The sequence below is a fragment of the Pseudoxanthomonas sp. JC1303 genome (assembly GCF_058448525.1).
This window is the reverse complement of record NZ_CP185958.1, coordinates 3,341,666-3,399,336: the sequence shown is the minus strand read 5'-3', so window position 1 is coordinate 3,399,336 and position 57,671 is coordinate 3,341,666. Positions and strand designations below refer to the sequence as shown.

The window sequence follows — 57,671 nt, the reverse complement described above, 5'->3', positions numbered from 1 at the left end:
GCGAAGAACTCGCGTGGCGGCCAGACCACCTCGGGCGCCACCGCCTGGGCCAGCGCGCGGCGCGCGGCGGCGTCGGCCTGCAGCGGGCGGGCCTCGATCAACGCGGTCAAGACGGTCTGATCCGCCGCCGCCTCGGTGCATTGGGCGGGCGAGCGCACCGCATGGCTGACCTTCAGCCCGACGTCCCAAATCAGGGCCAGGCAGCGCGCCAGCGCTTCTTCATGGCGCTGCTGTGCCTCCGGCTCGCCCAACACCAGCACGTCCACGTCCGAGTGCGGGAACAGCTCGCCGCGGCCATAGCCGCCGACGGCAAAGAGCGACAGACCGCTATCGAGCGGAATGCACCGATGCCAGGCTTCGCCCAACAGATGATCAACCGCGCGGGCTCGCAGCGCGAGCACCCGGTCGATCCGGTCCACATCGTCGAAATGCTTGGCCAGCCGCTCATCGGTCGTGGCCAGGATCGCGCGCGCCTGCTGCGACCACTCGCCATCGAACGCGGGGTCAGGCCCCATCGACGGCCGCAGCGAGGCCTCGCCAGCAGCGGCCGCACCGGTCACAGGTCGTTATCGTCGCCTGGCAGGCGGGTCAGGATCTCCACCCCGTCCTCGGTCACCGCCACGGTGTGCTCCCACTGCGCCGAGAGCTTGCGGTCCTTGGTCACCACGGTCCAGCCATCGGGCAGCGTGCGCGTATAGCGGCTGCCTTCGTTGATCATCGGCTCGATGGTGAAGGTCATGCCTGGCTTGAGCACCACGCCATCGCCGGGACGGCCGTAATGCAGCACCTGCGGCTCGTCGTGGTAGACCGTGCCGATGCCGTGGCCGCAGTATTCACGCACCACGCTGAAACGCTCGGACTCGGCGTACTGCTGGATCGCATGGCCCACATCGCCCAGCGTCGCGCCCGGCTTGACCGCACGGATGCCACGGAACATCGCCTCGCGCGTGGTCTCCACCAGGCGCTTGGCCATGACCGACGGGGTGCCGACGTAGTACATGCGGCTGGTGTCGCCATGCCAGCCATCCTTGATGACGGTGACGTCGATGTTGACGATGTCCCCGTCCTTGAGGACCTTGCCGTCGCTGGGGATGCCGTGGCAGATCACGTTGTTGACCGACGTGCAGACCGTAGCCGGGAAGCCCCGATAGCCCACGTTGGCGGGGATCGCGTCCTGCACCTTGACGATGTGGTCATGGCAGATGCGGTCCAGCTCGGCGGTGGTCACGCCCGGCTTCACGTGGGGGGCGACGACCTGCAGCACCTCGGCGGCCAGGCGGCCTGCCACGCGCATCTTTTCCAGGTCGGCGGCGGATTTCAGTTGAATGCTCATGGCCCCCATTATCGCCGATTCCGCCGACAGCTGAACGACCGCGTTGTGCATCGCAACATGAATGTGAAGCTCGTAACATCTGGGCCCAAATCCACCGGACCCACGTCAGCTCCAGTCGCAGCGACGCACCAGCCGCTGGGGCGCCAGTCTGGACACCGATACAGTCAAGGGGACCGGCACGGGCAGCCCCCAGACGATCAACGTCTTCGGTCGCGTGGCGGCTGGACACACCGCCGCCCCAGGGCCGTACAGCGACACCATCACCGTGACCATCACCTACTGACGTGCCCGCCGAGGGCACGGCCAAAAGTGACGCCCACGCTGGTGCGCCGCAGCAATCACAGCTTGAATTGCGCTATACGTCTCAAACCACGGGAGACGCGGGTTGGGAAAACCCGGTTGGCACAGCCTCTGCATGAAACACTCCGAGGCCGGCGCATCCCGACGCGGCCACTGCCCCCGGATTTCACCGCTATGCGCCTGACCGCTTCCCGTCGCCTGCTGCTGCTCGTCATCCTGATGGCCGCCGCGCCCCTGTTCGCCTGACCCGTCTGGCCGGCGCCATTGCGCCGGCCATCGCCGCGCGGCTATAATCCGCCGGCTCTGCAAGGCCCTGGTGCCTGTGCAGTCCCGCCCACGCCGGGCGTCACCGGCGAATACACACCTGCTGCCACAGCCCGTGCCGGGGTGCCCTTCGCCAGAGGGGTTCGGCCACGGACGCCGCAGGGAGGCCCAACCCCGGAACCAATAGCGCCGCATCCCACTGCGCGGCCGGTTCCACTGCCTTGGAGTTTTGCAATGTCCCAGATCACCATGCGCCAGATGCTGGAAGCCGGCGTGCACTTCGGCCACCAGACCCGTTACTGGAACCCGAAGATGGCCCCGTACATCTTTGGCGCCCGCGGCAAGATCCACATCATCAATCTGGAAAAGACCCTGCCGCTGTTCGTCGATGCGATGAACTTCATCAGCGCCATCGCCCAGAAGCGCGGCACCGTGCTGTTCATCGGCACCAAGCGTTCGGCCCGTGAAGCCATCAAGGAAGAAGCCGAGCGTTGCAACATGCCGTTCATGACCCAGCGCTGGCTGGGCGGCACGCTGACCAACTTCGCCACGGTGAAGAAGTCCGTCGCCCGCCTGAAGGAGCTGGAAGCGGCCGAGACCGACGGCACCTTCGAGAAGCTGGTCAAGCACGAAGTGCTGGGCCTGCGCCGTGAGCGCGACAAGCTGGAAGCCTCGCTGGGCGGCATCAAGGACATGAACCGCCTGCCCGACGCCCTGTTCGTCATCGACATTGGCCACGAAGACATCGCCATCAAGGAAGCCAAGAAGCTCGGCATCCCGGTGGTCGCGGTGGTCGACTCGAACTACGACCCGGCCTTGGTCGACTATGCCATCCCCGGCAACGACGACGCCATCCGCGCCGTGCAGCTGTACGCCCGCGCCGCCGCCGACGCCGTGCTGGAAGGCAAGGCCGCCGCCCCGAACTCGGCCACCGTGCGCGAGGAAGAGTTCAGCGAAGGCAACGCCGAGGGCAAGCCGGCCCGCCGCGGCCGCAAGAGCGACGAAGCCGCCGCCTAAGGCGTCATTGCCGTGCAACGCCGACGCGCGATGTTCGCGTGTCGGCCACCAGCGGCGGGCATCACGTCCCGCCGCTGTCGCTTGAAGCGGCGCTGCGCGCCCTTCATCAAAATTCAAGCAAACATCGAGGTCATCACCGTGGAAATCACTGCTTCCCTGGTCAAGGAACTGCGCGAGCGCACCGGCGCCGGCATGATGGAGTGCAAGAAGGCACTCACCGAGAACCAAGGCAACATCGACGCGTCCGCCGAGTGGCTGCGCAAGTCCGGCCTGGCCAAGGCTGACAAGAAGGCCGACCGCGTCGCCGCCGAAGGCCGCATCGCCTCGGCCCAGGAAGCCGGCAAGGCCGTCCTGGTCGAGATCAACTCCGAGACCGACTTCGTCGCCAAGGACAGCAACTTCGTGGCCTTCACCGATGCCGTCGCCCAGGCCGCCCTGGCCTCCGGCGCCACCGACGTGGATGCCCTGAAGAGCGCCAAGCTGGGCGCCGAGACGGTCGAAGAAGCCCGCGCGGCGGCCATCGCCAAGCTGGGCGAGAACATCCTGATCCGTCGCATGGTGTCCATCGACAGCGCCAACACCGTGGCCGCCTACGTCCACGGCGGCAAGATCGGCGTGCTGGTCGAGCTGGCCGGCGGCGACGCCGAGCTGGCCCGTGGCCTGGCCATGCACGTGGCCGCGATGAACCCGCCGCACAACAAGGCCTCCGACGTGCCGGCCGAGTTCGTGGCCAAGGAAAAGGAAATCGAAATGGCCAAGATGTCCGAGAAGGACAAGTCCAAGCCGGCCGAAATCCTGGAAAAGATCATCAGCGGCAAGATCGCCAAGATCGTCAACGAGGTGACCCTGTACGGCCAGCCGTACGTGCTGGACACCAACCAGACCGTCGAGCAGGTCCTCAAGGCCGCCGGCGCCGACGTGGTGGGCTTCAAGCGCCTGGCCGTGGGCGAAGGCATCGAGAAGGTGGTGGAAGATTACGCCGCCGAAGTGATGAAGCAGGCCGGCCTGGCCTGATCGCCGCCGCGATCGATGCAGCATCACGAAAGGCCGCGGGAAACCGCGGCCTTTCGCTTTTCCAGTCATCCCCGAACCAGGAGACCTCGCATGTTCAATCACGTCATGATCGGCAGTAACGACATCGAGCGCGCCAAGGCGTTCTACGACGCGGTGCTGGCCACCGTCGGTGTCGGTGCCCCGCTGCGCAACGTCGCCGGCAGCGGCCACGTCCGCTACTTCTATCGGCACGCGGGCAACAGCTTCTGCATCAGCCAGCCCATCAACGATGAACCGGCGACCTGCGCCAACGGCGCCACGCTGGGCTTCAAATGCGACTCGCCGGAACAGGTCCGCGCCTTCCACGACGCGGCCGTCGCGGCCGGGGGCACCTCGATCGAACACCCGCCTGGCGAGCGCAACAGCAGCCTGGGCAACGCCTATATCGCCTACGTGCGCGACCTGGATGGGCACAAGCTCTGCGCGCTGCATCGGCTGGCATGAGCGTCTTCCGGCTCGGGCCGCTCCGCCGCGCAAGTGGGCGGCCCCGTGCTTCGGCATGCCTGACCCAAAGCAAAAAGCCGCCCCTCAGGCGGCTTTTTGCTTGATCAGTCAGAACCGATCGCCTACTTGACCGCCTCGCCGTAGCGATTCGGGCCGGGCGTGCCCTCGAGCATCATCATGATCAGCACCACGAAGCCGCCCACGTAGGGAATGAGGTTGAGCAGCACCATCCAGCCGGACTTGTCCATGTCGTGGAAACGACGCACCTGCACGGCCAGACTGGGCACCAGAAACGCCAGGATCGCCAGCATCATCAGCGCAAAGCCAACGTAACCCAGTGCGCCGGGACGTTCAGCCGGCGCGGACATCGCCGCGCCCAGTGCCATCACCAGCACGGTTGCCAGCAGCACCAGCGTATAGAACAGGGCAAACATCCAGTATTCCTTGCGTCGCGAACGCCCGGAAAAGTCCGCGTAGCGCTTCAACGGCATCAACATCCATTCCATCCAACAACTCCTCACAGTTCAAGAAACCCAGGCATGGAAGTTGGAAGGCGTCTTGCGCCGCCTCGCATCCATGCGGGGCGCGCATCTTAAACTGAATAGGGTTGCGGGCGACAACGCCTAGGCGCCCGCCGTTGCCAAGCTCGCAAAAGCGTCATGCGGCGCGGCGCACTCAGCCGAACGCGGCCTCCAGCGCATCGGACAGGCGCTCGACTGCGATCACCTCCATGCCCTTGATGCTCGCGGCCTTGGGGGCGTTGGCACGCGGGACGATCGCGCGTTTGAAGCCATGGGTGGCCGCTTCGCGCAGACGATCCTCGCCGTTGGGCACCGGTCGGATCTCGCCGGACAGGCCGACCTCGCCGAAGGCGATCGTCTTTTCGGCCAGCGGGGCGTCGCGCAGGCTGGAGAGCACCGCCAGCAGCGCCGGCAGGTCGGCGGCGGTCTCCTGCACGCGGATGCCGCCGACCACGTTGATGAAGACATCCTGGTCGCCGACCATGATCCCGCCGTGGCGATGCAGTACCGCCAGCAGCATCGCCAGGCGATTGCCCTCCAGGCCGACGGCCACGCGCCGCGGATTGGACAGCGGCGAGGCATCGACCAGCGCCTGCACTTCCACCAGCAGCGGCCGCGTGCCCTCGCGGGTGACCATCACGCAGCTGCCGGGCTGGCGCGTGCTGCCCCCGGTGAGGAAGATCGCCGAGGGGTTGGAGACCTCCTTGAGGCCCTTGTCGCCCATGGCGAACACGCCCAGCTCGTTGACCGCGCCGAAGCGGTTCTTGAACGCGCGCAGCACGCGGAAGCGGCTGCCCGACTCGCCCTCGAAATACAGCACCGCATCGACCATGTGTTCGAGCACGCGCGGGCCGGCGATGCCGCCCTCCTTGGTGACATGGCCGACCAGAAACACCGCGGTGCCGGTCTCCTTGGCGTAGCGCACCAAGCGCGCGGCGCTCTCGCGCACCTGGCTGACCGAGCCGGGCGCGGCGGTGAGGGTCTCGGTCCACAGGGTCTGGACCGAGTCGGCCACGATCAGCTTCGGGCGGGCCCGGGAGGCGTGCTGGAGGATGGCTTCCACGCCGGTCTCGGCCAGCGCGTCCAGGCCCTCCAGCGGCAGGTCCAGGCGCACTGCGCGGCCGGCCACCTGCGCCAGCGACTCCTCGCCGGTGACATACAGCACCGGCAATCGCGCGGCCATCGAAGCCAGCGACTGCAGCAGCAGGGTGGACTTGCCGATGCCCGGATCGCCGCCGACCAGCACCACCGCGCCTTCCACCAGGCCGCCGCCCAGCACCCGGTCGAATTCGCCGATGCCGGTGGAGACGCGCACGTCCTCGCTGCTGCGCACGTCCTTGAGCGCGGTGATCTTGGGCGCTTCGGCCTTGCCGGCCCAGCCGGTGCGCCGTGCCGCGGCCGGCGCTTCAGCCGCGGCAGGCTCGATCACGATCTGCGTCAGCGAGTTCCAGGCATTACACTCGGTGCACTGGCCTTGCCACTTGCTGTATTCGGCGCCGCATTCGCCACAGACATAGGCGGTGCGTGGCTTGGAGGAGGCCTTGGCCATGAAGCGATCCCATCGAAAATCCGGCGGCCACTGTAGCCGCGCCCGGTCTCCGCATGCGAGACCGACGCCGTCCTGGGTGGGTCGGTTTTGACGTGGCGATGATGACCCAAACCCTGGAGCACACCGCGTTGGCGCCCCCACCCTCCACAGGCCGCCTGAACTGGATTGCCCGCATCACGCTGGCGCTGCTGACCGTGGCCATGCTGATCGGGCTCGGTCTGTACCTGTATCTACCACCGCCCAACCTGGCCAAGCTGCCACTGGACCCGGCCAACTATTTTTCCGGCCAGGGTCTGGCCTTGGCACGCGCGGTGGATCGTGGCGATGTCGAGGCGATCGGCAAGCTGATCTACGAGAAGGGCGTGGATCCGGACAGAATCTTCGACCATACCGGTCGCCCGCTGGTGGCCTGGCCGGTGATCACCCATAACCCCAGGGGCCTGGCGCTGCTGCTCGATGCCGGCGCCTCGCCCAATGCGCGCCAGCTCAGCCAGGCCGTGGACGGCGGACCGGCGGCCGAGACCGCCCTGGTCCCGGCCGCGGCCATGGTCGACCCGACCTACCTGACCGAACTGCTGCAGCATGGCGGCGATGCCAACGGACGCGACGCTCAGGGCCGCCCGCTGCTGTATGTGGCCTTCATCAACGGCCATTGGACCAACGTGCAGCGGCTGATCATGTCCGGCGCCGACCTGGACACCACGCTTTATACGCACGACGGCTACGACACGGTGCTGAGCTGGTACGCCAAGATCGGGCGTTTCGACCGCTTGTACTGGTTGCTGGAGCACGGCGGCGACCCCACCCGGCGCATGCACGACCTGCCCGGCTCGCGCCTGGCCGGCACCCTGGAGTCCAACGAGGGCCGCATGCCCATCGTCGAGGACGCCTTCTACGCCCAAGTCCCCGAGCAGATGCACGATTGGCAGCAAGCCTGCCAGTCCTGGCTGCTGACCAAGGGCATCGACCGGCCGCCGGCACCACCGTCCATGCGCATGCGCGAGCGACAACGCACCGAGGAACGCGCCCCGGGGGCGATTCCGCTCTGAGTCCAGCGTCGCGGGCAGGACCGGCGCCCACCGACCGCGACCGCCCGGCATGGCACCATGTTGGATCATGTCCCCGCTGTCCGCCCCCCTCGCCGCTCCGCCCGCCCCTGTCCGGGATGCTGGCGTCCTGTGGGTCGCTTTCAGCGGCGGACTGGACTCCACCGTACTGCTCCATGCCCTGCGCCAGATCGCAGGTTTCCAGTCACGGCTGCACGCGGTGCACGTCCATCACGGGCTGCAGCCGCAGGCCGATGCCTGGGCCGCGCACTGCGCAGCGCTCTGCCGCCAGTGGGAGGTGCCGCTGGAGGTCCGCCACGTCCAGGTGCCGCGCGATGCCGACGCGGGCCCGGAGGCCGCCGCACGCCACGCACGCCATGCTGCCTTTGCCGAAGTCCTGGGCCCGGACGATGTGCTGATTGCCGCGCACCACCAGGACGACCAGGCCGAGACCTTCTTGCTGCGTGCGCTGCGCGCCTCGGGGCCGGACGGGCTCGGCGCGATGCGGCCCCTGCGCCGCTTCGCCCACGGCTGGTTGTGGCGTCCCTGGCTGGCGATGCCCCGCGACGCGCTCAAGGCCTACGCACTGAGCCACGACCTTGCGTGGATCGAAGATGCCAGCAATGCCGACACCCGGCTGGACCGCAACTTCCTGCGCCACCAGGTGCTGCCGCTGCTGCGCCAGCGCTGGCCGCAGGCCGATGCCCTGCTGGCCCGCAGCGCCGCGCTGAGCGCGCAGACCGCCGGGCTGATGATCGAACACGACGCGGCGACCCTGGCCCTGGTCCAGGCGGCCGACCCGCAGGTGCTTTCGGTCGGTGCCCTGCTGGCGCTGACGCCCGCGCGCCGCGCCCGCGCGGTGCGGCACTGGATCGCGCAGCTTGGCCTGCCGCCACTGCCAGCCCGCGGCGTCGAGGCGCTGGAGGCCAGCCTGCTGACACCACGCCACGACGCCCAGGCGCGCTTTGACTGGGACGGCGTACGCCTGCGGCGCTGGCGCGACCAGCTCCATGCCGGGCCGGTGCTGGGCCCCTTGCCTGCCGACTGGCAGGCGACCTGGGACGGCAGCGCCGCGCTGCAGGTGCCCGGCGGCGGCCACCTGCAACTCGAAGGCGCGGCCCGGTTCGAGACGCCCCTGCTGGCCGGCGCGCGCCAGGGTGGCGAGCGCATCCAATTGCCCGGTCGCCAGCACCACCACGCGCTCAAGCACGTGCTGCAGGAGTTGGGCATCCCCCCCTGGGAACGCCAGCGCCTGCCGGTGTTGCGCGATGTCGATGGCACGGTCCTGGCCGCGGGCGATCGCGTCCAGTCCGCGACCCTGGCGGCCTGGCTGCATGAACGCAACGCGCGCCTGCAGTGGCGCCCGGCTGTGCGCGATTGACCCATCGCCGGGGGGCGCCCACACTTTGCGCATGGCAAAGAAACCCGCAGCCGACGCCTCGCCCGTGGCGCACTTCGAACAATCCCTGGACGAGCTGGAACAGCTGGTCGGACGCATGGAACAGGGCGAGCTGAGCCTGGAAGATTCCCTGGCCGCCTACGAGCGTGGCGTGGGCCTGTACCGCAGCTGCCGCACCGCGCTGGAACAGGCCGAGCTGCGCGTGCGCCTGCTCAGCGACCCGGACCGCCCCGACACCGCCGAACCCTTCGCGCCGCTGCCCGATGGCGACTGAGGCGGCGTTCGCACGCTGGGCACAGCGTGTGGAAGCCTCGCTGGACGCGGTGCTCCCCGACCCGAAGATTGCCCCGCAGCGCCTGCACGCGGCCATGCGCCACGCGGCCCTCGGCGGCGGCAAGCGCATGCGCCCGTTGCTGGTTTACGCCGCCGGCACCCTGACCGGCGCCGATGAAGCGGTCCTGGACGCCCCGGCCACGGCGGTGGAGTTGATCCACGCCTATTCGCTGGTCCACGACGACCTGCCGGCGATGGACGACGACGCCCTGCGCCGCGGCCAGCCGACCGTGCATGTCGCCTTCGACGAAGCCACCGCCATCCTCGCCGGCGATGCGCTGCAGACCCTGGCCTTCGAAGTGCTGGCCGCCAGCCAGGCCGGTGCGGTGCTGCGCGTGGCCTGGCTGCAGACCCTGGCCCGGGCCAGCGGCGTGGCCGGCATGTGCGGCGGCCAGGCACTGGATATCGACGCCACCGGACAGCGGCAGTCGGTCGAGGCCCTGCAGCAGATGCACGCCCGCAAGACCGGCGCGCTGATCCGCGCCAGCGTGCGCCTGGGCGCCCTGGCCGGCGGCGTGGACGAGGACACCCTGCAACGGCTGGATGCCTTCGCCGAAGCGCTGGGCCTGGCCTTCCAGGTGCGTGACGACATCCTCGACGTGGAAGCCAGCTCCGAGGTGCTCGGCAAGACCGCCGGCAAGGATGCGGCGCAGGACAAATCCACCTACCCGGCGCTGCTGGGCATGGACGGCGCGAAGGCGAAACTGGACGAGTTGGCGACCCGGATGCGGGAGCTGCTGGGCCCGTTCGGCACGGCGGCCTCGCCCCTGACCGCGCTGGGCGAACTGGCGGTCCAGCGCAGCCACTGAGCCCGGCGGCGCGCAATGCGCGCCGCGCCCTGTCCGCCTTCCAGGACCTCACGGTCGTCGCGGGCGGGCCCTGCGGCTTTCACGCGTGGCGCGCCTGGCGGGCCAGGCGCGCCGGGTCGCTCAGTGACTGGCGCTCGAGTGCGCCACCACCGGCAGCAGTACCGCGCTGCGGCCGTCCGCACCATGCTCGACGGTCACCGTGGCCTTCTGGTAGTCGGCGGGCTTGGCGAACAGGATGTTGGACACGTAGGTCTGCGGGTTGCGGTCGTACAGCGGGAACAGCGAAGACTGGATCTGCACCATGATCCGGTGGCCCGGCTTGAACACGTAATTGATCGTCGGCAGGCGGAACTTGTATTCCTGCACCTGGTTGGCCGGGATCGCCGAGGGGTCGGCAAAACTCTTGCGGTAGCGCCCGCGGAAGATATCCATCGACACCGGCAGCTCATAGCCGCTCATGTCCGGGTTGAGCGCGTCCGATCCCGGATACACGTCGATGACCTTGACCACGAAATCGCCATCGGTGCCCGTGGTCCGGGCAAACAGGTCGGCGATCGGCGCGCCTTCCACGGTAACGGCCTTGTCCAGCACCGGCGTGGTGTAGGTCAGCACATCGCCCCGGTTCTCCGCGAAGCGCTGGTCCTGCACCAACCAAGTCCGCCAGCGGTCGTTCTCCTGCGGAATCGGGCGCGACAGGTAAGGCACCGGGTTGGCCGGGTCGGACACATAGCTGTCGCTGCCACCGGCGGGCCGCTCGAAGCTCAGCCCCCTGTCGGCCTGCAGGTACAGCGGCGTGAGCTTCTGCGCGTCGGCGACCTTCCAGTCGTTGAACCGATCCCAATGCTGCTCGGCCGGGTTGTAGATCATCGCCTGCGGCAGCGGCTTGGCCATCGGCGTGCCGCGTAGATAGTGGTTGAACCACGGGATTATCACTTCCTGGCGGAACTGCGCGGTGGTATTGCCCGGCCACTTCAACGGGCCCAGCTCCCAGCCATCGCGGTTGATCTGGCTGTGGAACCACGGGCCCATCACCAGGTGGTTATTGCTGCCGTGGCCGGCCTGCTGCAGTGCCTCCCAGGTGTGGACGGCTCCGTAGATGTCCTCTTGGTCCCATAGGCCCTGCAGCCACATCGTCGGCACGTTGGACGGATGCGCCGCCACGATCTTGTCCAGCGCCTGCAGCTGCCAGAAGGCGTCGTAGGCCGAGTGCGCGGCAAACCGGTTCCACCACGGCAGCTGCTCGAAGCCATGCGCCTTGGCATATGCGCCGGCCGAACCGGCCTCCAGGAAGTTGACGTAATCGTCGTCGGTGTCGCGCGGGACGTCCTCTCCCTTTCCCTGTTTGGTCATCTGCCCGGTGAAGTAATCCAGGTTGACCAGGCGCAGCGCGCCGTAGTGATACCAGTCATCGCCCATCCAGCCATCGATCATCGGGCTCTCCGGCGCGGCGGCCTTGAGCGCCGGATGCGGGTCCAGCAGCGCCATGGCCACCGTCCAGCCGTCGTAGGACGAGCCGATCATGCCGACGTTGCCGTTGGTTTCCTTGAGGTTCTTCACCAGCCAGTCGATGGTGTCCCAGGCATCGGTGGTGTCGTCGGTCTTGGTCGGGTTGAGCGGGCCGCGCGGCGGGCGAGTCATGACGTAGTCACCCTCCGAACCGTACTTGCCGCGGATGTCCTGCCACACCAGGATGGTGCTGCCGTCGGCCCAATCCTTGTTGCCCGGCCTCACCGCGTCGGCCATGTGCGGGCTGTTGTTGGGGGCAAAGCCGCTGGCGTCGTAGGGCGTGCGCTCCAGCAGGATCGGCAGGTCATGCGCCCCCTTTGGGATGACCATGACCGTATGCAGCTTGACCCCGTCGCGCATGGGGATCATGACCTCGCGCTTGACGTAGTCGAAGTTGCCTTCCGGCTGCTGCCACGCCTTGGGGATGTCCGAGCCGGTCTGGACCATGTCCGGGGTGACCTGGCCGGCATCCTGCGGAGCCGCCAGGGCCGCGACAGGCAGGGCGCAGAAAGAGGCAATGGCCAGGGCCAGGGCGGTGTTCTTCATGGGGCAAGCATCCTCGTGACGGTGGGAGGGACGGCAGCCGCCGATGCGGCGACCCAGCCTGACTATCCTGTCAGTTTTGTCCCCCGGGAAGTTGCTTTGGTCATGGGTCCCGGCACCGGGGCCTCCGGCCGTCTGCTCGCCGGCCGGAGGCCCCGGTGCGGCGTGGGCTTAGTCCTCGCCCAGCAGGCCTTCCCGCGACCAGCGCGCGATGCGCAGATCGTCGGGCACATGGTCCGGCGAGGCCGGATACGCCGCCATCCGCGCGTGCGTGGCCCAGCTGAAGTAGTCCAGCAGCACCTGCCGCAGCGATGCATCGTCCAGCCCGATATCGTCCAGTGCCAGCGCGAAACAGGCGATGGCCCGCGCATCCATCTCCTCGTGCACACCATTGCCGCTGTGCATGCGCACCACGCCCGACTCGGAGCCGAACCGGCTCGAATACGCCGCCGGCCCGCCCCACGCTTCGACCCAATAGGCAGCCAGGCGCTCGGTGTGCTGCGGGTGGAAGCCGTGACTGAAGGCGTGCGCAACCACTGGATCGGCCAGCACCCGCACGTGCCAGGCATGGGCCAAGCGATGTGCGGCGTCCGGACCGCCCATGTCCTGGAGAAGCGTGGTGGTGTTCATCGTGCGAGCTTGAACGAAAAACGGGACGCTCGGCGTCCTGGGAAGTTGTTTTGAAGGAAGCCGCCAGCGCCCGAGCGCCCATGCACCGAACGCGCCACGCCCCATGGCAGCTTAAGCTCCATCACCCTGTCCTGGCGTCCGCGGCGGGGCGGGTCACGCTTGGACGGCAGGATTTGCTTCAAGCCTTTCGCATGCCTGCAACGCCGCGGAAGCGTTGCAAGGACACGGGACAACTTGCCACGCGGGCTTGCTCAGGCGTGTCCCCGCATGGTGAGCGGCTTCGGAAGGCATAGGGGCCAGCACTTCAGCCCTGGTCTCATGCGTCGGGCCTGCTACGCGAATGCCGCCGCAACGCCTGAGGTGCCACGCCGAAACGACGCAAGAACACTTCGCGCAGATGCCGACGGTCGCGAAAGCCCGTCTCGCGGGCGATCACTTCCAGCGGATGGCGCCCCTGTTCCACCATGACACGCGCGGCCTCCACGCGCAGCGCTTCGATGGCCTTGGCAGGTGACTGGCCGGTTTCCGCCGTAAACACCCGGCTGAATTGCCGAGGGCTCAGGCTGACGCGCTCGGCAAGCTGTTCCACGCTCAGAGAACTGCCCAAATGGCGCCTTGCATAGTCGAGCGCCTGCTGGATACGGTCGCTGCGCGGCGCGAGTTCCAACAGTTCCGAATGCTGGGTCTGTCCGCCGGCGCGGCGATGGTGCATGACAAGCCGGTGCGCGACGCCACGTGCCACGTCCGGCCCCAGGTCCTTCTCGACCATGCCAAGCGCCATGTCCAGCGCGGCGGTCATGCCAGCCGATGTCCAGAACGGGCCATCCAGGATGAAGATCCGATCGGGTTCCACCTGGATATCGGGGTAGCGTTGCTGCATGTGCTCGGCGAAAGCCCAGTGCGTGGTGGCCCGGCGCTGCGCGAGCAGGCCGGCCTCGGCCAGGATGAAGCCCCCGGTGCAGATGCCGGCCACGCGCCTGGCCCGAGGCGCCACGCGGCGAACGAATTGCAGCAGCGCCTGGGAGGCCGGACGGGCCAGCGGATCGATCACCCCCACCAGCATCCAGGTATCGGCGCGACTGCGCCCGGTGAGTTCACGCGTCACCACCCGCATGCCCAGGGATGCATTGACCTCCCCGCCTTCAGGCGACCAGTTCTCCACCACGTAGAAGGTCTCGCCGGCCACCAGGTTGGCGAACTCGAACACCGCCTGCGAGCCCAGCGCCATGACCTGGAAACCGTCCCCCAGTACATAACCAACGCGATGCATCGTCGCCGATCTCGTATGTCCTAAAAAACGAATATATGCGTCATTTGCGCCAAGGTCCATCGAGCGCAGGCTTTCACCACATCCCGCGGTCATCGCCGCCCACTGGAGAAAGCACAATGTCCACGCAGTCCCCATCCACGCCTGGTGTCGCCCTGGTGACAGGCGCCTCTTCCGGCATCGGCGCGGTCTACGCCGAGCGCCTGGCCGGCCGCGGACATGACCTGATCCTGGTCGCACGCGATCGTCAGCGGCTCAACGCCCTGGCCGAGCGCATCACCAGCCAGACCCAACGCTCGGTCGAAGTCATCGCCGCCGACCTGGGCCGCCGCGACGCGTTGGCGACGGTCGAGCAACGACTCAAGCAGGACGCCGACATCACGGTTCTGGTCAACAACGCAGGCATCGGAACCCACACCCCGTTGCTGGAGAGCGATGTCGAGCGCATGACCGCGATGGTCGAGCTCAACGTCACCGCACTGATGCGCCTGACCTATGCCGCCGTCCCGCAGATGGTGGCGCGCGGCCGCGGGACCCTCATCAACATTTCTTCCATCGTCAGCCTGGCGCCGGAAGCCCTCAATGGCGTCTACGGCGGCAGCAAGGCCTTCGTGACCGCCTTCAGCCAGTCGCTGCAAAAGGAGCTGGAAGGGACCGGCGTGCACGTCCAGGCGGTGCTGCCGGGTGCGACGGCCACCGACTTTTGGGCCACTGGCGGCCTGCCGGTGGAGCACCTGCCCAAGGAGATCGTCATGCGCACCGAAGATCTGGTCGACGCCGCCCTGCGTGGCCTGGACCGTGGCGAACGGATCAGCATCCCCTCGCTGCATGCCGGCGAGGAGTGGGACGCCTTCGAGGCCGCCCGCCAGACGATGTCAGCGCATCTGTCCAGCGATACCGTGGCCGCGCGCTACCGTTGATCACTCGATTTTCCTCGTCCGCGCGCGGCGACCGGGAACGCACGCCGTCCAACGGGTTCCCGATGAGGCAGCCTGCTCCGCGCGCGGCCAGGGGAAAGCGTTGCAGCGCAGGGCTTTGCCAGTTCGCAATGGATCAGGCGAGCAGCCCCTCCATGAGCGGCACCTTGCCGCTGTCCGGAAACACTGCCGTCTGCAGCCGGCCTTCGTCCACCTTCAGGTGACCGGCCAGCACGGCCTTGAACAGGGCGCGCATGTCGGTGGTGACGCGCAGGTCGCGGCCTTCGTTGAGGGCAGCGGGCGACAGGCCGGGCCAGTCGCCGGCGATGCGGCCACCGCGCACCGCGCCGCCGGCCAACAGGGCCACGCCGCCGGTCCCGTGGTCGGTGCCGCCGGTGCCGTTGACCCTGGCGGTGCGGCCGAATTCGGTGACCACCACCACCACGGTCCTGCCCCAGATCGCCTGCGCGTTGTCATGGAAGGCGCGCAGGCCGTCGTCCAGTTCGGCGAGCTTGTTCTTCAGCACGCCGGCCTGGTTGACGTGGGTATCCCAACCCGAGTCCTCGACGAAGCCGATGCGCGGGCCGTTGGCCTGCGACATGAAACGCGCCGCGGCGGCGGTGGCCTCCGCCATGCGCCCTTTGCCGCCCGTGCCCTTGCCTCCGCTCACGCCCTGCGTGTCCACGGCACGCTGGAACGAGGCGGCCAACACGGGATCGTGCGCATACAGACCCTGCAGGCGCTGCAGCAGGATCGGATTGACCGCCTCGGGCAACGGTGGCGACCACGTCGAGGCGTCGCCTGGCCCCCGCATGATCAGTGGCATCACCGTGGTGATCGACAAGGCCTCGGTGCCGGCCATCGCGCTGGCACAGCGGTTGAGCCAGCCGGTGCTGGCGCCGCTGGGGCGGGCGCTGCCGTTCTCCAGGCAGTCCTGGGCCTCGAAATGCGAGCGCTGCTGGTACGGCGGGGCGATCGCCACCACCGGCAGCAACTGACGCTGGCCATACAGCGTGTGGGCAAAGGCCAGCGACGGGTGCAGGCCGAAATGCGCGTCCAGCTTGAGCGTGTCGGTCGGTGCCAGGTCGCCGCGCAAGTCGCGATACGCAGGATCATCGGTGGGCACCAGCACATGCAGCCCATCCAGGCCGCCGCGCAGCAGGATCACCAGCAGGCGCGTGTCGTTGGCGCGTTGCGCAGCGGCCCCGAGCTGGGGCCACAGGGTGAGCGTGGTCAGGGCGCCAGCGGCGCCGAGGAAGGCACGTCGGGTCAGGGACATCGTCAGGTCCTCCACTGGAAGGCGGGGCTGGCGAACAGCAGGGCCAGTCCATCGCGCGGGGATTCGGCACGGGTCAGCGCGGTGCGCGTGTCGGCATCGAGCGTGTCGGCAAACACCGCCTGCGCGGTGCCGAGCGGGTCCAGGCGGTCTTCCGGCACCGCTTCGGCCAAGGCCTGGCTGGCCTGCACCCGCTTCCACAGCGCATCCGGGCCGCTCCATTGCGCGGCATCGTCCTCGAACCCGGCCGGCGAGCGCGGCGTGAACGGCGGCTGCCCCATGCGGGCGAGCAAGGTCACCTGCAACTGCGGCTGATCCTTGGCCAGCGCGCCGCCGGCGCGCAGTGCCGAGAGCAGGTAGTCGTCGGGCGTCTTGAACTTGCGCGCCTGCGGGCCCCACGCGGCCGGGTGCCGGATCAGCGCGGCATACACCTGCGCCAGTGCGCCACCACTGTCGCGCCAGGCCTTGACCATCGCCTCCACCACCGGCTGCGGCGGGGTGTCGCTGATGAGGTGGCGCGCGATCTTGGTCGAAACATGCCGCGCCGTGGCCGGATGCACCGCCAGGTCGGCCAGGATGGCGCGACCCTGCGCCACGCCGGCTTCCGCGTAGCGCCGCCCCATGACCGTGCGCGCGCCGGCCTCGTGCGCGTTGGCGCGGAACGCAAAGGCCGAATCCGGCGCGCCGCGCTGAAAGTCCTGTGGCATCGGCACGCCCCAGCCGGTGATGGCCTTGGCGAATTCGGTCACATCGGTCTGCGAGTAGCCGCCATGCACCCCCACGGTGTGCAGCTCCATGATCTCGCGCGCCAGGTTCTCGTTGAGGCCCGGCGCCTTGTCGGGGTTGCGCTGGCGCACGCGGGTGGCGAGTTTCGAATCTGCCCCCACCGAGCGCACGTTGTCCAGGAAGCGCAGCATCGCCGGGTGCGTCTCCACCGCCAGCAACAGGTCACCGAAATGGCCCAGCACGTGCGGGCGAATCGCCTCGCGCTCCATCGGCGCGGCGTAGTGGGCGGCCACGCGCTTGTCCACCGAGACGGCGAAGTGGTTCGACCAGAACCGCACCATGCGTTCGACGAAGCTGGCCTGACTGGCCACCGCGACCTGTTGGCGCAGCGCCAGCTCATGCAGTTGGTCACGGCGCATGTCGCGCGCCATGTCCTTCGGCGGTGGCTGGCCCTGCCGCCGGGCCTCGCGCCGGGCCTGCTGGAGGGCGATGTCCTGGCGCAGATAGGCCAGGCTGTCGGGCAGGGCCTGCAGGGCCGGCGCCGACGGGGGCGCCTTGAGCTGTGCGAGCAGCCAGCCTTGCGGGTCGCCCAGGCCTGCGAGTTCTCCCGGACGGGCACCCAGGCCGAAACGGTTGGCGGCACTGACCGACTGAGCGGTGACCATGACGCATTCCTCGATGAAGGACGATGCGGAGGCTAACGGGCCAGCGGCGATGCGGTTGACCGGCGTGCACGGGCCCCACCCCGTTCAGTAGCGACGGTGCGCCGCGCCGGGATGGGACGCACAAAAAAGCCCGGCGCGTGGCCGGGCCTTGTGTCGCTTGCGCGGGCGGCGGATTACTTGATCAGCCGGATCGCGAACGGATAGCGATAGGCAACGCCTTCATTGGCCTTGAGTCCGGCCAGGATGCAGAAGACCAGGTTGACCAGCCAGACCAGCGGCATCAGCAGGCCGCCGATGATCACGAAGGCCAGCACCCAGCAGATCACATAGCCGAAGAACACGGTGATCTGGAAGTTGAGCGCCTCCTTGGACTGATCGTTGAGCCAGGCCTTGGCGGGGTTGTCCTTGTTCACCAGCCAGATGATCAGCGGCACGATGAAGCCGGTGACGATGCCGGTCAGGTGCACGATGAGCGCGACCGTCCGGTCCTCCTGCGGGGCAGTACCCGCCGGCGGCGGCGGCGGCGCGGTGGCGTTCTCGAATTCGTTCATGGGCGTTGGCTTCCTTGGGTGGTTGTGGAACGCATCGGGTGGATGGAGGCAGGCAACTGTCAGCGGCCGGCTGTCGCCCGTCAACCCGGCGATAACGCATCAATACGTCATTGCCCGCCGGCAACGGTCATCCGTCCCACCAGCAGCGAGCCCATGCCGATGTGCGAGCGCGCATCCAGGTCGCTGCCCACCGCCTCGATCGCGGCGAAGATGTCCTTGAGGTTGCCGGCGACGGTGACGTTGTCCACCGGATAGGCCAGCTGCCCGTTCTCCACCCAGAAGCCGCCGGCGCCACGCGAGTAATCGCCGGTCACGCCATTGACGCCCTGCCCCATCAGCTCGGTGACCAGCAGGCCGGTGCCCATGCCGGCCAGCATCGCGGCCCGGTCCCCTGCGTTGCTGGACACCCTGAGGTTGTGGACCCCGCCGGCGTTGCCAGTGCTGGACAGACCGAGCTTGCGCGCCGAGTAGCTGCCCAGCACGTAGCGCTGCAGCACGCCGCCGGCGACCAGCGGCGAGTCCACCGTGGCCACGCCCTCGGCGTCGAAGTTGCCCGAGCGCAGCCCGCCGCGCAGGCGGGGCAGTTCGTCGATGGAGAACCAGTCCGGGAACACCTGGGTGCCGGCGCGGTCCAGCAGAAAGCTGGCCTTGCGGTACAGCGCGCCGCCGCTGACCGCGCCGAGCAGGTGGCCGATGAGCGAGCGCGCGACTTCCGCACTGAACAGCACCGGGTATTGCCCGGTGGCCACATCGCGCGGGGCCAGGCGCGCCACGGTACGTTGCGCCGCGCGCAGGCCGACCGCTTCGGCTGCTTCGAGCTTCTCGCGCATCAGCGCGGTGCTGTACCAGCCATCGCGCTGCATGCCCTCGCCACTGCCGGCGATCAGCGCGCAGCTGATGGAGTGATGCGTGCCGCGCTCACGCCCGATGAAACCATGGGAGTTGGCATACACCGACAGCCCGTAGCCGCTGCCCACCGAGGCGCCATCGGAATTGCTGATGCGCGCGTCGGCCTGGCGCCCGGCGGCCTCGCAGGCCAGCGCCAGATCCACAGCAGTATCGGCGTCCAGCGCCCAGGGGTGCCAGGTGTCCAGATCCGGGAAATCGGTGGCCATGCGCGCGGCATCGGCCAGGCCGGCGGCCTCATCGTCCTCGGTATAGCGGGCGATGGCGCAGGCCTGCTCGACGGTGGCCGCCAGGCTGTCTTCGCGCAGGTCGGCGGTGCTGGCACTGCCCTTGCGCTGGCCGAAGTACACGGTCACGCCGATGGCCCGGTCCTGGGTGGACTCGACCGTCTCCACCTCGCCCAGGCGCACGTTGACGTTCAGGCCACGGTCCTCGCTGCAGCTGACCTCGGCCTGGGTGGCGCCACCCCGGCGGGCCATGTCCAGCAGCCGCTCGGACAACTGGGCCAGGTGGTCCAGACGCGCGTCGCTGTCGTCGTGCACGGGAGAAGTGATGGCGTTCAATGGCTTATCCTTGTCGATCTGATGTTGGATTCGGCGCGCCCTGTGATGCGCGCGCCTTGAAAGGTGAAGTGAGCATGCGCGGACGCGATCCGGACACTGGCGAGTTCTACAGCCCCAGCCGCACCCAGCAGCGCCAGGACGCGCTGGAGGTGCGCACGCTGGCCGAGCAACTGGTGGCGCTGCCCGCGGCCCGCCTGGCCCAGCTGCCCATGAGCGAGGAACTGCTGGAGCATGTGTACGACACCCAGAAGGTGACCTCGCACATCGCCCACAAGCGCCAGCTGCAGTTTCTGGCCAAGCAGATGCGCAAGGAAGACGACCCCACCCTGGAGGCGATCCGCGACGCGCTGGATGCCGGCGGCGACAGCGCGCGCCGCGAAACCGGTCTGATGCATCAGGCCGAGACCTGGCGCGAGCGCCTGCTGGACGAGCCCGAGGCCCTGACCGAGTTGCTGGACACCCATCCCGACGCGGATCGCCAGCGCCTGCGCCAGCTGATCCGCAACGTGGGCGAGGAGCGCAAGAAGAACAAGCCGCCGGCCGCCTACCGCGCGCTGTACCGTGAGATCCGTGCCCTGCTCGACGGCGACGACGCACCCGCAGATGGGATCGAGCCGGACGAGGACGACTGAGTCCTCGCGCGCATGCCGCAACGTCGGCATCGCGCGCCTCAGGCCTGCGTGCCGCCCACGGTGAGTCCGTCGATCAGCAGCGAGGGCTGGCCGACCCCGACCGGCACGCTCTGCCCGTCCTTGCCGCACACGCCCACGCCGGCATCCAGCGCCAGGTCGTTGCCGACCATGCGCACCTTCTGCATGGTCTCCGGTCCGTTGCCGATCAGCGTGGCGCCCTTGACCGGCGCGGTGACCTTGCCGTCCTCGATCAGGTAGGCCTCGGTCGCGGAGAACACATACTTGCCGCTGGTGATGTCGACCTGACCGCCGCCGAAGTTGACCGCGTACAGACCCTTCTTGACCGAGCGGATCATCTCGTCCGGCTCGTGCTGCCCGGCCAGCATGTAGGTGTTGGTCATGCGCGGCATCGGCAGGTGGGCGAAGGATTCGCGCCGGCCGTTGCCGGTCGGCGCCATGCCCATCAGGCGCGCATTGAGGCTGTCCTGCATGTAGCCGACCAGCACGCCATCCTCGATCAGGGTGGTGCACTGGGTCTGCTGACCTTCGTCGTCGATGTTGAGCGAGCCACGGCGGCCCTCCAGGGTGCCGTCGTCGACGATGGTCACGCCCTTGGACGCGACCTGCTGGCCGATGCGACCGGCGTAGACGCTGGTGCCCTTGCGGTTGAAGTCGCCTTCCAGGCCGTGGCCGACGGCCTCGTGCAGGAGCACGCCCGGCCAGCCCGAGGCCAGCACCACCGGCATCACCCCGGCCGGCGCATCGACCGCTTCCAGGTTGACCAGCGCCTGGCGCAGCGCTTCGCGCGCGAAATGCTCCGGCTTGCCGTCGGCGAGCAGCTCGGCATAGGAGTAGCGCCCGCCGTAACCGGCATAGCCGGATTCGCGTCGGCCGTTCTGCTCGACGATCACCTGCACGTTCAGGCGCACCAGCGGGCGCACATCCGAGGCCAGCACCCCGTCGCTGCGTGCCACCAGCACTGTGTCCACGCCGCCGGACAGGCTGACGCTGACCTGCTGCACGCGCGGATCGGCCGCGCGCAGCAGCTTGTCCACCGCACGCAAGGCGGCGACCTTGGCGTCGTTGTCCATCGCATCGACCGGGTCTTCGGGCGCATACAACGAGCGGCCCTGACCGCGCACCAGGGTGCGCGGGCTGTGGCTGGCGCCGTCGCGGGCGATTGCCCGGGCCGAGCCAGCCGCGGTCAGCAGCGCGCTGGCGTTGATGTCGTCCGAATACGCAAACCCGGTCTTCTCACCGGAGATCGCGCGCACGCCCACGCCCTGCTCGATCGAGTGCGCGCCGTCCTTGACGATGCCGTCTTCCACCGTCCAGCTCTCGCGGCGGGTGTGCTGGAAATACAGATCGCCGAAATCGATGCCCGGCCCCAGCAGCGCGCCGAACGCGCGGTCCAGCCCGGACTGGTCCAGGCCCGCGGGCAGCAGGAGACGGGATTCGGCAAGGGCAAGTGCGGATGTGCTCATGGGTTCAATGATCGGGCTGGAGAGGGGGAATGCAAGGGCAGCAGTCAGGGCGAGGGGGGCGCGGTGTCTTGCGGGGTGTCGGTGGTTGGCGTGGTGGCGTCCGGCGCGGGCGTGGTCGCCGGCGCAGCGTGCTCGGTGACCTCGACGCTCGGATCCTTCCAGGGCCCGGTCACATGGTAGGTCTTGGCCCCGATCTGCCCCAGCGGCTTGCGCAGGACCGCATTGGCCGCAGCGCCCACCGCCGCCCCGACCGGGCCACCGGCCACCGCACCGACCACGGTCAGCAGGTTGCCCGACTTGGGCAGCACGTCGATGGTCTGGTCGAAGGTCTGCGCCTTCAGGTCGGTCTGCCCCCCGATACGGATCTCGGCCGCGGGGCCTTCCATGACGGTGTTGTCGGTGCGCGCCTGGCCAGCGACGAAGGCCACGTCACCGTGCACGCGATTGAACGCAAACCCCTTGGAGAAGAAATCGCGAAAATCCAGCATCAGCCGGCGCGGGAGCTGGGTCAGGCTGAACAGGCCGAGCACACGCCCGGCGCCCGGCTCGACCTCGAGCAGCGCGCCGTTGCGCACGTCCAGCTTGGCGCTGCCATCGAGCGAGCCCAGCGAAAAGCCCGCCGGGCTCGACGACCAGGCCAGGTCCAGGTCGATCTCGCCTTCGCCGCCGCGCAACCGCCCGCTGAAGCCCAGGCCGTCCATCAGCGCCCCCACGTCGCGACTGTCGACCTTGGCGACAAGATGCGTGCGGGCGTTGGGGCCGTGCCCGGTCCAGTCGCCGGTGACGTCGATGGCCTGCTGGTCCGAATGCATGGTCAGGGTCTGGATCTGCAGCCCGCCGGGCACCTTGCGGGTGCGCAGCGTCGCCTGCCCCAGCCGCGCCTGGCCGAAGCGCAGGTCGCCGATCTGCAGCGCCAGCGGCGGAAGCGCGGCCGGATCCAGGTCGTCTTCGGACGTGGTCCCATTGGCCGGCGGAGCCGGCGGCGCTGCCCCGTCCGGCGGTGACGGTGCGGCCGAGACCCAGTAGAGACGCTCCAGGGTGCCCTGCACGGCTGCATCGGCATCGTCGGGGACGTGCACGTTGCCGGACAGCGCGCCGCCATCCAGGCGCACGTCCAGCGCATCGCGCGCCGGCGAGACCTGGACCCGTGTGCCGGGAAACACGCCGCCGATCAACAGCAACTTCTGCGCCGTGATATCGATCCCGCGCAGCGCCAGGGGCTGGCTGGACGAGGCTGCGGGGGCCGTCACCGGAGGCACCGGCGGGGCGGTGGTGGCAGCGGCGCCGAGCTTGGCGACGGCGGTCCCGGCCTTGACCAGCGGGTCATCGGCCGGCGCGCTGCCCGAGGCGCGTGCCACCGCGATCCAGCCTGCCGCATCCAGCGCACCGGCGGCTCCACCGGCGCTCAGGCCGCTGGCCGGCACGGCCTGGGCCACGCTGCTGCGCCCCAGTTCCACGCGCACGCCGGTGGCGCCATTGCGCTCCTGCGCGCGCAAGGCGAGCAGCTTGCCGAAATTGACGTCCACCCGGCCCTGTTCGAGCGGCATCTGGATTGCGACGGTCGAAGCCAGGGCACGCCCGGCCGGCTTGTCCAACGGCGCCGGCAGCTTCAGCGCGGTTCCAACCAGATCCGACTGCGCGGTGATCTGCACCGGCGGATCGCCGCCCGCCTGCGGCGGCGTCCCGACGCCGACGTTGATCGTCCACGGCGAGCGTCCCTGGAGATAGCGCTTCATCCATGCCAGGTCCGGTACGCGCTCGAGCAGCTCATCGCTGGTCAGCGGCGCCTGCAGGCGCGCCTCGAACACATGGTCCGGGCTCTGTGCCGCGTCCCCGGCGCGCAGGCTCAGCCGCGCGGGCGCGCCGTTGCGCAGGGCCTCGAGCTGGGGCGCATCGAAACCGCCTTCCGAATAGCTGGCCGTGCCGTTGACCCCGCTGAAGGCCAGGTCGTACGTGCTGTCGGCCAGTTGCGCGCCGGTCAACTGCACCTGGCCACTGATGTCCGGCTGCGCGCCGCCGCGCAGCGGTAGGGTCATGCCGAAATCCACGCGGGCCGGGCCCGAGGCAGTCAGGCCTTGCATCGCCGTGCCATAGGCCTTCTGCAAGGGGCTGTGGCGCAGCAGCGCCAGCAGCCTAGCGGCATCGTCACCGCCCTGGGCGTCCAGCTTGAGCACCGTTTCGTGCCAGTCCGCGATGCCGCCCTCGATCCGCGAGATCGGCACCTCGTCCAGCCGGCCCTTGCCACTGAGCGAGAACCCATTGTTGATAAAGCGAACGTGCGCATCGAGGTCGGTCATGTCCGGCCAGTCTGGCTGGAACCGGATCCGTCCCTTGTCGATATCGGCCTGTGCATCGAACAGGCCCTCGTGGTGCACGAACGGCCAATCATCCAGGTCGCCGCCGACCAGACCGGTGCCATGCCGCACCGTCCCGCCCTGCATCGCGCGATCCAGCCACTCCAGCGCAGGCTTGGACATCAGATGGCGCACCCAGAAACCGCGCGCGGCGGGCACCGGTGTGTCGTGCACATCGGCGGACACGTTCAGCCAGGGGCGCGTGCCGTCGTTCTGGAACCACACGTCCGCACGCGCGGTCACGCCGAAGTCCGGACCGTCCACCACCAGCGAAGGCGTGCCGACCTTCCACCCGGCACCTTCGCGCCACGCGGCCAGGGTGCCGTGCAGCGTGGCGGGATGCACCACGCCAAAGCCCGCCGGCCAATCGAAACGGAACGGCACAGCCGGGTCCAGCGCCAACGCCACACCCTGTGCATCACCGGTCAGCGCACCGCCCAACCCGGACAGGCCGGGCGCATGACCCACTGGATTGAAGGACAGCCCATCGACATGCGCCTGCACGCGCAGCGGCCCTTGCAGGTTGCCGGCCATTTCCACCCGGGACAGGCCGACCTTGGGCTTGGCCTGGCGCAGCCAGGCGCGCAGCGCCGGCGCGATGCGGTCACTGAGCCCCACCACCCGCAGCAGCGGACCAGCCTGCAGGCGCTCGACACGCAGGGCCGACGCCGTACCGCCGGCCAGGCTCAACCCGCTCACACCCTCGTCCGCGCCATCGCCAGTGAAAGCCAGTTGCGGGATATCCAGCCGCCAGCCGCGGTCGGTCACGCGCACGCGCGCCTGCCCGTGGATCCGGGCGAACTGCGCCTGTGCCGGCGCATCGCGCGCGGCCAGCGTCACCTGACGCAGGTCCAGTTGCGCCTGCGCCTGCGCCAGGCGGTTGGCGCGCAGGCTGGCCCAAACCAGGACGCTGCCTTGACCGTCCGCCAGCGTCAGCCCGGCCAGGTCCGACAGCGCCGCCCAGTCGGCCAGCCGCAAGGCCTTCGCCTCCAGATAGGCTCGCCCGTCGCCGCTGTCCCGATCGAACCGTGCGGCGAGATGGATGGGCGCCCCGCCCGCGCGCCCCTGCAGCCGCGCGCCGGCCTCGACCTGGCGACCCTGGACGCGCAGTCGCAAATCGATGCGTGGCAGTTGCAGGTCCCATCCCAGGGAAGGCGCGAGCACGTGCAGGCGGCCGTCGACCACCTGCAGCTCCCCCAATCCGTCGAGCGCATGGAACGGGTCTCCGCCCGGCTTCTGCCCCGGGAAGCCACGGATCGTCCAGCGGCCGTCAGCGGCGCGCTCGGCCTCCAGGGCCAAGTTGCGCAGGCGCAGCTCGGTCAGCGGGCGACCGGGCAGCAGGCCCGAATACAGCGAGACTAGGACCTCGGCCTGGCCGATGTCGATCCCCTCGCCGGCGCCGCTGGGCCCAACGTGCAGGCCGTCGAGCTGCAGCAGCGGTCCACGCCGGGTCCACTGGGTGTGCAACGACTGGAACTGGACCGGACGCCCGGCGCGCTGGCTGAGCCAGGCCGCCACCTGGTCCGGATGGCGCTCGGCCAGGGGCAACAGCTGGCTGACCACGCCCAGGACCACGGCCACGCACACCAGCGCCACCGCCAGCGTGTACCAGGCCACGCGGCGAAGCACGCGCAGGCGGTGATGGAACGCGACCGGCATTCAGCGAACCGGCGCTTGCGGCACGCTGCCGCAATGGCCTTCAGAGCAGGACGACATCGAACTGTTCCTGCAGATACTGCGCATCGGCCTGGAAGCGGATCGACTTGCCGAGGAATTCCTCCAGCTCGGCCACCGCCTGGGATTCCTCGTCGGTGATGCGCGCCACGACCTTGGGGGAGGCGATCACCAGCAGGCGCGCGGCCTCGAACTGGCGCGTGGCCCGGGTGATCTCGCGGAAGATCTCGTAGGTGACCGTCTCGGTGGTCTTGATGGTGCCGCGCCCGCCGCACTCGGTGCAGGGCTCGGACAGCTGGCGCTCCAGACTTTCCACGGTGCGCTTGCGGGTCATCTCCACCAGACCCAGCGGCGAGAAGTCATACACCGTGGTCTTGGCGTGGTCTCGCGACAGGCCCTTCTCCAGCGTGCGCAGGACCTGGCGCTTGTGCTCGGCATCGGACATGTCGATGAAGTCGATGATGATGATGCCGCCTAGGTTGCGCAGGCGCAGCTGCCGGGCCACGGCCTGGGCCGCCTCCAGGTTGGTGCGGTAGACCGTTTCCTCCAGGTTGCGCTGACCCAGGAACGATCCGGTGTTCACATCGATGGTGGTCATCGCCTCGGTCTGGTCGATGACCAGGTAGCCGCCAGACTTGAGCGGCACCTGCTTGTCCAGCGCACGGCCGATTTCGTCCTCGACCCCATACAGGTCGAAGATCGGCCGGTCGCCGGCGTAGAGCTCCAGCTTCTCGGCCAGCGGCGGCATGTACTTGGCCACGAAGGCCTGCAGCCGCTCGTAGGTCTCGCGCGAATCCACCTTGACCCGGTCCACGTCCTTGCGGATCAGGTCGCGCACCGCGCGCAGCGGCAGGCTGAGGTCTTCGTAGAGCAACGCGCGCGGCGCCATCTCGCCGACGCGGCGATTGATCACGTTCCACACCCGCGACAGGTAGGCCACGTCCTCGGCCAGGGCCTCGGCGGTCTGCCCTTCGGCGTTGGTGCGCACGATATAGCCCATGTGGCCGTGGTTGGCCGACAGCTCGGTCACCAGCCCCTTGAGCCGCGCGCGCTCGGCCTCGTCCTCGATCCTGGCCGACACCCCGATCACCTTGGACTGCGGCAACAGCACCAGATAACGGGAGGGAATGGAGATCTGCGTGGTCAGGCGCGCACCCTTGGTGCCGATGGGGTCCTTGACCACCTGCACGACGACATCCTGGCCATCGCGGACCAGCTCCAGGATCGAGGCCGGCGCCGGCGGCGGCAGGGAGACTTCCTCACCGGCGGTGACCGCAGCGGGGGGCGCCGGGCGCACGATGTCGCTGGCATGCAGGAAGGCCGCGCGGTCGTGGCCGATTTCCACAAAGGCGGCCTGCATGCCGGGCATGACCCGCTGCACCTGCCCCTTGTAGATGTTGCCCACGATGCCGCGCCGCCAGCCGCGCTCGATATGCAGCTCCTGCAGCATTCCATTCTCGACCACCGCCACCCGCGTCTCCCGCGGGGTGACGTTGACCAGGATTTCCTCGGACATCACTTCACTCCGAATTGCGTGAGCAGGCGCGCCACGTCGTGCAGCGGCAAGCCCATTACACCGGAATAGCTTCCGGAAAGGTGGGTGATGAAGGCCTCGCCGCGGCCCTGGATCGCATAGGCGCCGGCCTTGCCCATCGACTCGCCGGTGGCCACGTATTCGGCGATCGCCCGGGGGGTCAGTTCGGCAAAGGTCACTTCCGACACATTCAGCACCTGGGCCTGGCGTGCACCGGAGACCAGGGCGACCGCGCTGGCCACGCGATGGGTGCGCCCGGACAAACGCGCCAGCATCGCACCGGCATCGTCGGCATCGACCGGCTTGCCAAATACCAAGTCGTCCAGGATCACCTCGGTATCGGCGCCGAGCACCACCGCATCCTGCCGGCCGTCGAGCTGGGACAGGCCAGCCTGGGCCTTCTCTCGCGCCACCCGCTGCACATAGTCCAAGGCCGCTTCGCCCGGCCCGCGCTGTTCAGGTACATCGAGGGTCAGCAGCTCGAATGCCACGCCCAGACGGACCAGCAGTTCGGCACGCCTGGGGGATCGGGATGCGAGGAACACCATGGCCGACAGGATAACCCGGCGCAGCTGACTGAACGGGCGCCAGCGACCCGCCCAAGACGCCAACCCCACCCGCCCGGACGGTGCGTTCATCGCCTGGGCAATACCTTCTCCATCACGCACCACGACAGGACTCACCATGCACACCACGCTACGCCCGCTGCTGCTCGCCCTCACGCTCGCCCTGGGAGGTACCGCCATGACAGCGTCCGCACAGACCGCCGGCCCGTCCGGCTACACACTGCCCGCTGACGGCACCCTGCTGTCGATCTCTTCACAGGCCGAGGCCAGCCGCACACCGGACATCGCCACGATCTCCGCCGGCGTCGTCACCCAGGCGGCCGACGGCAACACCGCCATGCGTGACAACGCGCGTCAAATGACCCAGGTCATGGCGGCGATCAAGCAGGCCGGCATTGCCGACAAGGACATCCAGACCAGCGGCGTGATGCTCAACCCCCAGTACGACTACCGCGACAATCAGGCGCCGAAGATCACCGGCTACCAGGCCACCAATACCGTGAGCCTGAAGGTCCGCAAGATCGCCGACTTGGGCCAGGTGCTGGATGCGTTGGCCGCCCACGGCGCCAACCAGATCAACGGTCCGACCTTCGAGATCGACGATCCCGACCCCGTCTACGACCAGGCGCGCCTGGCGGCCCTGAAGCAGGCCCAGGCGCGCGCCGAGACCTACGCCCGCGGGCTGGGCCTGAAGGTGCGCCGCGTGGTCAGCCTCTCGGAAGGCAGCACCGGCGGCGGTCCGCGCCCGATGATGATGATGGCCCGGGCCAAGGAGGCCGACAGCACTCCGGTCTCCCCTAGCGAAACCACGCTGACAGTCAGCATCGAGGCAGTGTTCGAACTGGGACGTTAGACCTGCAGTGCTCCCGCAAGTGTGAGCTCAGGGCCGCGGCAACGCGGCCTTTTCTATGCCTGGTACAGCGTGGAGCGGGAACATGAATGAAGAGCGTAGCGGTCGGCAACATGTACGGAAATTAATTTTTCGTGACTTTCGCGGCAACGGCCGCTAAATTTCGGTTAACCGCGTGTCAGATGATGTCAGACATGACGCACGGGACCCTTTGGTTCATTCTGTAGTCAGGAGAGAGACTGTGGCAGGCAACCGTACGAAACAGGCGATGCAGCGCACCGCCTTGAGCGTCGCTCTCGGCATGTGCTTCAGCACTGCCGTTTTTGCGCAATCCAATACACAGGGCGCAATTTTTGGCCAGGCTATGGCCGGCTCCACGGTTCAGATCGTCAACCCCGATACTGGGTTTTCGCGAAGCACAACGGTCAGCAACGATGGCACCTACCGCTTCTCTGCACTTTCAACCGGCAGTTACAACGTCACCTTGCAGGACTCCAGCGGCGCCGTCGTCGCATCGCGCGAAGGCGTCTACGTCAGCATCGGTGGCGGCACCCCCGTTAATTTCACCAGCGGCGGCAACGCCGCCACCCTGGACACTGTCACCGTGCGCGGGAGTGCGATCGCCAATCCAATCGATGTCTCCTCCGTGGAATCGGCCACGGTCTTGACGGCGGAACAACTTGCCAGGATCCCAGTCGCACGTGACACCACTTCGGTGGCGCTGCTCGCCCCGGGCACCGTCCGTGGGGATAACGCATTCGGTAATCTCGCCTCCTTTGGCGGCTCGTCCGTCGCTGAGAACCAGTACTACGTCAACGGCTTCAATGTCACCAACACGTTCCGCAATCTGAACTTCTCGCAGATTCCCTTCGAAGCAATCGCCGAACAGCAGGTCAAGACTGGCGGCTACGGCGCCGAATTTGGTCGCTCGACCGGTGGCGTGGTCAACATGATCACAAAGCGCGGCACGAATGAATTCCACGCGGGTGCGAACGTATTCTGGTCACCGGACTCCCTGCGCGCTAACACCAAGAACGTCTACTACGCCAATCCACTGACGCCTGATTCCTACGGCAAACTGCTGGAAGATAATTCAAAGGACGAGGAGGATCAGTGGGTTGGGGCGGTATGGGCCAGCGGCGCGCTGGTCAAGGACACCCTGTTTGCTTATGGCCTGGTTCAATACACCCAGAAGGACAGCCAGTCCTATGGCGATGTCGACTCCTTCACCAACAATAAGGATTCAGTCGACAACCCGAACTGGCTGTTGAAGATGGACTGGAATATCAACGACAGCAACAAGCTGGAATTCACGGCCTTCAGCGACACCAGGAAGACCACCAGCCGCACCTATCTCAATGATCCTGGCAGCCTGGAGCGCCGCAACTTGGTGGGCACGCAGCACAGCGAGAATGGCGGCGAGAATTACATCGGCAAGTACACTGGCTACCTGACCGACAACTTCACCCTGACGGCGCTGTATGGTCACGGCACTTTTGACCGATCCACCTACCTGCGCACGGCAACCGGGGACCTAGTGGAATATGGCGGCGACCTCGCCGTGCCAGCCACGGGCTGCCCGATCATCGTTGATGCCCGCTCTGATGCACGCAAGGCTGCGACCGGTGTTTACGGAAGTACCTGCAACATCACCGGCGGCTCAATCGACCGCAAGGACTCCAAGGACACCCGCGATCAGTATCGTATTGACGCCGAGTGGGCACTGGGCGATCACCTGATCCGCTTCGGCTACGACCGTGACGACTACGAGTCGGTCGCGGGCCAGGCCTATGAAGGCGGCCGCGTGTGGCGTTATTCCACCAACGTGGGTCCGGATGGAGAACTGAACACGGCTGACGACTTCGACGTTGTGCGCGAGCAGATCGTGCAGCAGGGTTCAACCGTCAAGCTCAAGCAATGGGCCTTCTACGTTGAAGACAGCTGGAACATCACCGATAACTTCCTGGCTTACCTCGGTGCGCGCTGGGACACCTTCGAAAATCTGAATGGCAATGGACAGTCCTACGTCAAGATCGACAAGCAATTCGGTCCGCGCCTGGGCTTCTCATGGGACGTCAACGGCGATTCCAGCCTGAAGATCTACGGTAATGCAGGCCGTTACGCGCTGCCCCTGACCCCCAGTGTGGCCGTGCGTGGCGCCAGCGCGTCGTTGTTCACGCGACAGAACTTCAATTTCACCCAAGTGGACCCGGTCACCGGCGCTCCCATTGATCCGACGCCGCGCAGCGGGCTTCAGTATGTCAACGGTGAATTCGGCGAACCGAAGAACCCCGCGACGATTGCAGCCAAGAACCTCGATCCGATGTACCAGGACGAGTTCATTCTTGGCTTCGAGAAGCAGCTGACCGAGCACCAGTCGATTGGCGCCAAGGGAACCTATCGCAAGCTCAAGGCCGCGATCGACGACAACTGCGACTACACGCCGATTTATGATCGGGCCGTTGCAGACGGGTTCGATCCGGTCCTCCCGAGCTCCGGCTTCCCTTACTGCCGCATGTTCAATCCGGGCAAGAGCCCCGTGTACGTAACGGACATCGAAGACGATGGCGTTCTTACCGAATACAAGATCGATGGCTCGCTGCTCTCGCCGGACGCCAAGCGCAGCTACAAGGCACTTGACATGTTCTGGAATGGCTATTGGGAACGGCTGTTTGTGCAGGCTTCCTGGACCATGTCCTGGAACAAGGGCAACACCGAAGGTGGGGTCAAATCCGATATTGGCCAAGCCGACACCAGCGTGACCCAGGACTTCGACTACAAGGAGCTGATGGTCGATGCTTATGGGTATCTGCCGAATGACCGACGTCACAGCTTCAAGATCTTCGGCAACTACCAGATGACCGATGAGTGGTCAGTCGGTGCCAATCTGATTGTGCAGTCGGGTCGGCCGAAGAACTGTCTGGGCGACCTGGATCTCGATCCGGAGCCCGGGGCAGCGAATTTCAGCCCCCATCCGTACGGATCGAGCTTCTTCCGTTGTGGCACGACCGAACTAGGCGCCTCGGGTCCTGTTTCCGCCGTGCCGCGCGGAACCGCCGGGCGCCTGCCCTGGACCAACACGCTCGACCTCAATGTAGCTTATGCGCCTCAGTGGGCGCCGGGACTGCAGTTCAAGGTGGACGTGTTCAATGTTTTCAACAACCAGAAGGTGATTGCGGTTAATGAGGTAGCGGAGAACGGCTACAACACCGACGGCACGCCGCTGAACACGTACGGTTCTGCTCGCGCCTATCAGGCGCCACGCAGCGCACGCTTCATGGTGCAGTACGATTTCTGATCGAAGCCCGCGGGCGCCCTCAGGATGACAGACGGCCGCCGAAGGGCGGCCGTCTTCTTTGTTCATCCAGCATCTTGGTCCCGTTATGCTGCGAATTCTTACGACATGAACTTCAGTTCCATGCGCAACACGCTAGACACACTGTGGGCAGAAGGTCAGGCTCTGGAAACCTCCCGCAACCTGCTGGATGCGCGTCAGACCTACGAGCGCATCGTCGCAATCGATGCGAGCCATATTGCCGCACGGCTGCGCCTCACGCGCCTTGCCCAAGTCTTCGATGAGTACATTCTCGCGCGCCGGCATGTGATTGAGGCTGCGGACGCCATCCGCTCGGGTGCGAGTACCCGGCTGGTTGCATTCGTTACCCAGCGGCTACTGGATTTCGCGGAAGAAAGCGAGGTTGCGGCGCTGACCCTCTCGCTTGACTGGGCCGACCCGGAGGTTCTGAGGCAGGCCGCGCCGCTGGCCCAGCACCTCTGGCTGTCGGGACGGTACGAGGACACGCTGCGCTTCCTTGACTCGGTGGAACCTCGACTCCCGCCGAATGCGCTACTGCTCCTCACGCGTGCGAATGTCCTGCGCTACTTGGGCAATATGCAAGAGGCAAGCCGCCATTACCACCGCGCACTCGAGGTTGAACCCGCGCTGGTCGATGCGCATTGGGCCCTGGCCACGCATGAACGGGATCCAGCGCCTCCATTGAGACTTGAACGTCTCCGCGCAGCCGCCAGAAGCCACACCAGAGGCAGCATTGAAGCCGCTCACCTGCGTTATGCGCAGTTCCGCGACCTCGACCATCTCGATCGCCGGGCAGAGGCGTGGGCGGCACTGCAACGCGGCGCCAGCATCATGGCTTCCGCTTCACGACACGACGCATCGCGCGATCACCAAGCGCTACGCCGCCTGGAGACACTCGGATGCCAGCCCTCGCAGGCTGAAAGTGGCAAGCCGACGCAACCCACGCCGCTCTTCATCGTCGGCCTCCCCCGGACCGGCACGACCTTGCTGGATCGGATCCTCGGCAACCATGGCTGGGTCAGCAGCACTGGGGAACGCAACGATTTCGCGGCTGCCGTCAGCGAGGTATCGGACCACTTTTTCGGCACGCTGCTACAGGAGGAACTGCCCTCAACGTTCCTCGATATCGATCTGAAGCAAGTTGGTCACCTGTATGTTCAGCGTTTGCGCCGCCACGCATCCGCAACTGCATATGCGATCGACAAAAATCCGCAAAATCTTTTCAACCTCCCCTTGATCGTACGCGCGCTGCCCCATGCCAAGATCCTCATCCTCGAGCGCGACCCCATGGATGCCGCATTCTCCAACCTCAAGGAGTTGTTCCAGGGAGGCGCCTATGCTTACAGCTATGATCTCGCTTCGCTAGCGGTGCGAACCTCAGGGGCCATGCGACTCGCGCACGACTGGCAAAAGCAGAACCCAGGCGCTATCCATATCGTGCCCTATGCAGCACTCGTGCAGACGCCTGACGAAACGATCAAGCACCTGCTTGAATTTATCGGACTCCCGCCCGCTGACGGATTGACCGACATCATGTCGAACCGCTCGGCCGTGACTACCGCCAGCAGCAGTCAGGTGCGCGAGCCATTGAACACTCGCGCGTTGGATGCATGGCGGCGCTATGCATCCGAACTGGCGCCGCTCCAAGCGCTACTCGAAAAGGAGCGTGGTGCGAATGTCCCACGTGCCTAGTTATACGGAGCTCCACGCCTTGGCCGAAGCTGCAGCGGGGCGAGGGCAGCTTCCGGAGGCGCTTGCCCTCTTCGGACAAGCACTTCTGCTCAGGCCGGATGACGCCACCACGCTGATGCAGCTGTCGTATTTGCACTCCATGCTGGGGCACTACCGTATTGCGCATGAGCATGCGCTGCGCGCCTACGCCACCGGTACCAACTCGCCCAGCGTCTTGATGGAGCTGATCCCACGTCTGCGCACCTTCAACGAGGTGCCGGCCCTGCGTGAATGCATACGGCGCATGATGCCGTTATCCCGCATCCCCATCCCCGTGTTGATCAAGGCAGCTGCGCATCTGAGCTACGTCAACCTACCGGAAGAAGCCATCACGTTACTGGACGAGGCCAAGCGCGCTGACCCTGACTTTCCGACGACCTTGTTGGCAAGGACACAGGTCTTGACCTATCTGGGTCGCTTTCGCGAGGCCGAACAGGATGTCCTGCGCGCACTCAGACGCGCGCCTGAAATCGCGCAGGGATGGTGGCTACAGGCTCCGCTACGCAAGCAACAGGCCAATGCAAATCACGTCGACGCCATCCATGCGGAACTTGCACGCCCACATCGCAAGCCTGAAGACGTCGCCTTGCTGGGCTTCGCCCTGCACAAGGAGCTGGACGATCTCGGTGACATAGCTGGCGCCTGGGATGCCTTAATGCTGGGCTGCCATGCCAAACGCGCGGCACTCAGGTATTCCTCCACGGATACCATCAAACTGATGGACGCCCTGATCAATTACTCACCTGCAATGACGCCTGTGCCGGTGCAGGAAACTGGACCGAAGCCAATCTTCATCGTGGGCATGCACCGCTCTGGCACCACCTTGCTCGAACAACTGCTTGACGGCTCACCGCAGGTGCGTGGGATTGGAGAGTTGTACGACTTCACTAGCGCTATGCGCTACGTGACCGATCACCATTGCCCTGGCGTGGTCGATCTCGAATTGATCCGACGCGCCGCACACGCCGACCTCAAGGTCGCCGGCCAGCGCTACCTTGGTGGCGTTGCATGGCGCCTGCGAGGCGAGGCGTTCTTCACTGACAAGTTGCCATCCAACTTCCTCAATATCGGCTTCATCGCGTCAGCACTGCCACGGGCCAGGATCCTGCATATGATGCGCGACCCGATCGAGACCTGCTTTTCCAACTTGCGCGAGCTGTTTTCCGGCGCGAATCCCTACAGCTACGACATGACGGAGCTGGCCAACTACTACAAACAGTATCAACGCCTGATGGCACATTGGCATCGACGCTTCCCTGGACGCATCCTCGATGTGGACTATTCCCGATTGGTGAATGATCCAGAGGCGACATTGCGCGAGGTTTGCGACTTCTGCGAGCTGGACTTTGATCCGGCCATGCTGGAGCTGGATAACCGCGAGCGCGGCGTGGTAACGGCCAGTGCTGTCCAGATCCGCGCCGGAATCCAGGCCCGCCAGACACCAAAGTGGGCACCATATGAAACCCTGCTGCAGCCGCTGATCAAGGCGTTGGCTGAGGGTGAAGCATGATGGCTTGTGCTGCGTTTTTTTAATGCTCTGCGAAACCCTGCTCTCAGGCTGAGCGCGTTGCTCCGGGGTAACTGAGCAACGACAACTCAGATGATCCACGGATCGAAACTTCCTCAAGTTTCAAGAGGTCGAATGAATTCCGCTCGAATTTGCGTCACCTATCATCGCGCCGCCGTAACCACAGGCGCAGGCTGAACGACACATGGTCGCCCAAACGTAGATCGGCAGGCCACACCTCTTCTTCATCCTGAGTGAGCCCTCGCTCAGCAATGACCTTGCCTTGTGGGCGATGTCGGATCTGAAACTTTGCAATGCCGGCACCGGACCGCGCCAGCCTCCGGGCCAACCTCCTGCGAGGGGATTACCCGATGATGATGATGGCCCGGGCCAAGGAGGCCGACAGCACCCCGGTCTCCCCCGGCGAAACCACGCTGAGCGTCAGCATCGAGGCGGTGTTCGAACTGGGACGCTAACCACGCGCAGGGGCGCGCAGCCACTTGCCTTGCCAGGTTCCAACGCGCAGAGTCGGAAGCGCGGCCGTCGCAACCCCCTTCGCGGCGGTCGTGCGTTGATTCCGAAACATGTCCCGACACCGGAGGTGGTCCATGGTTCGCACGTATCCGCATGACACAGAGGCCGGGCTCAACCCCGCGCGCATTGGCGGGATCGCCACGGCGATCCTGGTGCACGCGGTGGCGCTCATGCTGTTGTTGATTCCCGCCACCCTACCCCCACTGGCCCAGCGGTTGCCCGATCGGCGTCCTCAGCTGGAAATCATCAAAAAGCCGGTCGAGGTGCCCGTGACGGCGCCGCCGCCGGCACATCCCAAGCCCCCCATCGCCGCCCCACGCACACCGACAACGGCCACGCCGGTCGTTTCCCCACCTGCACCCGAACCGGTCGAGATCACCCAGGCAGATCCGATGCCATGGACGCCACCGGCCACCATCGCGCCTGCAACACCCACCAGCGCCGCGCCGGCACCGTCAACGGGCCCGATCAGCGCCTCACACCTGTCCTACGTCAGTGCGCCCGCGCCCCGCTATCCACGCGCGTCCATCGCCCGCCGTTCAGAAGGCACGGTGATGCTGCGCGTGCTGGTGGACGTGGACGGCAAGCCGCTGGAGGTGGTGATCGAGACGAGCAGCGGTGATCGGGAGTTGGATCGCGCCGCGCGTCAGCAGGTGCTGGACAACTGGCGGTTCCAGCCCGCCATGCAGGATGGTCATCCGGTCCAGGCCTACGGTCGGGTCCCTGTGGACTTCCGCCTGCGTTGATCTGCGCAGCGTGCGAGACCGGAGCGCCGGGCCATGTCCCGGCGCTTCGATTTCAGGCACGGTGATAGGGGTGATTGGCGAGCATCGCCGCAGCGCGATACAACTGCTCGGCGACGATCAGGCGCACCATCATGTGTGGCAGGGTCAGCGGGCCGATCGACCAGGTCTCATGCGCGGCGGCCAGCACGTCCGGTGCGTGGCCTTCCGGACCCCCGATGAGGAACGCCAGGTCACGGCCCTGACCGCGCCAGTGCTCCAGGCGCTGGGCCAGGTGTTCTGACGAATAGGGCTTGCCGGTCACTTCCAGCGCGACGATGTGCGCGCCCTTGGGCAACGCCGCCAGCACGCGCTGGCCCTCGTCCTCGATGGCGCGTTGCGCGTCGCGGTGCTTGCCGCGCAGCCCGGGCGTGACTTCGACCAGTTCAAACGGCAACCAGTGCGACAGGCGCTTCTGGTATTCGGCAAAGCCCTGCGCAACCCAGCCAGGCGCGCGCTCACCGGTGGCAATCAGCCGGGCTTTCATGCTTGATGCCGGACGCGAGTGGAAAACAGCACAGCGTGCCTGGGCGAGTTGCGATCATCGCGATCGGGGGGATTCGCGCGCTGCTGGCCGCTCACGCCTTAAACGCTCACTCCAGTTCTTCCGGCGGCTGGTCGCCAACGGTCCACAGGCGCTCCAACGCATAGAACTCACGGACGCGCGGCAACATGATGTGGACGATCACATCGCCCAGATCCACCAAAACCCATTCCGCCTCGCGTTCACCCTCCACGCCCAGCGGCATGACATCAAGCTTCTTAGCGAACTTGACCACCTCGTCGGCGATCGACTTTACGTGCCGCGTCGAAGTCCCAGAGGCGATGACCAGATAGTCGGATACGCTGGACTTGCCGCGCACGTCGATCTCGACGACGTCCTTGGCCTTGAGCTCATTGACGGCTGCATGCACGGTGGCGAGCAGGTCCGGTAGCGCAGGAGGCGGACTGGGCAGACGGGTCTTGATGACTTGGGCTTGGCTGGACAAAAGAGAGACTTGGCTGATCGACAGGGCGCGATTATAGCGCCGACGCCCCGTAGAGACCGTGGGCTTGGATGAACGCGGCGACAGGCGGCGGCAGCAGAGCCTGCCAGTTCCGCCCCGTGGCGATCCGCTGGCGCACCTCGGTGGCCGATTCGGCCTGCAGCGGCTGGTGCAGCGCCATCACCCGCCCCGCGGGAGCCGCGCGCAAGGCGGCGGGGTCATCGACCCAGCGGCCGCGCATGACCTGCGCCAGTGGTGCGGGCATCGTGGACAGTGCCGATTCGCCACGATCGGCGATCACCAGATGGGCCAACCCCGGGAGTGCCTCCCACGCATGCCAGGTGCTCAGGGCCAGGAAACTGTCCGCGCCCATCAGCAGCGCCATCGGCGCCTCCGGGCCTAGCTCACCACGCCAGCCGCGCAAGGTGTCGACCGTGTAGGAGGGACCTGGCCGGTCCAGTTCCCGACGATCCACGCGAAGCAGCGGATCTGCGAGGGCAACGGCTTCCAGCATCGCCAGACGCTGGACCGAACTGGCGCCCGGCGGTGCTCGGTGGGGCGGGTCGGCGGCAGGGACCAGCGTGACGGTACAGTCCAGGGCACGCCCGGCTGCGTGCGCAATGGACAGGTGCCCGTTATGAAACGGGTCGAAGGTGCCGCCGTAGATCAGCGTAAGTGGGACCGGCGTCTGCATGGGCGTTCTCGCTGGGCCGCGCTCCAATCGAGCGCGGAATCAGGCCACCAGGCGCGTGGCGGCGCTATCGGCGATGGCCAGCAGCAGGCGTTCGAGCGACACCCAGGCGTCGCCTTCGGCGCGGCCCTTGGCGATGCGGTCGATGCGCGAAGCCTCGGCCACCAGACGCGCCCAACGCGCGGCGCTGGCGTGCCGCTGCAGCGCCCGCTTGAACGGTGCTTGCCGACTTTCCCAGATCCCCTGCCCCTTCATCTCGGCGGCCAGATTGCCACCCCGCTCGGCGGTGCGGGCCAACTGGGCGGTACTGAGCAGGTTGCGCACGATCATCGGCATCAACGCCGCCACCGCCTCGCCCTCAGCGCGCAGGCCCTGGAGCATGCGCGAGGCCAGCGCGGCATTACCCGACCAGGTGACCTCGATCAATCGAAACACGTCGAACCGCGCCGCATCGGCCACCAACGACTCCATCGTCGCCAGATCCAGCGTCTGCCCCTGGGCCAACAAGGCCAGCTTGTCGATCTCCTGCGCGGCGGCCAGCAGATTGCCTTCCACCCGTTCCACCAGGCTGGCGATGGCATCGCGTTCGGCGCGCAAACCCTTGGCCCGCAAGCGCGCCTGGACCCAGCCGGACAACTCGTGTGGCTTGATCGCCCAGGCGATCGACAGCACGCCGATCCGCTCGATCGCGTCGGCCCATTTGCCGCGATGCGCCTTGCTCCATTCGCCGGCGGTGACCAGCAGCACCACGTCCTGCGGCGGGCGGGCGCAGAAGGCACTGATCACCTCGGCGCCTTCCTTGCCGGGCTTGCCGGTCGGCAGGCGCACCTCGACCAAGCGCCGGGCGCTGAACAGACTGGGCGCATCGAAACTGGCCTGCAGGCCAGCCCAATCCACTTCACGCCCTTCCACATCGAACACTTCGCGTTCGGCGATGCCCTCGGCCCGGGCCCGGGCGCGGATCGCATCGGCGGCCTCCAGCACCAGCAGCGCCTCGGGCCCTGCGATCAGGTAGGCCGGCGCCAGTGCGGCTTCAGCCCCCTGCGTCGCCAGCCGGTCGGCAGGCAACTCCATGTCAGGGCGTCGGGGCGACGGGTTCGTCGACGGGCGCGGCGTGGATGGTCGCACCGCCCGGACGGCCAACGCCACGCACCACGCCATCGATCCGGCGCAGGATGGCCTGGGCCATGTCGCGCCGCAGTTCGTCGGCCAGTATTTCCTTTTCCGACGATGTACCGGTTAGGTTGGTCGACTGCGCCACATAGTCACGCGACAACTCCACTACCTGCAGGGGCACCAACTCGGTGCCGTCAGCGCGCCGAAACTCGAAGATCGCCGCATACCGCAAGCTGTACTCCTGCGCGCGACCATACTGGTCCAACGCGATGGGACGATTGCCCCAACGCTCGGACTTGATGTCCAGGGTCGCCACGTTGTCACCGGCATCTTCGGCAGCGGGAATGGCGCCAGCGGCCTTCAACCCGATTGCCAGATCCTCGGCCAAGGGGCTGTAACGGGTCTTGGAAACGACCTTCACCGGCCCGAGATCGGACGGCAGGGCGATCTTGCTGCGCAGGTGGAAGCCGCAGGCGCTGAGCGAAACGGCGAGCAGGATGACGGCCAGCAGCCGCAACGTCGGGGTCGGATTCATGGCAGAGAGTCTGGACGAGGCGCCCAAGGGCGGCAACTGGACGGGCCAAGAGACTGCCCGACCCAGCGTGAACGCGGCTTGAGACCTCACCCGACGACCAGGTTGACGATCTTGCCCGGCACCACGATCACCTTGCGGATGGCGACCCCTTCAAGGAACTTGGCGGTGTTGGGCTCGGCCTTGGCCAGCGACTCGATCAGGTCCTTGGGCGCATCGGCGGCCACCTCGATGGTGCCGCGCAGCTTGCCGTTGACCTGCACCGCCAGGGTGACCGAATCGCGCACCATCGCGGACTGATCGGCCTGCGGGAAGGCGAGGTCCTCCAGCAGTGTTTCGGGATGGCCCAGCAGTTGCCACAGCGCGTGGCTGGAGTGGGGGGTGATGGGGTTGAGCAGCAAGACCGCCGCCTCCAGCGCTTCCTGGCGCACCGCGCGGCCCTGCTCGCTGGTGTCGTCGAACTTGCCCAGCGCATTGGACAGCTCCATCACTGCGGCGATGGCGGTATTGAAGCCGTGACGCTTGCCGTAGTCGTCACCGACCTTGGCGATGGTCTCGTGGGTCTTGCGGCGCAGCGCCTTCTGCTCGGCGCTCAGCGCAGCCACATCCAGCGCCGGCGCAGTGCCGGCCTCGGCATGGCGCTGAGCCTGGGTCCACAGCCGGCGCAGGAAGCGCGACATGCCTTCCACGCCCGCCTCGTTCCATTCCAGCGACTGCTCGGGCGGGGCGGCGAACATCGAAAACAGGCGAACGGTGTCGGCACCGAACTTGTCGACCATCGCCTGCGGGTCCACGCCGTTGTTCTTGGACTTGGACATCTTCTCGACGCTGCCGATCTGCACCGGCTGGCCATCGGCGGCCAGGGTCGCGCCCACGATGCGACCCTTTTCGTCGCGCTGCACGTCCACCAGGGCCGGGTTGATCCAGTCCTTCGAGCCATCCGCGTTCTCGCGGTAATAGGTCTCGGCGATCACCATGCCCTGGGTGAGCAGGTTGGTGGCCGGCTCGTCGCTGTCCACCAGCCGCGCGTCGCGCATGAGCTTGTGATAGAAGCGGAAGTACATCAGGTGCAGGATCGCGTGCTCGATGCCGCCGACATACATGTCCGCGGGCATCCAGTAATTGGCGCGCTTGTCGACCATCGTCGCCGCGCCGGGGCTGGTGTAGCGCGCCACGTACCAGCTGGACTCCATGAAGGTGTCGAAGGTGTCGGTCTCGCGCTCGGCCGCACCGCCGCACTCCGGACAGGTGGTCTTGCGCCACTCCGGGTCGGCCTTCAGCGGGGACTTCACCCCGTCCAGGGTCACATTCTCCGGCAGCACGACCGGCAACTGGTCGTCCGGGACCGGGACCGCGCCGCAGCTTTCGCAATGGATCACCGGGATCGGGCAACCCCAGTAGCGCTGGCGGCTCACGCCCCAGTCGCGCAGACGGTAGTTGACCCGACGCTGGCCCTGACCCTTGCGCTCGAAGCGCTCGGCCAGCGCCTCAAAGGCGCCGCGGAAATCCAGTCCGTCGAACTCGGCCGAATTGACCAGCTGGAACTCGCGGGTCTTGTCCGAATACCAGTCGCGCCACTCGGTGGCGTCGTAGCTGGACTCGGCCTCGTTGCGCGGCTCCTTCAGCTCGATCACCTGCACGATCGGCAGCGAATACTTGGTGGCGAACTCGAAATCGCGCTGGTCGTGGCCGGGCACGGCCATCACCGCGCCGGTGCCGTAGCCCATCAGCACGAAGTTGGCGACCCACACCGGCACGGTCTCGCCACTGATCGGATGAACGGCCTTCAGGCCGGTGTCCATGCCGCGTTTTTCCTGGGTCTCCAGTTCGGCTTCGGAGACGCCGCCCAGCTTGAGCTGCTCCAGGAACACGGCCAGTTCCGGATTTGTCTCGGCGGCCTTGAGCGCCAGCGGATGCTCGCCGGCGATCGACACGAAGGTCACGCCCATCAGCGTGTCCGGGCGGGTGGTGAACACCATCAGCGGGTCATGCCCACCTTCCACGTTGAACTGGATCTCCAGGCCTTCGGAGCGGCCGATCCAGTTGCGCTGCATGGTCTTGACCGACTCGGGCCAGCCGTCCAGCGTATCCAGGCCGTCCAGCAGTTCCTGGGCGTAGTCGGTGATGCGCAGGAACCACTGCGGGATCTCGCGCTTTTCCACCAGTGCGCCCGAGCGCCAACCGCGGCCGTCGATGACCTGCTCGTTGGCCAGCACGGTCTGGTCCACCGGGTCCCAGTTCACCACCGAGGCCTTGCGATAAGCCAGACCCTTGCGCAGCAGGCGGGTGAACATGCGCTGCTCGTGCACGTAGTACTCGGGGGAGCAGGTGGCGAATTCGCGCGTCCAGTCGATGGCGTAGCCCAGCGACTTGAGCTGCTCGCGCATGTGCGCAATGTTGGCGTAGGTCCACTTGGCCGGCGCGGTCTTGTTCTTGATCGCGGCGTTCTCCGCCGGCAGGCCGAAGGCGTCCCAGGCCATCGGCTGCAGCACGTTGTGGCCGGTCATGCGCTTGTAGCGGCTGATAACGTCGGAGATGGTGTAGTTGCGCACATGGCCCATGTGCAGCGCGCCGGACGGATACGGCAGCATGGACAGGCAGTAGTACTTGGGCTTGTCGGAGGTCTCGCTGACCTCGAAGGCCTGGGTCGCGTTCCAGAAATGCTGCGCGGAGGTTTCGACCTGCTTGGGGTCGTAGGCGTGGGTTTCGGGAACGGCGGACATGGCGGAAGGCTTCGGACGCAGCTGCAAAGCAGGAAAGCGTACCGCAGCGCACCACCGGCTGCACCCGCTGGCAGCCCGGCGGCCATTCAGACCGTCATCGAGACAGGCCGCTGCCCTGCCCCGCCGGCCCGCCAAGTCCGGCCATGCCGGCCCAGGCCATCCAGGCCAGGATCGACAGGCGTTGGCTCAGGCCATCGGGCATCAGCATCGGCCCGATCAGCGCCAGGACGGCCATCGCCAGGCCTAGCACCAGTCCATCGCGGGCCAGCCGCTGCCAGGCGACCTGCCCGCGCAGCCCCAGGCCCAGCAGCAATGTTCCGGCCAGGGCGCTGGCCCACCACAGCACCCAGGCGGTGGCGTGCAGGCGCGTGGAGCGGCCATCGAGTTGCTGGGGATCCAGCCGGAACAGCCCCATCGCCACGAACCCCAGCGCCGACAGGAACATCAGCTGCGCCCCGATCCGCTGCGGCCACGGGGCCTTGAGCGGCAGCCGCAGCCGCAGGCTCAGCGCGCCCAGTCCGATCAGCGCGCCGGGCAGCGCGTAGCCCAGCAGATTGAACAACTGCGCGCGCGGGATGCCCAGCGCGCCCAACGCCGCAGTCGGATAGATCATCTGGGAATACCCCGGCAGCATCGCACCGAAGCCGAGCACGCTGCCCAGCCACAGCAGTGCCGCCAGGGGCGCCGGAGCGGCGTGCAGGAGGCGCAGGCGCGCCGGGCTCATCGCCGGTTCCCGAAGGGCAGGCGTGCGGTCACAGGGAGGTGTCGGGAATCGCAGGTCATGGGCCCGGCAGGCTAGCCGTCCCGGGCCGGCTGTCAATGTGGCCGGCGCCACGCCTTGTATCCTCCGCCGCCCGGCACCATGTGCCCGTCATTGCCTTTGCGAGGAATCCAGCCCACATGAGCGCCCAGCCGCACGTCTTCAACGCCACTACCGACACCTTCGAGGCCGAGGTCCTGCAGCAGTCCCTGCAGGTGCCGGTGATCGTCGACTTCTGGGCGAGCTGGTGCGAGCCGTGCAAGACCCTGGGGCCGATCCTGGACAAGCTGGCGGCCGAGTACCACGGCGCCTTCAAGGTCGCCAAGGTCGATGTCGACCAGGAGCAGCAACTGGCGGCGATGTTCCAGGTGCGCTCGATTCCCACCCTGGTGGTGGTCAAGGACGGCCAGGTCCTTGGCGCGATCCCCGGCGCCCTGCCCGAGGGCGAGCTGCGCAAGGTGCTCGAGCAGATCGGCGTGCAGCCGGCCGCCAATGAGGAAGATGCCGAGCCAGAGGAACTGCCCCCGCTGTCTCTGGCCGAGCAGATCGCCGAACTGCGCAAGGGCATCGCCGCCGAGCCGGACAAGGACGAGTTGAAGCTGGACCTGGCCTTGGCCCTGCTGCGCAGCGGCGAGGTGGAAGAAGCCGGCGGCCTGCTGGAAAACCTGCCCGCCAACCTGGCCACCGACGACCGCGCAGTGAACGCGCATGCGCGCCTGGCCTTCGCCGCCCAGCTCAAGGGCGCGCCCGACCCGGCCGCGCTGGAACAGGCGCTGGCGGCCGACGAGGGCGACCTGCGCGCGCGTCACCTGCTGGGCGTGCACAAGCTGGTGGCCGGCGATGCCGAAGGCGCCCTGGCGCAGTTCATCGAGTTGCTGCGCCGGGACCGCGCCTGGGAAGACGGCCTGGCCAAGAAGACCCTGATCGACGCCTTCCGGGTGATCGAGGACGAGGACCTGGTGGGCACCTATCGCCGCAAGATGTCCGCGCTGCTGTTCTGAACCAGGGCGCTCGCGGCGCAGTTTCCGGGGCCACGAGCATCTGAAAATCCGTGGGAGCCGCGACAGCGGCGATGGGCTTTGCGGAGTAAGCCTGATCGCCGCTGTAGCGGCTCCCACGGTTGTTTCCAGCGCCTGGGAAGTCATCGGGCAACGCCACTCCATACTAATGCGTATGTTAGCCTCGCCTCCCGCCTGATCTCCGCTCTCGGCCGCTGATGAAACCGTCCACCCTGCGCAACGGCCTGAATCTGTGGCCACCGTTCCTGTTCACCGGCATCCATGTCGCGGCGATCACGCCGGACTGGCGCCATGCGCGGGTGGAACTGCGCATGCGGCCGTGGAACCGCAACTACGTGGGCACCCATTTCGGGGGCAGCCTGTTCGCCATGACCGATCCGTTCTGGATGCTGCTGGTGATGCACTGCCTGGGCCGGGATTACTTCGTATGGGACAAGGCCGGGGAGATTGAGTTCGTCAAACCGGGACGCGGCACCGTGAGCGCCGATTTCCGCATCGATGCGGCCACTCTGGATCAACTGCGCCAGGCCACCGCCGGCGGCGCCAAGCACCTGCATTGGTTCGAGCTGGACGTGGTCGATGCAGACGGCGAGGTCGTGGCCCGGGTGCGCAAGCAGCTCTATGTCCGGCTCAAGCCGGCCGCGCGCAGCGCGTCGGCCGAGGCCTGAGCCGCCCCCGCCTTTCAGCGCTCAGTCGGCCTGCGAGGCGGGCAAGGGAATGCTCCAACGCGCCTGCCCGTCCTGCGGCGCGAACAGCCGCATCGACAGGGTCTTGTGTTCGGCATCCAGCTGTAGCGCACGCCCTTGCCTGAGCGTTTCGGGCAGATCGTCCAGGGTCTTGCCCGGGTTGGCGCGCAGCCACAAGGCCACCGACACCAGCCGGGCCTGTGCGACACCATCTTGCAGACGTCGCAGGTGTGGGGCGAAATCCGCTGTTTCCATGTTGCTCAGCACGCAGCCGGCCGCGTTGGCGATGCAGCGGACATTCCAGCCAGTCCCAAGATCCGCCGGCACGGTAACCGGCTTGTCCGCCTTCACCTGCGCCTGGCCAGGCGCCTGGCAGGTCCACGCCGGACGCACGGCCATGCGCGCCAGGGTCTTGCCCGGGTCGAACAGCCAGCGCCCTTCGGCTGCGCCCGCGCCCTCGACCAGCCGCCAGCCACCGGCTTGCACATTGGCGCTGATGTAGGAGAACTCGCCCTGCATCGCCGCGCAGATCCCGCCCTGCGCGAACGGCGCAAAGGCGTCCTGGCAGTCCTCGGGCAACGCGGCGTCGGCCGGCATCTGCGCCAACATCTCGGCGAACAGGTTCGCCGAGCCGCGCAGCATCGCCAGCGAGATCATGCCGTCGGCCAGCGTGTCCGGGCGTTTCCACAGCATCCGCGCGGTCCTGGCGTCGCGGCAGACGCCGGCCAGCGCCTCGGTGCGATGCCCGCGCACGAAGGCCAGCGCATGCCCGGTCTGTGGCGCGCCCAGTGCCTGGTAGGTGGGCATGGGCATCGTCAGTCCCAGCGGAAAGGGGTTATGCACATAGTCCGCCTCACCCAAGGCCTCCACCCGCGCGCTCAGGCCGGCGTTGCGGGCCACCAGTGCGGCGTAGGCGGCCTGGTTGCCGCGTACCCGGGCCAGGCAGTCCTGGTCGGTCCAGCTGCACGCCCGCAGACCCGGCACACCATTGACCTGTTCGTGCGGCCACTGCTTCTCGGCGGTGGTGACAAAGCCCTCCGGTGACTTGGCATAGGCCGCCAGGTCGGCTTTCAGCACGCCAGCCTGTTCGTCGGCGGGCACCGCGTACGGAAGCAGCCAGAGCTGGGCGAAGCCGTTGCGGCCGGCAGGCGGTTTGCTTGGCGTGAGGGCCTCCAGCGCCGCGCGCTCGGCCCGCGTCGGGCTCATCGCCCGGGAGATGCCATAAGCCCCCAGCGCCAGCACGAAGACCGCCAGCAGGGTGGCCCCGATCCACTTCAATACCCGCACCATCACCACACTCCTTTCCTGTCCTGGCGCGCGCTGCGCGCCTTGAGCGCGCCATACAATACCGGCATGTCCGCCCACACCCCACGCCCTTCCCTGCAGAGCCTGTTCCTCACCGGCCTGCTCACCCTGCTGCCGATCTGGCTGACCTGGGTGGTCGTCAAGTTCGTCTTCGTGCTGCTGTCCGATGCCAGCAAGCCGCTCGTCGAGCCCATTTCCCGCAGCATCGCCAACGATTTCCCCGGCATGGCGTCCTGGCTCAACGGGCAGTCGGTGCAGGCGGTCATCGCCCTGGTCGCCACGCTGCTGGTGATCCTGCTGGCCGGTTTCCTCGCCCGTCGGGTGGTCGGGCAGACGCTGCTGCGCTGGTTCGAGGCCCTGATCCTGCGCGTGCCGCTGGCCAGCACCATCTACACCAGTTCGCGCCAGTTGCTGGACATGCTGCAGACCAAGCCCGGCAGCACCCAGCGCGTGGTGCTGATCGACTTCCCGCACCGGGAGATGAAGTCCGTCGGCCTGGTGACGCGGGTCATGCGTGAGGAGGGCACCGGCCGCGAACTGGCCGCCGTCTACGTGCCCACCACGCCCAACCCGACCAGCGGGTATCTGGAGATCGTGCCAGTGGAACTACTCACCCCGACCGACTGGAGCGTGGACCAGGCCATGAGCTTCATCATCTCCGGCGGTGCGGTGGCGCCCGATTCGATGCCCTTCACCCGCGCCGGCGACCAGCGCCGGTGAGCGTGGTGGCGCGCACCCTGGACGACCGGGCGGTGCGATTGTTCATCGCACTGGCGGCGTTCCTGTGCGTCAACGCGGTGCTGGCCGAGTTCATCGGAGTCAAGATCTTCGCCCTGGAGGACACCCTGGGCATCGACCCGCTGCAGTGGAACCTGTTCGGCCAGACCGGCTCGCTGAGCTTCACCGTCGGCACGCTGCTGTGGCCGTTCGTGTTCGTGCTGACCGACACCATCAACGAGTTCTTCGGCCGCCGCGGCGTGCAGTTCATTTCCTGGGTGGCGGTAGCGCTGATCGTGTACGGGTTTGCGTTCGCCTATCTGGCCATCCATGCCGCCCCGGCCGCGTGGTGGGTGACCGTGGCCGCGCCGCAGGGCGTGCCGGACTACCAGGCCGCATTCGCGGCGATCTTCGGCCAGGGGCTGTGGTCGATCGGCGGGTCGATCGTGGCCTTCCTGCTGGGCCAGTTGATCGACGTGCAGGTGTTCCACCGCATCCGCAACGCCACCGGTGAGCGGCATGTGTGGCTGCGCGCGACCGGGTCGACGGCGGTCTCGCAGCTGGTCGATAGTTTCGTGGTGATCTACATCGCCTTCGTGCTGGGCCCGCAGCACTGGTCGCTGCCGCGCTTCTTCGCCATCAGCACGGTCAACTACGGCTACAAGATGCTGGCGGCCGTGGCGATGATCCCGTTGCTGTACCTGATGCGCCACGCGATCCGCGCCTACCTGGGCCATGCGCGCGAGGAACAGCTGCGGCTGGAAGCCGCGGCGGATTGACGGCAAGATCCCTGGTTTTTCGGCCAACAGCGACGACTCCGCCTGGCGCCGGGCGCGCCGTGGCATAGTTCCGGGCGCACATCGACGTGCCATTTCTGCAATAACACGACAAGGAGGTTGACCATGAAGACCCATCGGCCGGCGATCCGCCGGTTCGCAATCCTGGCGTTCGCGCTGCTGGCCCCCGCCCTCCCGGCATGGGCCGATGACGGCCCGGCATCTGCTTCGACCACGCTGCAGTTCGAGGGCAGTTCATACCGCTACCGCTGGTCGCAGGATGGCCTATACGAATTCACGCCCGCCGGGCAGGAAGACCTGGACCACTGGCAGGACATGCTGAGCGTGGCAATCAAGCGTGAGGTGCAGCAGCCAGAACAGTTGGCGGCGCTCGCCAACGCGCTGCTGGCAAGCTACCAGGCACACGGCAAGATCCTGGCGACCGATTCCAGGCCGATGACCGCCGACACCCCTGCCGAACACCTGATCGTGGCGGCGATGTCGATCGAGGATGTCGTCGAGGTCGTGTTCGCCCGGCTGGTGCTGGTCGACGGCACCGGCGAAGTGGTGGTCTATTCAAAGCGCATGTATGGCAAGGACAACGCCAGCGAAGTCGCCAACTGGATCAACACCCAGGCTTCGACGAAGGCCTTGGCGCTGACCAAGTGGCAGCACGTCCCTTCAGCTTCGGAACTGGCCACCCTGCCCGCGCCCAGACGCTGAGCGGAGTATCCTTCCGAGGGCCACCCCGCCCACCTCAGGGCCCCAGTTCACCTATAGCGCGCCACACCCGCGGCCTGTAGCAGGGCAAAATCCGTCCACATCGCGTCGCGATCCCGATGCCTTGGTGAGCCTCGAGGCTAGCGCGGCCCGCATGCCGCCCACGGCGCCACGTCAGCGCAGGTCGCCGATCACCACCTGCGCGGCATTGTGTCCTGGCGCTCCGGTCACCCCGCCACCGGGATGGGTACCGGCCCCGCACAGGTACAGGCCCGGAATCGCGCCGCGATAGCCCGCCTGGCCCAGCGCCGGGCGCGATGAGAACAGCTGGTTGAGGGTCAGGGCACCATGGAAGATGTCACCGCCGACCAGGCCGAAGTCGCGCTCCAGGTCCAGCGGGCTCTTGATCTGCCGGCCCAGGACCGAGGCGGCGAAGCCCGGCGCATAGCGCTCGACCGTGGCGATCATCAGGTCGGCGACCTCTTCGCGGTGTGCGTCCCAGCTGCGCCCATCGGACAGCTCCGGCGCCACGTGCTGGCAGAACAGGCTGGCCACGTGCTGGCCGGGCGGCGCCAGCGAATCGTCCAGCGTGGAGGGAATCAGCAGCTCGACGATGGGATCGCGTGCCCAGCCATACGCCTTCGCATCGAGGTAGGCCCTTTCCATGTATTCCAGCGACGGCGCCAGGATGATGCCGGCGGTCAGGTGGTCGCCTTCACCTGGCAAGGCGGTGAACGAGGGCAGCCGGTCCAGCGCGACATTCATCCGGAACGTGCCGGAGCCGCAACGCCAGTGGCGCATGCGTTCGGCGGTCGGCTGCGGCACGTGCTCGGCGCGCAGCAGGCGCTGGTAGAGCAGCTTGGGATTGACGTTGGCCACCACGCAGCGTGCGCGCAGGATCTCGCCGGTGTGCAGGCCCACGCCAACCGCGCGACCGCCTTCGACCAGCACCTCGTCCACGCCGGCGTCGGTGCGCAACGTGGCGCCGGCCGCGCGCGCCGCAGCCGCCATGGCCTGGGTGATGGCGCCCATGCCGCCGATCGCATGTCCCCAGACCCCCTTGACTCCATCAACCTCGCCGAACACGTGATGCAGCAGCACGTAGGCGCTGCCCGGCGTGTAAGGGCTGGCGTAGTGGCCGACCACGCCGTCGAAACCAAGCAGCGCCTTGATCGGCGCGCTCTCGAACCAGCGGTCCAGGTATTCGCCGGCCGAGAGCACGAACAGATCCAACAGTTCCTGCCGCAGGGTCTGGTCCAGCGACATCAGCCGGCGGCCCAGCTGCGCGCCGCGCAGCAGTTCGGGCAGGGCCTTCCACCAGCCATCGCCGGTGATATTCGGCGGCGGCTGCAGGGCCAGCGCGCGCAACACATCGGCCATGGCCTCCAGCCGCGCTTCGTAGGCCGGCAAGGCCTCGGCGTCGCGCCGGGAGAATTTGGCAACCTGCGCCTGGGTCTGCCCGGCGCCAGTCAGCAGGAACTGCCCATCGGGCAGCGGCATGAAATTGCCGCACCTGCGCTGGACGATGCGCAGGCCATGGCCGTGCAGGTCGAGGTCGGCGATCACCTTGGGCTGCAGCAGCGAGACGGTGTAGGAAGCCACCGAGTTGCGGAAGCCGGGATGGAATTCCTCGGTCACCGCCGCCCCACCGAGCACCCCGCGCCGCTCCAGGACGGTCACCTTCAACCCGGCGCGGGCCAGGTAGGCCGCGCAGGTCAGGCCGTTGTGGCCGCCACCGACCAGGAGGACGTCGCAGGACGTGGCGCCGCGCATCAGGCAGAATTCCGTGACGGCTTACACAATCTGCGGCTGGCGTTCATGACGTTGCACGGATCAGGGGAAGGACCGAAATGGGACACCACATGCCGGGCAGGACCGAATGCGCAGGGTAGCGTGAACACAGATCCTCCCCAACACGAACCCATCGCCTGATGCGCGCGCTGAGATCCATCCGCCGCAGCCGGGCGCATGTCGGTGAGCGCGTCTTGACCGGCATCGGGGCCGCGGCACTGGTGGTGCTGTTGACCCTTTCCGGCCTCACCGCGCCGCTGGATCGCGGCCTGTTCGACCGCCTTGCCGGCGCACGCCATGCCCAGGGAGAGCAGCAGGTGGTCGTGGTCGCCATCGACGCCCCCAGCGTGAGTCAGCTCGGGCCATGGCCATGGTCGCGACGCGAACTGGCGAATCTGGTGGATCGCCTGACCGCCGCTGGTACCCGCGCAATCGGCCTGGACCTGCTGCTGGCCCAGCCCAGCCTCTACGATCCCGAAGGTGACGCGCTGCTTACGCAGGCGATACGCCGCAACGGTGCGGTGGTGTTGCCGGTCATGGCCGACCTGCCCGCGCCGCCGCAGCCGGCCACGGCCCTGCTGCCCGCCCCGAGCCTGGCTGAGGCCGCCGCGGCGCTGGGCCATGTGGAAGTCAGCACCGACCCCGATGGCATGCCACGCCAACTCGACTTGCATGCGGGGCTGGGTACGCCACGCTGGCCTGCGTTCTCACTCGTGCTCGAGTCCCTGGCGACCCACGGCACTGCGCTTCCCGCCCGCCATGCCAGACACCGCGCCGTCGCCACATCCGACGCACGGCCGGAGACCTGGTCGGGAACCGAAACGGTCCTGCTGGCCTACCCACGTGGCGGTGGCATCGAGCACGTTCCGGCCGCCGGTGTCCTGGACGGCCGCATCGGCGCCGAGCGCCTGGCGGGGCGGGTCGCGATCGTCGGCCGCACCGATGACGCCCCGGTCGGCGAGGTGACGGTGCCCGGCATGGCGCACCAGTTGGCGCCGGTGGATATACAGGCCAATGCGGTGGCGCGCCTGCTTGAGGACCGCGCGATCTGGCCCATCCCGATCCTGGCGCAGGTCTCGCTCGCCGTTGTCCTGGTCTGCCTGCCCCTGCTGCTGCTCGGACTGCCGGGCATGCACACGCTCTGGGTGCCGATGGGGCTGGCCGTGGCCCTGGTCGGCCTGCTGTGCTGGGCCTTGCTGCTGGCCGGCGCGTGGTTTCCTCCCATGGCCGCCCTGCTGGTCTTGATGATCGGTGTGGTGACCGGCGTGATCAGCAGTTGGCAGCGCACGCGCCGCCGGTCGCGCCTGGACCCGGGTACCGGAACCGCCAACCGCGCCTGGTTCGACACCCGTCTGGAGCGCGATGTCCGCACCGCGCGCCGTCGCGGACGGCCGCTGTCCTTGCTGCTGGTGGAGGCGCGCGGCCCCGGGCCGCAGTTGCCCGGGCAACGCGGGGAGCTGGCCCTGCCGCTGGCTGCCGCCCTGCGCCTGCGCCTGCGCCGGCCCGGCGATCTGATCGCCCGTCTCGATGCCGGGCGCTTCGCCGCGCTGCTGCCGGACACCGGCGCCGACACCGCCACCGCGCTGGCCACCGCGCTGATGGTGGACCTGGAAGGCCGGCCCGGCCGCCCCGGGCCCGCGGCCCGTGGCAACGGCCTGCGCATGGGCCTGGCCACCCTCCACGCCGAGGACGCCCGCGGCAGCGACCTGTTGCTGCGCGCCACCCGCGACCTGGTGGCCGCCCGCGACCCCCTGGCGCCCTGAGCCCAGCCCCCGGCCGGGGCCCATGACCTTCGACACCGGCCCGCCTCCCGGCGCCGCGTTACAGTCCCACGATTGCCCGGACCACCCGCGGCAAGAGCGACTTCACGGTTATCCAAGGGAGCCTACGTGCGCACGTCCAAGACCAAGATCCTGCTGCTCACCCTGTCCATCGCCACCGTACTGGCGGCCTGCAAGCAATCCGACGACCAGGCCCCGGCCACGTCGACCCCGCCTGCCGACGCGCCCAAGGCCCTGACCCTGGACGATTCCAAGCTGCCGCCGTTCAACAGCTTCAAGGCCGCCGACCTGGACAAGAACGCCAACGTCTGCACGGACCTGAACGCCTACGCCAACCAGAACTGGCTGGCGGCCAACCCGGTCCCGGGCGACCGCACCAGCTGGGGCAGCTTCGAGGTATTGAGCGAGCGCTCGGAAGCGGTCCAGCACCAGCTGGCCGAGCAGGCCGCCGCCGACACCAACGCCACCGGCGTGGAGAAGATCGTCGGTGACTTCTGGGCCACCGGCATGGACCAGGACAAGATCGAGCAGCAGGGCATCGCGCCGATCCAGGCCGAGCTGACCGCGATCGACGGGCTGACCGACCAGGCCAAGATCACCGACTACCTGCGCACCAGCGCGGCCAAGGGCCAGAACATGCTGTTCGGCTTCGGCGCCAACGCCGACTTCAAGGCCTCGGACATGAACATTGCCTACGCGATGCAGGGCGGCCTGGGCCTGCCCGATCCGGAGTACTACACCAGCGCCGAAAACAAGGCCAAGCTGGAAGCCTACCAGGCGCACATCGCCAAGACCCTGGAGCTGGCTGGCATCGCCCCAGAGGCCGCCGCCGCCCAGGCCCAGCAGGTCATCGACTTCGAGACCCGCCTGGCCAAGGTGTCCAAGACCAGCACCGAACTGTCACGCCATGTCGGGTTGTTCTACAACCCGGTCACCCTGGAAGAGGCCGACAAGCTGACCCCCAACTGGTCCTGGACCGAGTTCTTCAAGTCCCAAGGCGTGACCCCGCCGGAGAAGTTCTCGCTGGCCATCCCGGCCTTCCACGAGGAAGTGTCCAAGATGCTGGCCGATACCGACCCGGCCGCCTGGCAGGCCTACCTGCGCTTCCACACCATCGACGAGGCCAGCCCGTACCTGAGCAAGCCGTTCGTGGATGAGAACTTCGCCTTCTGGAGCAAGACACTGCGTGGCCAGAAGGAAATGAAGGACCGCTGGAAGCGCGTGCTGGGCACGATCAACCGCCAGGTCGGCGAGACCATGGGCCAGCTCTACGTCAAGGTCGCCTTCCCGCCGGAAGCCAAGCAACAGATGGAACAGCTGGTGGGCAACCTGCGCACCGCGCTCAAGGCGCGCATCGAGAAGCTGGACTGGATGAGCCCGGAGACCAAGGAAAAGGCCATCGCCAAGTGGAACACCTTCACTCCCAAGATCGGCTATCCGGACAAGTGGCGTGACTGGTCCGGGCTGAAGACCAGCCGCGAGAGCTACATCGGCAACGTGCTGGCCGCGCAGGAATTCAACTACAAGTTCGACCTGTCCAAGATCGGCAAGCCGGTGGACAAGACCGAGTGGGGCATGACCCCGCAGACCATTAACGCCTACTACAACCCGCAGCAGAACGAGATCGTGTTCCCGGCCGCCATCCTGCAGCCGCCGTTCTTCGATCCCAAGGCCGATCCGGCCTTGAACTACGGCGGCATCGGCGCAGTGATCGGCCATGAGATGACCCACGGCTACGACGACCAGGGCGCGCAGTTCGGGCCCAGCGGCAACTTCGAGAACTGGTGGACCGATGCCGACAAGCAGGGCTTCGAAGCCCGCACGGGCAAGCTGGTGGACCAGTTCAACGGCTATACGACAAGCGATGGCGGCAAGGTCAAGGGCGACCTGACCCTGGGCGAGAACATCGCCGACCTGGGCGGCCTGAACACCGCCTACGACGCGATGAAGGTCGCCGAGCAAGGCAAGCCGGAACCGGAGATCGATGGCCTGACCCAGGACCAGCGCTTCTTCCTCAACTGGGCCACGGTGTGGCGCCGCAACTTCACTCCGGAAGAGCTGGCCGTGCGCCTGAAGACCGATCCGCATGCCCCGGCCAACTTCCGCGCCAACGGCGCCCCGTCCAACATGCCGGCCTTCGCCAAGGCGTTCGAATGCAAGCCGGGCGATGCCATGGTGCGCGCGCAGGACAAGCAGGTCGTGATCTGGTAAGCCACCGCGCCCCTGGCGCACGGCGACGCGGCGTCATGCCGCGTCGTCACTTATTTCCCATGTGCCGCAAGGCACCTTCCATCGGCCGCGAAAGCCAACGAGTCCCGAATACGTGAACGCACCGAAACTGATCACCCTCTCCCTCGCCGTGAGCCTGGCCCTGTCGGCCTGCAACAAGCACGAGGACACCACGCCGGCCCAGGCCTCGACTCCGCCGGCCACCGCCGATGCCGCCAAGCAGGTCCCGTCCTTTGACGTGACCGAGCTGGACAAGGACATCAACGTCTGCGACGACCTCAACGGCTTCGTCAACGCCAAGTGGGTCAAGGCCAATCCCATCCCCGACGATCGCACCAGCTGGGGCGCCTTCAACAAGCTGGCCGAAGACAGCCTCAACACCCAGCACGACATCGTCGAGGCCGCGGCCAAGAACAAGATCGCGCCCAGCGACTCCATCGAGCACAAGATCGGCGCGCTCTATGCCGCGGGCATGGACCAGGCCGCCATCGACAAGGCTGGCTACACGCCGCTGCAGCCCACCCTGGACGCCATCACCGGCCTGAAGAACAACCAGGACGTGGCCAAGTACATCGTCGACCGCTACGCCCAGGGCGACGGCCAGGTGTTCGAGTTCGGCTCCGGTGCCGACTACCAGCACGCCGAGACCCAGATCGCCTACGCCAACGAAGGCGGGCTGGGCCTGCCGACCAAGGACTACTACACCGATCCCAAGTACGCCGACATCCGCGACGCCTACACCGCGTATATCGCCAAGTCCTTCGAACTGACAGGCACCGACCCGGCCGCGGCCAAGACCCAGGCCCAGCAGGTGTTCGATCTGGAAAAGCAGCTGGCCGCCGCCTCGCTTTCGCGCGTGGACGCGCGTGATCCGAAGAACCAATACCACTTCGTTTCCGTGGCGGAGGCCGACAAGGTCACCCCGCATTTCTCCTGGGAGACCTTCTTCAACGCCCAGGGCGTGAGCATCGACAAGGGCTTCTCGCTGTCCCAGCCGAAGTTCTTCGCCGAGTTCGACAAGCTGCTGGCCAAGGCACCGACCGATCAGTGGCAGGCCTACCTGCGATTCCACGCCATCGACGGAGCGGCCAACGCACTGAGCCAGCCGTTCGTGGATGCCAGCTTCGACTTCTGGGGCAAGACCCTGTCCGGGCAGCCCCAGCAGAAGCCGCGCTGGAAGCGCGTGCTCGGTGCGGTCAATCAATCCATGGGCCAGGCCCTGGGCCAGTTGTACGTGGCCAAGGTGTTCACTCCGGAAGCCAAGACCCGCGCCACCGAACTGGTGGACAACGTGCGCAACGCGCTGAAGGCCCGCATCCAGCACCTGGACTGGATGAGCGAGGACACCAAGGCCAAGGCGATCGCCAAGTGGGACACCTTCCTGCCCAAGATCGGCTACCCGGAGACCTGGCGCGACTGGTCCGGCCTGGAGATCAAGCAGGATGATTACTACGGCGACCTGCAGGCCGCGCAGAAGTTCAACTACCAGTACGACATCGCCAAGATCGGCAAGCCGACCGACCGCAAGGACTGGGGCATGACACCGCAGACGGTCAACGCCTACTACAACCCCACCGACAACACGATCAACTTCCCGGCCGCGATCCTGCAGCCGCCGTTCTTCGACGCCAAGGCCGACGACGCCATCAACTACGGCGGCATCGGCGCGGTGATCGGCCACGAGGCCAGCCATGGCTTCGACGACGAGGGCAGCCAGTTCGACGGTGCCGGCAACAACGTCAACTGGTGGACCAAGGACGACCGCGCCAAGTTCGACGCGCGCACCCAGAAGCTGGTGGACCAGTTCGACGCCTACACCCCGATCAAGGACAAGCCGGACCTGCACGTCAACGGCAAGCTCACCCTGGGCGAGAACATCGCCGACCTGGGCGGGCTGAACGTGGCCTACGATGCCCTGCACACCGCCATGCAACAGCACCCGGGCGAAGCCGACCAGAAGGTCGACGGCTATACCCCGGACCAGCGGTTCTTCATGAACTGGGCCCGCGTGTGGCGTGGCGACATCCGCGAAAAGCAGGCCATCGTCTACCTCAACGCCGACCCGCATGCGCCGATGCAGCTGCGCGCCATCGCCGCCCCGTCCAACATGCCGGCCTTCGCCAAGGCCTTCCAGTGCAAGGCGGGCGACGCGATGGTGCGTCCGGACGACAAGCGCGTGGTCATCTGGTAAGCCGTCCTGGCTCCTGCGACACCCCAGCAAAGGCCCGGCACGTCCGGGCCTTTGCTGTTACCGCGGCGCGCTCGCCGGGCCGCGGTTAAGCTGGGAATTGGAATCACACACAAGGATCGTGCCGTGCCTGTCGAGGAACTCACCGGTGGCCTGCTGCGTGGCGCACTGCGCCTGATCTGGTGGCTGCTCTCGGACCTGTTGCTGGAAGTGCTGATCAAGGGGACCGGGTACCTGGTGCTGCGGTGGCTGCGCCCCGGCTCGGAGCCCTCCGAAGGCGCGGCGACGGTGGCCGGCCTGTGCGCCTGGGCCGTGCTTGGCGGCGTCGGCCTCTGGCTGTGGCACGCACACGCCGCCTGACCGGCTGAGTCCGTCCTGCACGGGTGAAGACCTCGCCCACTTCGCGCGCCAACACGTTGCTAGAATCCGCGCCTTCGACCGCCCGGAAGCTCTTCGACGATGATGCAGTTGCGCAACGCCCGTACGCCCACCCTGCTCGCCCTGGCGCTGATGATCGCGCTGGGCAACGGCGAGGCCCTTGCCGCCAAGAAGAAGAAAGCTCCGGCCAAGAAGGCCCCGGCGGTCAGCGCCGAGTGCACCGATTTCTACGCCGCAGCCAACGCCGACTGGCTCAAGGCCAATCCGCTGCCGGCCGGCGTGGGTGCCGTCTCGGCGCTGGGCAACATGCGCGACTACAGCCTGCAGCAGCAGAAAGCACTGCTGGACGGCGCCATGCAGTCCCCGCAAGGCCAGGTGCAGAAACTGCTCGGGGATTTCTGGGCCAGTGGCCTGGACGAAGCCGCCGTCGAGGCCGACGGCGCTAAGCCGATCGCGCCCCTGCTCAGCCGCATCGACGGGATCAAGAAGACCAAGGAAGTCCCGGCCGCGATCGCCGCCCTGCACCAGGTCGGGATCCCGGTGGCCTTCAACTTCAGCCCGGACGTGGACCTCAAGGCGCTGGACCGGCACATCGGCTACTTCATGCAGGGCGCGCTAGGCCTGCCGGACCCGGCCTACTACACCCGCACCGACACCGAGACCCGTGAGCTGCTCGGCCGCTACCGCGCCT

Annotated in this window: 50 protein-coding genes (2 of these 50 running past the window's edge); 26 read left to right on the top strand and 24 right to left on the bottom strand. The window is 67.4% G+C overall.

All coding sequences use genetic code 11. From position 1 onward, the window contains the following. A protein-coding gene (glnD, locus tag ACORQU_RS15315) for a [protein-PII] uridylyltransferase (RefSeq protein ID WP_491641948.1) crosses the window boundary here: on the bottom strand, positions 1-515 show its 5' portion. It extends 2,071 nt beyond the left edge of the window; the window shows 515 of its 2,586 coding nt (coding positions 1-515); the start codon lies at positions 513-515; its stop codon lies off the left edge, out of view. 41 nt (positions 516-556) lie between these two features. After that, complete coding sequence (map, locus tag ACORQU_RS15310) at positions 557-1,333, bottom strand: type I methionyl aminopeptidase (RefSeq protein ID WP_271646328.1); 777 nt, start codon at positions 1,331-1,333, stop codon at positions 557-559. 79 nt (positions 1,334-1,412) lie between these two features. On the opposite strand from map, the gene ACORQU_RS15305 reads away from it, so the two are divergent. From ACORQU_RS15305 to ACORQU_RS15290, 4 genes are all read left to right on the top strand, one after another. Then, positions 1,413-1,616 carry a spore coat protein U domain-containing protein gene (locus ACORQU_RS15305; protein WP_491645148.1) on the top strand — a complete coding sequence of 68 codons (204 nt, stop codon included), beginning with the start codon at positions 1,413-1,415 and terminating at the stop codon, positions 1,614-1,616. 515 nt (positions 1,617-2,131) lie between these two features. Next, complete coding sequence (gene rpsB, locus ACORQU_RS15300; RefSeq protein WP_491641947.1) at positions 2,132-2,914, top strand: 30S ribosomal protein S2; 783 nt, start codon at positions 2,132-2,134, stop codon at positions 2,912-2,914. A gap of 138 nt (positions 2,915-3,052) precedes the next feature. After that, entirely contained in the window at positions 3,053-3,928 is an 876-nt protein-coding gene (gene tsf, locus ACORQU_RS15295; protein WP_271646330.1) for a translation elongation factor Ts, read from the top strand. Between the two features lie 90 nt (positions 3,929-4,018). Next, a complete protein-coding gene (locus ACORQU_RS15290; protein ID WP_271646332.1) occupies positions 4,019-4,411 on the top strand; it encodes a VOC family protein in 393 nt (130 codons plus the stop codon). Positions 4,412-4,533: 122 nt separating this feature from the next. Here the strand turns inward: ACORQU_RS15290 and ACORQU_RS15285 are convergent, their stop codons facing one another. Beyond that, the gene (locus ACORQU_RS15285) at positions 4,534-4,917 is read right to left on the bottom strand and encodes a DUF805 domain-containing protein (RefSeq protein ID WP_491641946.1); all 384 of its coding nucleotides are present in this window, start codon (positions 4,915-4,917) and stop codon (positions 4,534-4,536) included. 169 nt (positions 4,918-5,086) lie between these two features. Continuing rightward, positions 5,087-6,481 carry a DNA repair protein RadA gene (gene radA, locus ACORQU_RS15280; RefSeq protein ID WP_491641945.1) on the bottom strand — a complete coding sequence of 465 codons (1,395 nt, stop codon included), beginning with the start codon at positions 6,479-6,481 and terminating at the stop codon, positions 5,087-5,089. 98 nt (positions 6,482-6,579) lie between these two features. On the opposite strand from radA, the gene ACORQU_RS15275 reads away from it, so the two are divergent. From ACORQU_RS15275 to ACORQU_RS15260, 4 genes are all read left to right on the top strand, one after another. Then, positions 6,580-7,530: an ankyrin repeat domain-containing protein gene (locus ACORQU_RS15275; RefSeq protein ID WP_491641944.1), complete on the top strand. Its 951-nt coding sequence runs from the start codon at positions 6,580-6,582 to the stop codon at positions 7,528-7,530. A 67-nt stretch (positions 7,531-7,597) separates the two neighbouring features. Beyond that, positions 7,598-8,908: a tRNA lysidine(34) synthetase TilS gene (tilS, locus tag ACORQU_RS15270; protein WP_491641943.1), complete on the top strand. Its 1,311-nt coding sequence runs from the start codon at positions 7,598-7,600 to the stop codon at positions 8,906-8,908. Between the two features lie 31 nt (positions 8,909-8,939). After that, a complete protein-coding gene (locus ACORQU_RS15265) occupies positions 8,940-9,200 on the top strand; it encodes an exodeoxyribonuclease VII small subunit (protein WP_491641942.1) in 261 nt (86 codons plus the stop codon). After that, positions 9,190-10,068, top strand: coding sequence for a polyprenyl synthetase family protein (locus tag ACORQU_RS15260; protein WP_491641941.1), 879 nt, complete (start codon positions 9,190-9,192; stop codon positions 10,066-10,068). Before ACORQU_RS15265 ends, ACORQU_RS15260 begins: the two co-directional genes overlap by 11 nt. A 120-nt stretch (positions 10,069-10,188) precedes the next feature. Here ACORQU_RS15260 and ACORQU_RS15255 read toward each other — a convergent pair whose 3' ends face one another. From ACORQU_RS15255 to ACORQU_RS15245, 3 genes are all read right to left on the bottom strand, one after another. Then, a complete protein-coding gene (locus tag ACORQU_RS15255; RefSeq protein WP_491641940.1) occupies positions 10,189-12,120 on the bottom strand; it encodes a CocE/NonD family hydrolase in 1,932 nt (643 codons plus the stop codon). 168 nt (positions 12,121-12,288) lie between these two features. Continuing rightward, the gene (locus ACORQU_RS15250) at positions 12,289-12,747 is read right to left on the bottom strand and encodes a globin domain-containing protein (RefSeq protein WP_491641939.1); all 459 of its coding nucleotides are present in this window, start codon (positions 12,745-12,747) and stop codon (positions 12,289-12,291) included. Positions 12,748-13,063: 316 nt separating this feature from the next. Further along, on the bottom strand, positions 13,064-14,152 hold the full coding sequence (locus ACORQU_RS15245) for a GlxA family transcriptional regulator (protein WP_491641938.1): 1,089 nt from the start codon (positions 14,150-14,152) through the stop codon (positions 13,064-13,066). On the opposite strand from ACORQU_RS15245, the gene ACORQU_RS15240 reads away from it, so the two are divergent. Further along, complete coding sequence (locus tag ACORQU_RS15240) at positions 14,134-14,934, top strand: SDR family NAD(P)-dependent oxidoreductase (RefSeq protein ID WP_271646344.1); 801 nt, start codon at positions 14,134-14,136, stop codon at positions 14,932-14,934. The two genes, ACORQU_RS15245 and ACORQU_RS15240, sit on opposite strands and share 19 nt — an antisense overlap. A gap of 133 nt (positions 14,935-15,067) precedes the next feature. Here ACORQU_RS15240 and ACORQU_RS15235 read toward each other — a convergent pair whose 3' ends face one another. The 4 genes from ACORQU_RS15235 to pmbA all read right to left on the bottom strand — a co-directional run bounded on the left by ACORQU_RS15235 (position 15,068) and on the right by pmbA (position 19,618). Continuing rightward, entirely contained in the window at positions 15,068-16,210 is a 1,143-nt protein-coding gene (locus ACORQU_RS15235) for a DUF1501 domain-containing protein (protein ID WP_491641937.1), read from the bottom strand. Positions 16,211-16,212: 2 nt separating this feature from the next. Next, positions 16,213-17,598: a DUF1800 domain-containing protein gene (locus tag ACORQU_RS15230; protein WP_491641936.1), complete on the bottom strand. Its 1,386-nt coding sequence runs from the start codon at positions 17,596-17,598 to the stop codon at positions 16,213-16,215. A gap of 173 nt (positions 17,599-17,771) precedes the next feature. Further along, positions 17,772-18,149, bottom strand: a complete 378-nt coding sequence (locus tag ACORQU_RS15225; RefSeq protein WP_271646347.1) for a DUF4870 domain-containing protein — start codon at positions 18,147-18,149, stop codon at positions 17,772-17,774. Between the two features lie 107 nt (positions 18,150-18,256). Next, on the bottom strand, positions 18,257-19,618 hold the full coding sequence (gene pmbA, locus ACORQU_RS15220; RefSeq protein ID WP_491641935.1) for a metalloprotease PmbA: 1,362 nt from the start codon (positions 19,616-19,618) through the stop codon (positions 18,257-18,259). Positions 19,619-19,692: 74 nt separating this feature from the next. Here pmbA and yjgA point away from each other — a divergent pair, with 74 nt between their 5' ends. After that, positions 19,693-20,250, top strand: coding sequence for a ribosome biogenesis factor YjgA (yjgA, locus tag ACORQU_RS15215; RefSeq protein WP_491641934.1), 558 nt, complete (start codon positions 19,693-19,695; stop codon positions 20,248-20,250). A gap of 38 nt (positions 20,251-20,288) precedes the next feature. On the opposite strand, the gene tldD is transcribed toward yjgA, so the two are convergent. Genes tldD through ACORQU_RS15195 form a run of 4 tightly spaced genes read right to left on the bottom strand, consistent with a single transcriptional unit; the run spans position 20,289 to position 27,844 of the window. Beyond that, positions 20,289-21,734, bottom strand: a complete 1,446-nt coding sequence (gene tldD, locus ACORQU_RS15210; RefSeq protein ID WP_491641933.1) for a metalloprotease TldD — start codon at positions 21,732-21,734, stop codon at positions 20,289-20,291. Positions 21,735-21,778: 44 nt separating this feature from the next. Next, the gene (locus ACORQU_RS15205) at positions 21,779-25,747 is read right to left on the bottom strand and encodes a YhdP family protein (protein WP_491641932.1); all 3,969 of its coding nucleotides are present in this window, start codon (positions 25,745-25,747) and stop codon (positions 21,779-21,781) included. Positions 25,748-25,787: 40 nt separating this feature from the next. Further along, on the bottom strand, positions 25,788-27,278 hold the full coding sequence (rng, locus tag ACORQU_RS15200; RefSeq protein ID WP_271646353.1) for a ribonuclease G: 1,491 nt from the start codon (positions 27,276-27,278) through the stop codon (positions 25,788-25,790). Then, a complete protein-coding gene (locus ACORQU_RS15195) occupies positions 27,278-27,844 on the bottom strand; it encodes a Maf family protein (protein WP_491645147.1) in 567 nt (188 codons plus the stop codon). The genes rng and ACORQU_RS15195 overlap by 1 nt, the downstream gene beginning before the upstream one ends. 136 nt (positions 27,845-27,980) lie before the next feature. Here ACORQU_RS15195 and ACORQU_RS15190 point away from each other — a divergent pair, with 136 nt between their 5' ends. The 6 genes from ACORQU_RS15190 to ACORQU_RS15165 all read left to right on the top strand — a co-directional run bounded on the left by ACORQU_RS15190 (position 27,981) and on the right by ACORQU_RS15165 (position 36,546). Continuing rightward, positions 27,981-28,715, top strand: coding sequence for an SIMPL domain-containing protein (locus ACORQU_RS15190; RefSeq protein ID WP_491641930.1), 735 nt, complete (start codon positions 27,981-27,983; stop codon positions 28,713-28,715). A 238-nt stretch (positions 28,716-28,953) separates the two neighbouring features. Further along, positions 28,954-32,010: a TonB-dependent receptor gene (locus tag ACORQU_RS15185; RefSeq protein ID WP_491641929.1), complete on the top strand. Its 3,057-nt coding sequence runs from the start codon at positions 28,954-28,956 to the stop codon at positions 32,008-32,010. A 105-nt stretch (positions 32,011-32,115) separates the two neighbouring features. Further along, a complete protein-coding gene (locus tag ACORQU_RS15180) occupies positions 32,116-33,720 on the top strand; it encodes a tetratricopeptide repeat-containing sulfotransferase family protein (RefSeq protein ID WP_491641928.1) in 1,605 nt (534 codons plus the stop codon). Between the two features lie 19 nt (positions 33,721-33,739). Next, positions 33,740-35,269 carry a tetratricopeptide repeat-containing sulfotransferase family protein gene (locus tag ACORQU_RS15175; RefSeq protein ID WP_491641927.1) on the top strand — a complete coding sequence of 510 codons (1,530 nt, stop codon included), beginning with the start codon at positions 33,740-33,742 and terminating at the stop codon, positions 35,267-35,269. A gap of 311 nt (positions 35,270-35,580) precedes the next feature. Then, positions 35,581-35,742, top strand: a complete 162-nt coding sequence (locus ACORQU_RS15170; RefSeq protein ID WP_491641926.1) for a hypothetical protein — start codon at positions 35,581-35,583, stop codon at positions 35,740-35,742. Positions 35,743-35,874: 132 nt separating this feature from the next. Continuing rightward, a complete protein-coding gene (locus tag ACORQU_RS15165) occupies positions 35,875-36,546 on the top strand; it encodes an energy transducer TonB (protein ID WP_491641925.1) in 672 nt (223 codons plus the stop codon). A 52-nt stretch (positions 36,547-36,598) separates the two neighbouring features. Here the strand turns inward: ACORQU_RS15165 and rlmH are convergent, their stop codons facing one another. The 7 genes from rlmH to ACORQU_RS15130 all read right to left on the bottom strand — a co-directional run bounded on the left by rlmH (position 36,599) and on the right by ACORQU_RS15130 (position 43,354). Then, on the bottom strand, positions 36,599-37,069 hold the full coding sequence (gene rlmH / locus ACORQU_RS15160) for a 23S rRNA (pseudouridine(1915)-N(3))-methyltransferase RlmH (RefSeq protein WP_491641924.1): 471 nt from the start codon (positions 37,067-37,069) through the stop codon (positions 36,599-36,601). A 106-nt stretch (positions 37,070-37,175) separates the two neighbouring features. After that, the gene (gene rsfS, locus ACORQU_RS15155) at positions 37,176-37,571 is read right to left on the bottom strand and encodes a ribosome silencing factor (protein ID WP_271646362.1); all 396 of its coding nucleotides are present in this window, start codon (positions 37,569-37,571) and stop codon (positions 37,176-37,178) included. A 31-nt stretch (positions 37,572-37,602) separates the two neighbouring features. Continuing rightward, a complete protein-coding gene (gene nadD, locus ACORQU_RS15150; protein ID WP_491641923.1) occupies positions 37,603-38,262 on the bottom strand; it encodes a nicotinate-nucleotide adenylyltransferase in 660 nt (219 codons plus the stop codon). Positions 38,263-38,301: 39 nt separating this feature from the next. Continuing rightward, positions 38,302-39,333, bottom strand: a complete 1,032-nt coding sequence (holA, locus tag ACORQU_RS15145) for a DNA polymerase III subunit delta (RefSeq protein ID WP_491641922.1) — start codon at positions 39,331-39,333, stop codon at positions 38,302-38,304. Position 39,334: 1 nt separating this feature from the next. Continuing rightward, positions 39,335-39,910 carry an LPS-assembly lipoprotein LptE gene (locus ACORQU_RS15140; protein WP_491641921.1) on the bottom strand — a complete coding sequence of 192 codons (576 nt, stop codon included), beginning with the start codon at positions 39,908-39,910 and terminating at the stop codon, positions 39,335-39,337. A gap of 86 nt (positions 39,911-39,996) precedes the next feature. Next, the gene (gene leuS, locus ACORQU_RS15135; RefSeq protein ID WP_491641920.1) at positions 39,997-42,630 is read right to left on the bottom strand and encodes a leucine--tRNA ligase; all 2,634 of its coding nucleotides are present in this window, start codon (positions 42,628-42,630) and stop codon (positions 39,997-39,999) included. 94 nt (positions 42,631-42,724) lie between these two features. Continuing rightward, positions 42,725-43,354 carry a DUF998 domain-containing protein gene (locus ACORQU_RS15130; protein WP_491641919.1) on the bottom strand — a complete coding sequence of 210 codons (630 nt, stop codon included), beginning with the start codon at positions 43,352-43,354 and terminating at the stop codon, positions 42,725-42,727. A 176-nt stretch (positions 43,355-43,530) separates the two neighbouring features. Between ACORQU_RS15130 and trxA the strand changes: the two genes are divergently transcribed. Further along, positions 43,531-44,391, top strand: coding sequence for a thioredoxin (gene trxA, locus ACORQU_RS15125; RefSeq protein ID WP_491641918.1), 861 nt, complete (start codon positions 43,531-43,533; stop codon positions 44,389-44,391). A 215-nt stretch (positions 44,392-44,606) separates the two neighbouring features. Next, a complete protein-coding gene (locus ACORQU_RS15120; RefSeq protein WP_491641917.1) occupies positions 44,607-45,077 on the top strand; it encodes a DUF4442 domain-containing protein in 471 nt (156 codons plus the stop codon). A gap of 21 nt (positions 45,078-45,098) precedes the next feature. Here the strand turns inward: ACORQU_RS15120 and ACORQU_RS15115 are convergent, their stop codons facing one another. Next, complete coding sequence (locus ACORQU_RS15115) at positions 45,099-46,385, bottom strand: hypothetical protein (protein WP_491641916.1); 1,287 nt, start codon at positions 46,383-46,385, stop codon at positions 45,099-45,101. Positions 46,386-46,448: 63 nt separating this feature from the next. Between ACORQU_RS15115 and ACORQU_RS15110 the strand changes: the two genes are divergently transcribed. The 3 genes from ACORQU_RS15110 (at position 46,449) to ACORQU_RS15100 (ending at position 48,616) form a co-directional block, all read left to right on the top strand. After that, entirely contained in the window at positions 46,449-47,120 is a 672-nt protein-coding gene (locus ACORQU_RS15110; RefSeq protein WP_271646372.1) for a DUF502 domain-containing protein, read from the top strand. After that, a complete protein-coding gene (locus ACORQU_RS15105) occupies positions 47,117-47,896 on the top strand; it encodes a queuosine precursor transporter (protein ID WP_491641914.1) in 780 nt (259 codons plus the stop codon). The genes ACORQU_RS15110 and ACORQU_RS15105 overlap by 4 nt, the downstream gene beginning before the upstream one ends. Positions 47,897-48,019: 123 nt before the next feature. Continuing rightward, on the top strand, positions 48,020-48,616 hold the full coding sequence (locus ACORQU_RS15100; RefSeq protein WP_491641913.1) for an HI_0983 family protein: 597 nt from the start codon (positions 48,020-48,022) through the stop codon (positions 48,614-48,616). 171 nt (positions 48,617-48,787) lie between these two features. Here the strand turns inward: ACORQU_RS15100 and ACORQU_RS15095 are convergent, their stop codons facing one another. Next, positions 48,788-50,386, bottom strand: a complete 1,599-nt coding sequence (locus ACORQU_RS15095; protein ID WP_491641912.1) for a phytoene desaturase family protein — start codon at positions 50,384-50,386, stop codon at positions 48,788-48,790. Between the two features lie 158 nt (positions 50,387-50,544). On the opposite strand from ACORQU_RS15095, the gene ACORQU_RS15090 reads away from it, so the two are divergent. From ACORQU_RS15090 to ACORQU_RS15070, 5 genes are all read left to right on the top strand, one after another. Beyond that, positions 50,545-52,167 (top strand): CHASE2 domain-containing protein, encoded by a 1,623-nt coding sequence (locus ACORQU_RS15090; RefSeq protein WP_491641911.1) that lies wholly within the window; start codon positions 50,545-50,547, stop codon positions 52,165-52,167. A 150-nt stretch (positions 52,168-52,317) separates the two neighbouring features. Next, entirely contained in the window at positions 52,318-54,396 is a 2,079-nt protein-coding gene (locus ACORQU_RS15085) for a M13 family metallopeptidase (RefSeq protein WP_491645146.1), read from the top strand. A gap of 130 nt (positions 54,397-54,526) precedes the next feature. Beyond that, complete coding sequence (locus tag ACORQU_RS15080) at positions 54,527-56,605, top strand: M13 family metallopeptidase (RefSeq protein ID WP_491645145.1); 2,079 nt, start codon at positions 54,527-54,529, stop codon at positions 56,603-56,605. 123 nt (positions 56,606-56,728) lie between these two features. Continuing rightward, a complete protein-coding gene (locus tag ACORQU_RS15075; RefSeq protein ID WP_491641910.1) occupies positions 56,729-56,962 on the top strand; it encodes a hypothetical protein in 234 nt (77 codons plus the stop codon). Positions 56,963-57,061: 99 nt separating this feature from the next. Continuing rightward, a protein-coding gene (locus ACORQU_RS15070) for a M13 family metallopeptidase (protein WP_491641909.1) crosses the window boundary here: on the top strand, positions 57,062-57,671 show its beginning. Its footprint extends 1,415 nt past the window's final position; the window shows 610 of its 2,025 coding nt (coding positions 1-610); it begins with the start codon at positions 57,062-57,064; the stop codon falls past the right edge of the window.

Coding starts and splice junctions, on each gene's coding strand:
- map (WP_271646328.1), bottom strand. CDS start 1,333: ATGAGCATTCAACTGAAATCCGCCGCCGACCTGGAAAAGATGCGCGTG.
- leuS (WP_491641920.1), bottom strand. CDS start 42,630: ATGTCCGCCGTTCCCGAAACCCACGCCTACGACCCCAAGCAGGTCGAA.
- nadD (WP_491641923.1), bottom strand. CDS start 38,262: ATGCAGACGCCGGTCCCACTTACGCTGATCTACGGCGGCACCTTCGAC.
- ACORQU_RS15235 (WP_491641937.1), bottom strand. CDS start 16,210: ATGTCCCTGACCCGACGTGCCTTCCTCGGCGCCGCTGGCGCCCTGACC.
- ACORQU_RS15245 (WP_491641938.1), bottom strand. CDS start 14,152: ATGGGGACTGCGTGGACATTGTGCTTTCTCCAGTGGGCGGCGATGACC.
- rpsB (WP_491641947.1), top strand. CDS start 2,132: ATGTCCCAGATCACCATGCGCCAGATGCTGGAAGCCGGCGTGCACTTC.
- ACORQU_RS15165 (WP_491641925.1), top strand. CDS start 35,875: ATGGTTCGCACGTATCCGCATGACACAGAGGCCGGGCTCAACCCCGCG.
- radA (WP_491641945.1), bottom strand. CDS start 6,481: ATGGCCAAGGCCTCCTCCAAGCCACGCACCGCCTATGTCTGTGGCGAA.
- ACORQU_RS15195 (WP_491645147.1), bottom strand. CDS start 27,844: ATGGTGTTCCTCGCATCCCGATCCCCCAGGCGTGCCGAACTGCTGGTC.
- ACORQU_RS15130 (WP_491641919.1), bottom strand. CDS start 43,354: ATGAGCCCGGCGCGCCTGCGCCTCCTGCACGCCGCTCCGGCGCCCCTG.
- ACORQU_RS15190 (WP_491641930.1), top strand. CDS start 27,981: ATGCACACCACGCTACGCCCGCTGCTGCTCGCCCTCACGCTCGCCCTG.
- ACORQU_RS15090 (WP_491641911.1), top strand. CDS start 50,545: ATGCGCGCGCTGAGATCCATCCGCCGCAGCCGGGCGCATGTCGGTGAG.
- ACORQU_RS15225 (WP_271646347.1), bottom strand. CDS start 18,149: ATGAACGAATTCGAGAACGCCACCGCGCCGCCGCCGCCGCCGGCGGGT.
- ACORQU_RS15095 (WP_491641912.1), bottom strand. CDS start 50,386: ATGCGCGGCGCCACGTCCTGCGACGTCCTCCTGGTCGGTGGCGGCCAC.
- ACORQU_RS15120 (WP_491641917.1), top strand. CDS start 44,607: ATGAAACCGTCCACCCTGCGCAACGGCCTGAATCTGTGGCCACCGTTC.
- ACORQU_RS15275 (WP_491641944.1), top strand. CDS start 6,580: ATGATGACCCAAACCCTGGAGCACACCGCGTTGGCGCCCCCACCCTCC.
- ACORQU_RS15180 (WP_491641928.1), top strand. CDS start 32,116: ATGAACTTCAGTTCCATGCGCAACACGCTAGACACACTGTGGGCAGAA.
- ACORQU_RS15230 (WP_491641936.1), bottom strand. CDS start 17,598: ATGGTCACCGCTCAGTCGGTCAGTGCCGCCAACCGTTTCGGCCTGGGT.
- ACORQU_RS15110 (WP_271646372.1), top strand. CDS start 46,449: ATGTCCGCCCACACCCCACGCCCTTCCCTGCAGAGCCTGTTCCTCACC.
- rlmH (WP_491641924.1), bottom strand. CDS start 37,069: ATGAAAGCCCGGCTGATTGCCACCGGTGAGCGCGCGCCTGGCTGGGTT.
- ACORQU_RS15250 (WP_491641939.1), bottom strand. CDS start 12,747: ATGAACACCACCACGCTTCTCCAGGACATGGGCGGTCCGGACGCCGCA.
- tldD (WP_491641933.1), bottom strand. CDS start 21,734: ATGAGCACATCCGCACTTGCCCTTGCCGAATCCCGTCTCCTGCTGCCC.
- ACORQU_RS15100 (WP_491641913.1), top strand. CDS start 48,020: ATGAAGACCCATCGGCCGGCGATCCGCCGGTTCGCAATCCTGGCGTTC.
- ACORQU_RS15285 (WP_491641946.1), bottom strand. CDS start 4,917: ATGGAATGGATGTTGATGCCGTTGAAGCGCTACGCGGACTTTTCCGGG.
- ACORQU_RS15140 (WP_491641921.1), bottom strand. CDS start 39,910: ATGAATCCGACCCCGACGTTGCGGCTGCTGGCCGTCATCCTGCTCGCC.
- yjgA (WP_491641934.1), top strand. CDS start 19,693: ATGCGCGGACGCGATCCGGACACTGGCGAGTTCTACAGCCCCAGCCGC.
- ACORQU_RS15290 (WP_271646332.1), top strand. CDS start 4,019: ATGTTCAATCACGTCATGATCGGCAGTAACGACATCGAGCGCGCCAAG.
- rng (WP_271646353.1), bottom strand. CDS start 27,278: ATGTCCGAGGAAATCCTGGTCAACGTCACCCCGCGGGAGACGCGGGTG.
- ACORQU_RS15265 (WP_491641942.1), top strand. CDS start 8,940: ATGGCAAAGAAACCCGCAGCCGACGCCTCGCCCGTGGCGCACTTCGAA.
- tilS (WP_491641943.1), top strand. CDS start 7,598: ATGTCCCCGCTGTCCGCCCCCCTCGCCGCTCCGCCCGCCCCTGTCCGG.
- ACORQU_RS15255 (WP_491641940.1), bottom strand. CDS start 12,120: ATGAAGAACACCGCCCTGGCCCTGGCCATTGCCTCTTTCTGCGCCCTG.
- holA (WP_491641922.1), bottom strand. CDS start 39,333: ATGGAGTTGCCTGCCGACCGGCTGGCGACGCAGGGGGCTGAAGCCGCA.
- ACORQU_RS15205 (WP_491641932.1), bottom strand. CDS start 25,747: ATGCCGGTCGCGTTCCATCACCGCCTGCGCGTGCTTCGCCGCGTGGCC.
- ACORQU_RS15170 (WP_491641926.1), top strand. CDS start 35,581: ATGCCGGCACCGGACCGCGCCAGCCTCCGGGCCAACCTCCTGCGAGGG.
- ACORQU_RS15260 (WP_491641941.1), top strand. CDS start 9,190: ATGGCGACTGAGGCGGCGTTCGCACGCTGGGCACAGCGTGTGGAAGCC.
- trxA (WP_491641918.1), top strand. CDS start 43,531: ATGAGCGCCCAGCCGCACGTCTTCAACGCCACTACCGACACCTTCGAG.
- ACORQU_RS15115 (WP_491641916.1), bottom strand. CDS start 46,385: ATGGTGCGGGTATTGAAGTGGATCGGGGCCACCCTGCTGGCGGTCTTC.
- ACORQU_RS15240 (WP_271646344.1), top strand. CDS start 14,134: ATGTCCACGCAGTCCCCATCCACGCCTGGTGTCGCCCTGGTGACAGGC.